Genomic DNA, 47275 nt, shown 5'->3' with positions numbered 1-47275 from the left:
TGACAATACAAAAGACTGTCACAATAACCAGGGAAACTATTCCAGCAATAAAGTTTTCAGAGTTGTTGGTATCAAAAATAAATGCTACAAATACGCCAATGAAGATTGAGAAAACCCCTGATAGTGCTGACATTAGCAACACGCCTATGAGCAAACCAATTACCCAACGTCGTTGTAGTCCAGCCTTAGCACCACTAAAATCAGCACCTTTAAGAATGGCGTTGGTAAAATTTGCCCCTCTAATATCAGCTTTGCTAAAGTTAGCTCCTGTCAGGTCTTTACCTTTAAAAGAGTGTCCTCGGAGATTTTTACCGGAGTAGTCTGGCGGCATAATCGCGTCAGTAAGAGTTTATCCTATTAGATTTTATACTAATTAGGCATTATTCCTGGTTTTAGCAGAATTTTGTTAAGTTTGGCTTTTTGTAATAGAGGCAAATATTTTTAAACTAAATTAAAATAAGTAGTGAGACAGAATTAATTACACAATGTCATTGCGTATCTCTGACGGGAGGCGTTAGCTATATGCAACGAAGTAGAATGAAGCAATGCCAACCCTTGCGATTGCTTCGCTTCGCTCGCAATGACTGTAAATATTTTTGTCCAATTACTTAAGAACTTTTTCAGGAAGATTATGAACAATCAACTCTATGAACAAGATTTTAATGTTTGGCGAGAAACTATCATTAAAAAAATCAAACAACAAGATTTTAATGATATTGATTGGGAACATTTGCTTTTAGAATTAGAAGATATGGGGAAATCAGAAAAACGGTTATTTTTGAGTAATTTAACTATCTTAATTGCTCACTTACTCAAATTGACGGTTCAAGCTGATGCTCCCGAAATGATGAAAGGAAGTTGGTACAGTTCTGTTACTGAACATCGGTTTCGAGTTAAAAAAGATTTAGAAGAAAATCCTTCTTTTAAAAATTATCTCCATGAAGTTATTTCTATTGCTTATGCTGATGCTCGGAAATTGGCAATTAAAGAAAGCAAAAATGCTAAATTGGGAGTCAGAAAACCAGATGAAACAGAATATGCTCTTGATTTTCCTTTTACTCTAGAACAGTTATTAGATGAAGATTTTTATGGGGATTTAGGAGAGTGAGGTTATATAGGATTACTATTTGAATTTTGAACAGGATTAGGTATTGTAGGGTGCGTTAGGATGAAATCCGTAACGCACCAAACCCTTGAAAATGGTGCGTTACGCTGTCGCTAACACACCCTACGTATATTTTCAATAATCAAACCGGATTACTATATATGGGTAGTTACTTAATACAGTTTTACATAAACGCTCCATGTAATATTTATGCAAGGATTTGGGAAAAGGCTGATGATTTGATATCTTAAATAAAATAGCAGATAGTAAAAATATGCAAAGTATCAAAATTCGTTCCTACGTAGGTAAAGATGGGATGCTTCATTTAGATATCCCTCTGGAGATGTCAGAAACAGAATTAGAAGAAACAGTAACATTTAAAGCTGTTAATCAAACAATCAAAATTGACAAAAATCAAGAACTCAAAGATTTAGAAGGGCATGATTTTATTAAAAGGACTTATGGCTGTTTAGCCGATGACCCAATTAGTAAATATCCTCAAGGTGAATATGAAGAAAGAGACGCAATAGAATGATTTAATGATAGGATTATTGCAGGAGGTTAGAAATCATTATGACAACACATCAACCAACAGTCATTACCAATAATAATCTTTACGAGCAAGATTTTTATCTGTGGATAGAAACCATATCTAAACAATTAAAAGCAGGAAAAATTGCAGAAATTGATTTAGCAAATCTGATAGAAGAAATTGAAAGCATGGGAAAAAGTGAAAAACGGGAGTTAAAGAGCCGTTTAATTGTGCTATTAATGCACTTACTAAAATGGCAATATCAACCTGAAAAACGTAGTGAAAGCTGGCGCAGTACGATTACAGAGCAACGTATTTGTATTGAATTATTATTAGAAGATAGTCCTAGTTTGCAACCTCTACTTATAGAAATATTTGCAGATTGTTATGAAAAAGCTCGTTTAAAAGCATCTGAAGAAACAGGAATTAAATTAAATTTCTTTCCTAAAGAATCTCCTTTTAGTTTAGAAGAAACCCTAAAAAGTTACTTTTTGAATAATTAAAATATATCAAGTTTCATGTTTATTTGCTCACATTTCAGGTGCTGTTTTAGGGAAAATTAAGGCTTTTATTCGAGTAATTCTCAGCCTGTGACTCCTAAATTAACTTATTTTCCGTAGTGTAGAGGATGTCATGTGAAGTTATATATAAAATTATGTGTGAACTAGATAGGAAATTGAAATTATGAAAGTTAATTTACAAGTAGCCTTAAATGATGCAGGTGTGGATGTAAATCAAGCCAGCACTCAACGTCAATTAGCAATTTCGGTTTCTGCTAGTGGTGAAACTATAGATCGGACTGTGCCATTGAACTTATGCTTAATTCTTGATCATAGCGGTTCAATGACGGGGAAATCCCTGGAAACTGTGAAAAATGCGGCTTGTTTGTTGGTAGATCGTCTCAGTTCTGAAGATCGTCTCAGTGTTGTCGTTTTTGATCACCGGGCTAAGGTTTTAGTTCCAAATCAGTTAATTACAGATCGAGAAAATATTAAAAAGCAAATTAAGCGGCTAGAAGCTGATGGGGGAACGGCTATTGATGAGGGTTTACGCTTGGGAATTGAGGAATTAGCTAAAGGTAAACATGATACCGTTTCTCAAGCATTTTTACTCACTGATGGGGAAAATGAACATGGTGATAACGATCGCTGTTTGAAATTCGCCCAATTAGCCGCCAGCTATAATTTAACTCTGAATACATTGGGATTTGGTGACAATTGGAATGATAAAGTTTTAGAAAAAATCGCTGATGCTGGGATGGGAACGTTGTCTTATATTCAACACCCAGATCAGGCTGTAGCTGAGTTTGGACGGTTGTTTAGTCGGATGCAAACAGTGGGATTGACTAACGCTTATCTGTTAATATCACTGTTGCCAAATGTGCGTTTGGCTGAACTCAAACCGATCGCTCAAGTCTCACCAGATACGATTGAGTTACCAGTACAAACGGAAAGTGATGGCCGATTTGGGGTCAGATTGGGCGATTTAATGAAAGACGGAGAACGGGTAGTTTTAGTTAATATTTATTTGGGACAGTTGCCAGAAGGTAAACAGGCGATCGCTAATCTGCAAGTTCGCTACGATGATCCTGCCCATAACCAAATCGGGCTATACTCTCCCAATCTACCAATTTACGCCCAAGCCACCAGGGACTACCAACCATCGCCAAATCCCCAGGTACAACAATGGGTTTTAGCTTTAGCCAAGTATCGTCAAACTCAATTAGCAGAAACGAAATTACAGCAAGGTGATCGGGCTGGTGCAGCGACGATGTTACAAACGGCGGCTAAAACTGCTTTGCAAATGGGAGATGCGAATGCGGCGACGGTGTTACAAGTATCTGCTACTCGCTTACAGGCTGGGGAAGAGTTATCGGAAAGCGATCGCAAAAAGACCAGAATTGTCTCGAAAACTGTGTTGCAAGATGCTGCTCCTCAATGAAAGTTCAACTAACATCGGCTCTAAATGATACTAACGTTGATGCTACCCAACAGAGTAATCAACGTCAACTCTCAATTTCTATTTCCGCTCTGGCTGCTGAATTTGAACAAACTTTGCCCTTGAATCTCTGCTTGATTCTTGATCAAAGTGGTTCTATGTCGGGAGAACCGATGAATATTGTGGTTCAAGCAGTCGAGCAATTATTAGATCAGTTAAAGGTAGGCGATCGCGTCTCTGTGGTCGCCTTTGCGGGGACTTCTGGGGTCATCATCCCCAATCAAATCGTCCAAGATATCGAAACCATCAAAACCCAGCTAAAAGCCAAGCTCAAGGCTGCTGGCGGGACTGTGATTGCTGAAGGTTTATCTTTGGGAATTACAGAACTACTCAAAGGCACAAAAGGGGCTGTTTCCCAAGCTTTCCTCCTCACAGATGGACATGGGGATAATGGTTTAAAGATTTGGAAATGGCAAATTGGACCCAATGACAATAAACGTTGTTTGCAACTTGCCAAAAAAGCCGCCAAACTGAACCTCACCATTAACACTCTTGGTTTTGGTAATGATTGGAATCAGGATTTATTGGAAAAAATTGCTGATGTCGGTGGTGGGACTCTAGCTTATATTGAGAATCCCCAACAAGCCGTCACTCAATTTGCGAGGCTGTTTCGACGGGTGCAGTCGGTGGGATTAACAAATGCCCACTTACTCCTCTCCTTAGTTCCTGGTGTGCGTCTAGCAGAACTCAAACCCGTTGCCCAAGTTGCCCCCGATACCATTGAATTACCAGTAGAAACAGATGCAAATGGGACTTTGGTAGTGCGGTTAGGGGACTTAATGAAAAATTCAGAACGGGTAGTTTTAGCGAATATTTATTTGGGACAATTACCAGAAGGGAAACAAGTCATTGGCCATATCCAAATTCGCTATGATGATCCATCTCTGAATAAACAGGGGTTATTTTCTCCATTAGTGCCAATATATGCTAATTTCACGAAGACTTATGAACCTGCTCTTAATTCCCAGGTGCTACAGTCTATTTTGCTATTAGCTAAATATCGTCAAACTCAATTAGCCGAGGCAAAATTAGAATTAGGCGATCGCACTGGTGCAGTCACAATGTTACAAACAGCTGCTAACACCGCTTTACAAATCGGTGACACCAATGCAGCCACAGTGTTACAAGTTTCTGCTACTCGCTTGCAAGCTGGTGAAGAACTAACAGAGAGCGATCGTAAAAAAACTAGAATGGCATCAAAGACAGTTTTGAAAGAATAGTATGCGGCGATTAGAAATCGCTACTACACAAATCAAGTCCGCGTAGGCGGACTAACAGAAAATTAATGTGTTATAACCCACGCAGGCGGTCACGGAGCTTGCCGAAGTGTGGGTTTTGTCTGTGTAGCCGCGATTTCTAATCGCTGAGGATAGTTTTTATGAAAATTTCCGGTGTTCATCATGTTGCGATTATTTGTTCTAATTACCAAAAATCCAAACATTTCTATGTTGAAGTTTTAGGATTTGAGATTATTCATGAGACATTTCGGACTGAGAGAAATTCTTATAAATTAGATTTAAAAGTAGGAAATACCCAAATTGAACTTTTTTCTTTTCCTAACCCTCCCGCAAGAGTTGGTTATCCTGAAGCCTGTGGTTTAAGACATTTGGCTTTTGTAGTTGAGGAAATTGAAGACAGTGTAAATTACTTAAACTCTCATCATATCGAAGTTGAAAATATCAGAGTTGATGAAATTACAGGTAAAAAATTTACTTTCTTTAAAGATCCTGATAATTTGCCTTTAGAAATTTATGAATTTAGGACAATTTAATCTGAATATCAGAGAATATTTTTAGTTTTTCACCCCATTTCATTAATCCAGCTTTGAATTGCACTGAGTAAGTTTGGTTGATTTTGTGGAAAACCTTTCAATGGTGCGTCTAATGGTTGTTCTGTGATAAAGGCAATGTGTAAGACATCTGTTAGTTTATTGCAGAATGTGATCATTGTCTGATTTGGTTCGCAGTTGTTGATAATTAAAGCGATATTTTCGGTTTGCAGATGTTTTTTAATTTGGGGAATTTTACTTTTTAGTTGAGGTGCGTTGTTAACTGCGGGAATGTCTGTATTTTCGGAACAAGCTGTAAAGTAAATTTGGTTGCAAATTTCTTGAGATATTTCTATGATATCTGTTTCATTTTGGAGGATTTTTAGGTTGAGGGTAAGGGGATATGTTTTTTCTGTGGGTTGGAGTTTGGAAAGGTGAGAATGAGTATCTGTAAATTGGTTTTCTAGGGTTTGAATTGGGGATGATTCACCATGCCAAGCGTGGTAAAATTCAGGATATGTCATATTTTGGGCGTAGCAATCAAGGAATTGTCTACAAATTTCATAAGCAATTGAACTGGATGGACGATTATCTATGATAAATTTTTGGTACTCATATGTTCGAGTAAAAGAACTAGAGTCTAAAACTTCCTCTCCTTGTAATTTTTTATTTTTATTCCATTCCTTACCTGCGTTATCACTCCATTGCGATAGAGTTTCTTGCCATTGTTCATGTTCTTGAAACCATCTAGGAAACTGTTGACAACAAATATTAAAATTACCTTCAAATATTTCCTTAATCAAGGGTATATAAAGATTGGCATCTTTATGCAATATGTGGTTATATATACGTTTAGAGTAAAAGATATATCTGACAATTATTTCTTGATCATTGTCTGGTAACGAACGTGTATATAAAAACCAAAAATGTTGTCTAGATTCGTCAACTTTTATGAGGATATTATTACTAGATAATTGGAGTAATTTATCTATATTATATTCTAAAGCCTCCAAAAGACACTCTAAGGGATAGAAACTATTTGCGAAAATATTTGCGGAAACACAAATCAAGTCTATTAAAACTTTTAGAGCAGTGCTATTATTAAAATCTAGTTCTAACAACTCTTTAGCTATCTCTGCTTCTAAGCTGTTATGTTGCCCAATAGATATTCCATTGAGCATCTCACTAAGCAATTTTTCCAATGTATTAATTACTATTTCATTACCAGGCTCAATCTTACCAAAGATATAAGCTGATTTTGCACGTATTAAGGTATTATCATCAGATTTTATTAAGTGATTGAGTAACTGTCTAAACTCAGAACTATCAACACCTATTTCCTGTAACATTTTCAGTAACTCAATACGAATATACCAATTTGGATTAGTCTTTATATTTGTGATAGCCTTGCTAACTAATAGAGAATAATCATAATTTTGTATATTTCTCAGTTTCTCAACAGCCCAGACAATTTTGGGAAAAATATTCTCATTGTCATAGTAGTAGTCAGGATCATCCTCATATTCATGTTCGCTACATATACTTTCCATTACATCAATTATCGTTTCAATGGAATTTTTATCTCTAGGTTTAAACTCACCCAATTTGATGGCTGCACACAAACATATATCTATATCCTGACTATGTAGCAGTCGTGAAAATATCTCACTATATCCAACATCAAATAAGGTACTAATGATTTCATATTTTCTGTGATAATTTCCACTTTCGATCCCCTTCAATAATACCTGAATAATATCTTCAATATGAGATATGGATTCATGAGGTTGTTTAGTGTTGTTATTGATGTGAATAAAATCTTTAGCGATCTTTTCTGCTGCCATTCTCTGTTTGTTTACATCTGTGTCATTTAGCAATTCGATTAAGTGATCTAGTTCTTTACCAGAAAAAATATCAGATTTTGGTAATATAGTTGTTTGCTCAATATCAAAATTCTGCTCTGATATCTGTTCTAAATTTAAGCTATCAGTCGAAGCATTAGCTCCTTTATCTCGTGAACTAGCTAAGTATTCACGCATGAATTGTTTAATATCTATTTCTGTACTATTCTTTGTTAACGAGTCTATGATATTATCAATTATCTTACGTGCTTTCTGTTCATAAAAACCCCCACAATTATCTTGAAAATTGTCTACATAATTTACAAAATCCAGGTTTTTATTAAATTTCAAAGCATCTGTTTTCATGCGTTCCATCCACAAAATAATTACCTCCTTCCATTTATCTTCAAAAAATCGGTATGTTCCTGTATTTGGATTATCAGAAACATGATTTAAAAAATCACGCCAATCATCAATTACCAAAGCTGCAAAATATTCCTGAAAATTAGCATGAAAAAAAGCATAAACAGCTTCATTACTATTTGCATCTCTATCTACCTGATTTAACCAACCTACATTACAAGCTAGGTCAAATAAATCTTGACCCATTTCTTGAACTGCTAAACTTTCATTTAGTCGAAATCTAGCATCACTGTTAATTCCTGCTAAAGCTAATCTACCTAACCCTCGATGTAATTCTTGTTTTAAAGTATAGTTTAAATTTTGAGGTACTAACTCACGTTTCCAAGCATAAAAATTCTGCGTGTATAAACTATAAAGTTCTGCTTTAGTTTCTGGTAAATTACCATGCTTATTGTTATAAAAAATCTGACACAATAAACATAACCTCAAAGGATTGGTAACTAATTCACAAATACGCTCTTTTCCTGGTTCTCGTAATTTGGTCTTTAGTTCCTCTCCTTCCTGAATTTTATTATCACATTTAAACCATTCTTCAATAAAATTATCAACTTGTTCAGGTTTAAATTCCTGGGTTTTATAGGTATCAAAACCAGGTAAGTCATTATTAGTAATACTTGCATCCCAAACATTTAACCTACAAGTTAAAACTACTCGCGCTTTTCCTAACCAGTCTGTCAATGCTTGAGAAATTTTACTTAATGTTTCTCCTGGTGAAGATTCTCCTATTTCATCAACACCATCCAACAGCAACCAAACACCACCTTTATAAAAGCGTGTATTTAGTTGTTTCTCTATTTCTGAAGTAGTATTTAAATCAGGATTAAACAATTTTATTGCATCAGGTAGCCATTTTTTTAGTAGATATTCCTCTAATGTCATCTCTTCCAAACTACCAAGAGATATAAAAATGGGTAAATTTGAAGTTTTATTTTTTATATATGAACCAACAGCACTTAATAAAGTGGTTTTACCTGCTCCCGGTTCTCCAACTATAGCAATATGCTTGTTTTTTCCAGTAGAATTTTGATTTATTACCTGTTCCAGAAAATCATTATGTTCGTAAATTTTAGCAATGACTTCCTTTTCTAACCGATAAACCTCTCTTCTATCAACATTCTTATCTCGTCTTTGCTGGTGTTTGCGTTCTACTAAACCCAGTGGGACAGGTGGAAAATCTAACTCAAATCCCATTTCAGAAGCATTTTTTCTGATCTGTTTTTGCTGGTCTTCTAGTTTTGTGTGGCAAATTTTTAGCCAGTCAATTTCGTTTTGTTCTTGTACGGTAGTTTCTAGTGATGGATACAACTCATTTAAATCAATGATGTCTGCTGATTGTAAATCCAAAACTTGAACAATCGCAATAGCAGTATTTTCATCAACTGGCTTCCCATAAAAAAAGCGTTTGATAGTTTTTTCATCTAGTCCTGTTGCGTCAGCAATATTCGGAAAAGTCCAAGGTTTGCCTTTTTGATTTCGTTTATTAGCCTTACTCTCTTGAAGTTTCTGTCTTCCTTCTAAAGTGGCTTGAACACTACGAGGCTTACGGTTTTGATTCATTGGTAAACAAGTGATTTACTGAACTTCATTCTTACCGTAATCAATTTGAGCTTAATGAGCAAGGGTAAATTCGGTGAACTTAACTAGAATTTATCTTCCCCGAACTTCTATTGAAACTTTTTTCCAAACTTCATAAGCTCGAATCATCACCCTAAAAACAACGTATTATGAATACTTTAAAAATTACCAATACTGGAAAATATTCATAATATCCGATTAATTGAAGCAAATCTTTTTCACTACTATCTTGGTTATGCAGGGAGAGTTGATTGTGTGGCGAATTATTGCAATATTCCCTGTGTGATTGAATTTAAAACCGCAGACCGCATCAAACCTCTTTATAATGCAGCGAGGTGAAGGCAAAAAAGCCGATGATTTTTTTAATGAATTGTTTAATAAATTAGACAATTCCCAATGAATGATAAATATCAAATTGTCATCCAACCAGAAGCACAAAAAGCTATAGAAGAAGCTTATTTCTGGTTTAGTAATATTTCTCCCTATAAGGATAGAACATGGATAGAGGGATTATATAAATCTATATTATCCCTAGAAAAAATGCCTTATCGCTGTTCTCTAGCATTTGAAAATGAGTTTTTTGAACAAGAACTGCGACAACTTATATATGGTCAAGAAAGAACCGCCTATCGGATTATTTTTACAATTGTTGATGATAATGTTCAGATTCTTTTTGTGAGACACACTGCTCAAAAACCGATAGTAGATGAATCCGAATAATTTACGAATTCAGGATTACCAATTACCAATTACCAATTACCAATTACCAATTACCCATTACCCATCACCCATTACCCCAATTACCTACTTTCGAGAAAAATGCTTTTGCATTATTTCTAAAATCATGGGTGCAGCAACACTACCACCACCACCACCGGAATGTTCAGCAAAAGCCACCACTAAAATTTCTGGTTTATCAGCCGGTGCATAAGCCCCAAACCAAGCATGATTTTCTTTAACTCTTCCCCTCCAAGCTTCAGCAGTACCACTTTTACCAGCTATAGGAGGAAGAGAGGGGACATTTAATACCTTACCTGTACCTTCAGTAATTACCTTCCGCAAACCATCACGCAAAATTTTAATGGTTATGGGTTTGAGATTTAATGATTCTCTCCAGCTTTTTGCTTCTTCATTATCTTTAAGTAAATGTGGTTGTACCAGATAACCACTATTGGCAGGCACAGCGAACATGACAGCGACTTGTAAAGGAGTTGTTTGTAAAGCCCCCTGCCCAATAGACATATTCACTGTGTCACCTACACTCCAAGGTATCTTCCATGCTTTCCGCTTCCAATTATCATCGGGAACTAAACCTTTAGCTTCTTCTGTAGTAAAGTCAAAACCAGTTTTTCGACCAAATCCATATTTACGAGTCCATTCAATCAATGTTGGTCCACCAACTCTTTTAGCAATTTGATAAAAGAAAGTATCGCTACTCCACTGCATAGCGCCTACAAAACCCAAAGGTCCAAAACCCATATGATTCCACTCACCAAACCTAGTTCCACCAATTGTTAAAGAACCATAGGTTTGCAATACTGTGTCAGGAGAAAATTTACCTGATTCTAGTGCAGCCGTTGTCGTCACAATTTTAAAGGTACTTGCTGGAGGAAAGGCACTGATAGCACGATTTACTAAAGGATGTCGAGAACCTTGGACGGTTTCCCAATCTTTTTGGGAAAGTTTTTGTTTAGAAAAGATATTGGGATCAAAGGTAGGATGAGAAACCATGGCTAAAACAGCGCCATTTTTGGGGTCAATTGCGACTATTGCCCCATTCCGATTACCTAAAGCTTTTTCTGCTGCTATTTGTATATTTAAATCTATGGTCAAGCGCAGATCATTACCAGATTTTGCTTGCTTAGTTCCTAATACTCGTAAAGGTCTACCGCTGCCATCTACTTCTATTTGCTGACCTCCCCATTCGCCTCTTAATACTTTCTCATAAGCTTTCTCTACTCCCATTTGACCAGTGACATCTCCCAATCGGTAGCCTTCAGTTTTCTTTTCTTCTAACTGTTCAGCCGTAAGTTCACGAGTATATCCTAGTATATGAGCCAATTCTCTGCCGTGAGTATAATAACGGACAGCTTCAGTGTTGATTTCTACTCCTGGCAGTTCACTTTCGTACTCTCTTAATGCTGTGACCTGTGCTTCATTTAAGTTACGAGCAATGCGAATCAGCGAAGAAGGATTGACAGTAGATTGTTTAAGTATTTTTTCGATTTCTTCTTGAGGGATGTCCAAAATTTTTGATAACCGTGGACCAACAATTGACCATGAGGGATTTTCATGTGCCATTGGCCACAAATACACAGATCGAGGATAACGAGTGCTGGCTAACAGTTTGCCATTCCTGTCAAAAATATTACCCCTTTCTGGTTGTTTGGGAATAATCCGAACTCGGTTGGATTCTGCGCGTATGCGGTGGTTTTTGCCTTCTAATATTTGCAAATAGACTAACCGAGCGCTGATTCCAGATAACATTAATAATGTGAATAAAATTACAAATGTAGATTGGACACCACGTCCAACTGTGCGTGTATTTTTTTGACTACTAAGTAATGGTGGTAAGATAGCCATAAGACCAAAAGAAATTTTGGGATGAACAGGGAACAGTTAATAAGTAACTAGTGACAACTGACAACTGACAATTAATATCAGGGCATTCTACTAAAGATTATGGCTCAAACTGTGGTACAGAATCAAAAAGGTTTAAAAACATTACAGCCACTTGATGTTGAATTGCGTAATGTGTTCAAGTTTTTCAACCAAGAACCCGCAGTACATGGAGTGGATTTGGATGTTAGACAGGGAGAGTTCTTTAGCATTTTAGGTCCTTCTGGTTGTGGAAAGACAACGACACTCCGCTTAATTGCTGGGTTTGAGAGGGTTGACGCTGGTAAGTTGCTAATTCAAGGTCAGTTAATGACCGATATTCCTCCTCATCAGCGACCTGTGAATACTGTATTTCAAAGTTATGCTTTGTTTAATCACTTGAATGTGTGGGAAAACATTGCTTTTGGACTGCGATTAAAAAAAATATCTAAATCAGAAATTTCTAGTCGTGTCACAGAAGCTTTAAAGCTCGTAAAAATGGAAAGTTTGCGATCGCGCGTTCCCAGTCAATTATCAGGTGGACAACAACAACGGGTAGCTTTAGCGAGGGCTTTGGTTAATCGTCCCGCAGTCATCCTCTTAGATGAACCCCTGGGGGCATTAGATTTGAAACTTCGTAAAGAGATGCAAGTTGAATTATCCAATCTTCACAAGGATTTAGGGTTAACTTTTGTTATGGTGACACACGATCAGGAAGAAGCACTATCTTTATCTGATCGGATTGCGGTAATGAATCAAGGCAAAATAGAACAAATCGGTACTCCTAGCGAAATTTACGAACGCCCCCAGACGGCTTTTGTGGCTGATTTTATTGGTGATACCAATCTATTTAGTGGTGAAATTGCGGAAATAGATGCAGAATGTATCAAGATTTCCACTAAAACTGGATTAACCATAATTGTTAATCGTAGTCAACAAACACCCATGGAAATGTCCCAAAGTGTTATCGTCAGTGTCCGTCCTGAAAAAATTCAACTTTCTCTTTATCCACCTAATATACCTACAAACTGTTTTGAAGGACGGCTAATTAATGTCATGTATTTAGGTACTCATGTTAATTATGTGGTGGAATTAATCAACGGTATTAATATCAATGTTTTACAACCTAATAGTTATGGTAGCTTACCAGATCGGCATACGCCCATTTATGCTTGGTGGGAAAAAGCTGACTGTTTAGCTATTAGCCAAGTTGATAATTGACCATTATCAATTATCAGTTATCAATTATCAATTTCTTTAGATGACTAACAGACGTAAATTTCTCCAAAAAATGGCAGTATTTTCTACCTTATCTTTAGGTAGTTGTGGCTGGCGACTAGCTAATGTAAGTTCAAACTATATTAGCTCAAATCAACGCGATCAACTCTATGTTTATACTTGGACACAATATACAGATAAAGAATTACTAACTACTTTTACTACCCAAACGGGGATGAAAGTCATAGCTGATGTATACGAATCCAATGATGTTATGTTGGCTAAGTTACAAGCTGGAGGTGGTGGTACTTACAGCATTATTTACCCTTCTGACTATATGGTACAGAAAATGGTAGAAAAGGGTTTATTGATAGAAATAGATCATAACAAACTAATTGGCTTAGATAATTTATTTCCACAATTTAAGAATCCTATTTATGATCCTAATAACCGTTATAGCATTCCCTTTAATTGGGGAACAACGGGTTTATTATACAACTCAGAACAACTGCCAAATGCACCGGAAGATTGGGAATATCTTTGGCAAAATCAAGCGAAACTAAGTAAACGGATCACATTACTTAATGATGTGCGGGAGGTAATGGGGGCAGCTTTACGGATGTTGGGCTATTCCTATAATTCAAAAAACGAAAATGAAGTTAAACAAGCTTATGAAAAATTAAAATCACTCAAACCTGCGATCGCTGCTTTTGATACTGATGCTTGGCAAAATAAGATCCTGGCTGGGGATCTAGCGATCGCTATGTGTTATTCTGCTGATGCCGTCAAAATTACCAAAGAGAACCCCAAACTCAAATTTGTTATTCCTCGCAGTGGTTCTTCATTATGGACTGATACTATTGTCATTCCTAAATCTAATCCTAATATTGATGGTGCTTATGCCTGGATTAATTTGATTTTACAACCAGATATAGCTGCCCAAATTTGTGAAAGATTATTTATTTCTACTCCTAATCGCGCTGGATTTGAACTGTTACCAAAGGCAATTCAAGAAAATACTAATTTATTTCCTCCGGAATCACTTTTAAATAAGTGTGAACGTCTGATTCCTGTAGGAGAATTTGAAGAAGTTTATGACCGCTATTGGACTCAATTATTAACTTAAAAAAATGGCATCTTCCAGCGATATTCAGAAAACAGAAAAATTACCACCTACTTGGGTAAATTGGCTATCTCCCTTAGGATTACTAGCACCATCTGGCATTTGGTTATTGATTTTGTTAGTTTTGCCAACATTAATAATATTGTTATTAAGTTTAGTTCCGAATATTCGACCAGGTGATCTAGTAAATCCTAGTGGTTTTGATAACTATATTCGCATTTTTGAACCGCTTTATTTAAAAGTCATATTCAACTCACTTTTTTTAGCATTTGGTACTACCGTTATTACTTTAATTTTAGGCTTTCCAGTAGCCTATTGGATTGCTCAAATGGTGTCACCTCGTTGGCAAAATTTGTTACTATTAGGGTTTGTTTTACCGTTATGGACTTCTTCTTTATTGCGTTCTTACGCATGGGTGACAATTTTACGTCCGACTGGATTATTAAATAGTTTATTAACCAGCATCGGTTTACCTGCTTTGGATATTTTGAATAGTTATCCAGCGGTATTAATTGGGATGAGTTATAGTTTGTTACCCTATATGGTGTTAATTTTATATGCTTCTTTAGAAAAGTTAGATCAACAGTTATTAGAAGCTGCTGCTGATTTGGGTGCAAATCCAATGCAAACTTTTTGGAAAGTGACTGTACCTCAAGTTCTACCAGGAATTGGGGCTGGTTCACTGCTAGTTTTTATTACTGGATTGGGGGATTTTATTGATCCAGAATTACTTGGTGGTGCTTCTAGTATGACAGCAGCAAGGTTAGTTTATAATCAGTTTCTTGGTGCTACTCAAAATTGGGGTTTTGGTTCAGCTTTGAGTATGACGTTGATTTTGATGGTGAGTGTAGCGATCGCTTTTGTGATTAAATTCGGTGAAGCAACACCCAGAAAATAGTAATCCCTAGATAAGTTTGATCAGGTGAATGTGGCTTTCTCATCTCTTTTATTAAGTATACCTTTAATATGGGTTAAAAATGCTAGAGAATTGAAATTTCCTCTATTTTGATTATGGGGAAATAATGCAAGTTGACTAACGGATTCATCTCCAATTAAATTTTGATAAGGATCTAATTTTAATTGAATATCTCTAGATTTTTCATAGCGAGAAAAATGAAATAAGGTTAAACATTGGAGAATTTCATTCTTTAGTTGACTATCATTATAAATTAACCCTTTTCTGATATCTTCATCATCTAAAATCCCCTCATAAATGTTCAATAATGTCGCATAAGACATGACTCCATTATAATTTACATCCTTTGCAACTTGCATTCCATTGAATAAGTTAAAAAAGATCACAGATTGTTTGTTATTATCTTCTGCTAAATTCGTAAGTTCTAGGGTATCTTGAATATATAATGATGTTGATGTAGTCTTCCCTGGTATTTTAACTGCGTAGTATTTTTCAAAGAACATGGGATAAATTTTGATATCATGTCTTTCTTTTTTTAATGCGGTAATGACATTTTGTGACATAAAAAATAGTTCTTCATTTTTTGTCACTTGGGTAATATGTAATGTGCTGCTATAGGGAACTTTCGCTATGTAAATAAAATGTCTGTATCCTTGTTTATATAGTTTGTCTACATTTTCCACTACTACGGTAGGATATTCAAACATTTCCTCATGATCTTCAAAGTTCTCTGAGAAGGTTTTAAAAAGTTGAAATCTTGCACTTTTCGGTTTCATCTGTAGGGTAATAATTTCTCCCATCAGATTGGACTTTTTCGCTTTTGTTGTCCATTTACTATCACATTCTCGACTAGAAACTACGATAATTGCAAGTTTGTCAAGTTCCTGAAATGCAAATTTATCAGTTGCGGATAAGTTGAATTTTTTGGGAATAACGGAATACAAAGAACTGAGAACATTAGGAACTTTATGTGTTACCTTGTTAGTAATAACTATTCCCTGTTCATTACTGCGATATCCATCATTAAGTAGATGGGATAATACTTTAGTTAAGGAAACTATAAATTTTTCTATTTGTGAGTCATCAGTTTTTTCTTTGAGATGTATTCTTAAAAGAGGAATAAATGGTTTTATTTGTTTTTCTAAAATAGCGTGAAGACAAATATACGCTAGTAAGCTATATGCTATCTTATAAATAATTTCTTGCTGGGGTTCTAGTTTGTCATTTTCGGAACGATGGGGAAAAATTAGCAAATTACGATGTTGTAAGTTTTTATTATAAAATTCACTACATCTTTTATCTTCCATTGCTAAAAATATGACTGGTAAAACTCCAATACCTTGGGGAATATCATATTCCATATCAAATGTTTCTTTATCTTCTGTTTCTAAAAAATGAATTTCACTAATACTTATGTTTGCGGGAAGAGTGATAAGTAAGTTTTTCTGTGTGGTTGCGTTTCCTAAGTTGATATATTTCAAACAGTCTTTAAAGTTTCTTCGCAACGCATCTTGAAATATTGTTTCTCTTTCGTTAATAGTATCAATGTCATTTTCTAAAATACTGTTTTTGACGGAAATATGTACAGGATAGTGTCTACTAGGAAATGGAGTTTCACGTTTAATCAAATTTATTAAAACTGTTTTGAGGGTTTTGATTTTTTCTCTTACGTTTAATTTACTAAAACCCCCTATCCAACTTCTAAATAGTTTCCTTTTCGCTTCATCATCACTACCTCTTAATATTGGTAGTACATCTTTTTCAAATTTTTCAATAGGATTATATTCTAACTCACTTGGGGGATGATAATTTTCTGCTTGAGGATTTTGACGAGATGCAAATATGAAATAATATAAAAATGCAATTTTCAAGATTTTATTCACAAAGGTGAAGTTTTTGGAATCATTTGCAATTTGGGCTTGATGTTCTTTACTATCAGGATCTAAAAGATTGAGATGATAATCAAAAACTGTTTTACCTCCATAAGCTTGTACTTTTCCATCAAATTTCAATTTTAACCCAAAGGTAAATTCTATTTTTTCTCGATTTGGATCTTCGGTTTCTCCTAAATAACCTTCGATGTTGGGAATAATTGGTAACATATCATAAGCATCACTGCGGGAAAATATAGTTTGATAATTAATTGATATTCCCCCATAGTTAACTTGATAATCTCCATCTGCTTTATTACTATCGTTAATATAATTTTCTAATAATTTCAATCTTCTGATTAAGTCTTCTAAATATATTCTACCTTGAACATTTTCGTCAATGTTATCTAGGAGAAATTCCAAATATTTAATCTTGGCTAATTTTTTGATTTTCCCTAATGTTTCTTGGTTAACTAGATTTTGTAAGATGTAAATATCAGAGTTAGTATTTTTGGCTAAATTATCAATAATATCCTCTAAATCCTCTCTATCTTGAGAAGTCACATCAGCAAATTTTATATTAAAACAGTTATGAATTCCGGTTAATAAGGTTGTTTGGAAATCACGGGGTTTATCTACAGAAATTTTGACTTTATGTGCTTTTAGTAGTTGTTTCTGTTGACTATTTTCGATTTTATTAACTGTTAATCTTTGCTTTTGTAGGTTTTTCGCATTTTGAAAGGGATAGGTAAAATCTAAAATAGGTGTTTTAGTTTTTTCATCTTTTAGAATTTCTCCTTTAAATGTCTGCAAATCTGGCATGAATTTTTTAATAAATGCAACTTTATCTATTGATTGATTTTCTGGATTTTTCTGAATAGCTGTTGCTAAATCTTGCTGAAGACAAGTAGTAATTTCTTTGATTTGTTGAATAAATGAATCTTGAGAACCAGAACTAAAATTCAGGGTAGCAGCACGCACCGATCTTTCGTTTCCTAAAGGATTATATGGATTTAATTTAATAACTTCATTGACTATTTCATTAATATTAATTAGTATCCTTTGATTGTCTTTAGAAATGTTAAATATTTGCTTTTGTTTGAGAATTAATAAGATTTTGGTTAATAAATCAGTATAATCCACATTGGCTAAGTCTGGATTTATTGTTATTTTATTCATTTGCACCCTTAATAATGGGTTTAAAATTTACAAGTAATTAATTATAAAGCTTTGCGTCTTGACAAGTCAAGATAAAATCAGAATAAAAATACCCGACTCCGCTCAGAAGCCGGGAATGTATTAACATAAGTTGCGAGTTAGAGAAATTGTCAGAATCAGGTGGTTATCGAGCGAAGTCGAGATAATGTCCAGGATTTAAGGATGTACAGGATGAGAACAGAAATTGTCAGAATCAGGATGTCCAGGATTTAAGGATGTACAGGATGAAAACAGAAATTGTCAGAATCAGGATGTCCAGGATTTAAGGATGTACAGGATGAGAACTGGATTTTTATTACCAATTACCAATTACCAATTACCTATATCTCGCAACTTGGGTTACTATACCAAAGCCGCTACCTTTCCCAACAAACCCTGAAACAAGCGCAAACCATCGCTATTACCTAACGCTTTATCTGCTGCTCTTTCTGGATGTGGCATCATGCCCAAAACATTGCCTTGACGATTACAAATCCCCGCAATGTTGTTGAGTGAACCGTTGGGATTTTCTTGATAACGAAATAGAACTTGTCCGTTAGCTTCGATTTCTGCTAAAGTGGATTCGTCACTGTAGAATCGCCCCTCTCCGTGAGCAATTGGTAAAGTGATAACTTCCCCTTCAGCATAACCTTGAGTCCAAGGTAAATTATTGCGCTCAACTTTCAAGGGAGAGCGATCGCATATAAAGTGCAAATCTTGATTTCTAGCCAATGCCCCAGGTAATAAACCAGCCTCAGTTAATACCTGAAACCCATTACAAATACCGAGGACAAATTTACCATTTTGTGCATGGTCAATCACTTGCTGCATCACAGGAGAGAAGCGAGCGATCGCCCCACAACGCAAATAATCCCCGTAACTAAAGCCACCAGGGACAATTACCACATCAATATCACTAATATCAGTATCTTGATGCCAAATCATCCGTGTTGGTTGTCCTAGCAAGTCTCTAGTTACATAAGCAACATCGCGATCGCAATTAGACCCTGGAAAAACTAAAATACCGAATTTCATTGTTTGTCAATTGTCCGTTGTCAGTCGTCCGTTGTCAGTTGTCAGTTGTCAGTCGTCCGTTGTCAGTTGTTGGGGAACAGGAGAGGTAAAAGGCAATTGGCAATTGGCAATTACCAATCACCAATCACCAATCACCCATCACCAATCACCTATTACCTAATGTTAAAATGATCCAGTTTGTGATTCTACCTCAATCAAATCAAAGCGATAATTTTCGATTACCGGATTGGCTAACATTTGGTCACATATTTGATTCAAGTCTCTGAGTGCTTTGGGTTCATCAGGTGCGACAATGATTAACTCAATGTACTTACCAATTCTCACCTGTTCCACATTCTCGTATCCCATTTGTTGGAGGCCAGATTTTACAGCCACACCAGCAGGGTCCAAGACTGAAGGACGAAGCGTCACGAAAATTTTAGCTAAATATTTCCTTTGCATTAGGCTGTTGCTGAAAGCTGCGATCGCTATCCTATAACTTTTATGCTCCAACTGAGTGAAAATATAATTAGGATTTACGCAATCTGGGGGTAATTCATGAATTATCCTGACAACATTAGTACCACATATACAAACTTTACCAATATTTATGAAATCCATACGTACCCGCAGTCAAGAGCGGATTTTAGAACTCTTAAACCATATTAAACAAGGCATTTCCGCCCAGGATATGTATATAGAACTACGTAACGGCAATCAAAGTATGGGTTTAGCAACAGTTTACCGTTCTTTAGAAGCCCTCAAACTAGAAGGTTTAGTGCAGGTGCGAACTTTGGCAAATGGTGAAGCCTTATATACCCTAGTCAAGCAAGATAAACATCACCTAACGTGCTTACAATGCGGTATTTCTATACCTATTCATCAATGTCCTGTTCATGATCTAGAAATCCAATTACAAACCACTCATCAATTTAAAGTTTTTTATCACACCCTAGAGTTTTTCGGCTTATGTAACCAATGTCAATCTAAGTAGGGGCGAAGCATTCGGGCGATAAATTATCGTTTTTTCCCAAGTTCATTTTCCGAATGCTTCGCCCTTAGGGACTTCCAAATAAAAAACACTCAAACACCTAACGTAAAAACCACTCAAACCCTTATTTCTCTGTGTCCTCTGCGCCTCTGCGGTATGCGTTTCACGCACGCTACGCTAACGTTAATCTGGATAGGAGGAAGAAAGAAAATAGAAATTATCTAACTTTTGGGAAATAGAGGTTGGGAATCGCCATCACCATCTGAGACAATAGAACGAATACCTTCTAAAGTGGCAGGAATAGTACGAGGGTCCATAAACATGACCTTACTACTATCACTTTTACCAATAGTTGCTCCCATATCCAGATAACTCAAAGCTAACAACACATCCACTGCTTTTTGAGCATCAGGATTAGTTTTCATTTTTTGAGCAAGAATTTCTGCTGATTCCGCGATCGCTTGCGCCTTTAAAACCTGTTGTTGCCGTTCTGCTTGCGCCTTTAAGACAATCGCTTTTTGTTCAGCTTCTGCCTGCATAATTACCGTTTTTTGTCGGGCTTCAGAGTCCAAAATTTGAGCTTCAGCCTTACCTCTAGCACTATTAACGGCCGATTCGCGATCGCCTTCTGATGTTAAAATTAATGCCCGTTTCCGCCTCTCCGCAGTCATTTGCATCTCCATAGATTCTTGCACTGCCTTAGAAGGAACGATATCTCTCAATTCTACCCTTGTAACTTTCACACCCCAAGGATCAGTAGAAATATCTAATTCTCTCAACAATATTTCATTAATTTGAGTGCGGGCAGTAAAAGTTTGATCTAACTCCAATTGTCCCATTTCTGAGCGAATTTGTGTCAATACCAAATTCACCATTGCCGCATGGAGATTTTCTACTTTATAGTAAGCTTTCTCCAAATCAACAATGCGCCAATAGACTACCGCATCAACACTGATAGAAACATTATCACGAGTAATACATTGCTGTGGTGGAATATCTAAAACCTTTTCTCTGATAGTTTGTTTGTAAACAATGTTATCTAAAAAAGGATTAATAAATTTTAAGCCAGGACCTAATTTTCCTTTATAACGACCCAAGCTCTGTACTAAAGCTTCATCACCCTGATTAATCACTTTTACTGATTTGAATATAGCAGTACCACCACCAAACGCAAAACCTAGTAATAACAAAAATTGATACATTTTGATAACTCTCCTCAATAGTGAGTAAATTTACAACTACGAATGCAATACGTTTTCCGGCATGACAATCAACGTTGTTCCTTCTCTTCCAACCACATAAACTCTTTGATTCGGTGGTACACTGATGTTATCATCATCACATCTTGCCCGCCAAGAATTACCCTCGTATAGTACCCGTCCTGTTTGTCCTAATGGAATTTCTGTTAAAGTTTCTCCTATCACTGCATCAATAATTTTCGACTTGCGTCGTTGTGGTTGTAAAAGTCTGCGGGAAAAAACAACTAGCACAATCGCAAGCGACAGCCAAATTAGAACTTGCAACCATAAATTCCCTAAACCCAAGTAAGATAGTAGCGCCACAACAAAGGCACTAATTCCCAGCATGAATTCTACGAAAGCTGTTGGTAACAAAAGTTCCATTAAACACAGAACCGATCCCGCTAATAGCCAAATTAAAGTAGAACTTGGCATAATGCCATCCTAGACAATAGATTTACTTAGATACACTCAGATACCGGATATTTACAGAAAAAATAATCCCCATGACATACAATCTTGACAGCTTTATTCACGAACTTTGTAAAGAATGTTCTATGGAACGTCTCTACTCTACGATATTTAGTTGGGGTAATTTTACATTAAATTGGTACTAACCCTATTTACGTAAATATTGTCTGATAGTTTTCCCATCTTGAATGGTTAAATTTTATTATTCTTTCTTTATTTCTCCTGACTTCTATAAGGGCGGGGAAACCCCGCCCCTACTGCTGATTTCTATAAGGGCGGGGAAACTCCGCCCCTACCTTCTGATTTCTATAAGGGCGGGGAAACCCCGCCCCTACCCCGGATTTCTTACCCAAAACTTTTTTAACAAACCCTAATTATGCTTTCTACCCAACGGATCATTAATTGTCCAAATTTAGAATGTGATCAGCCAATTAATGCTGTGGGAGATACTATTTGTGATTATTGTCAAACTCCCCTAATTTACCGCTATCTGTGGGCAACTGGTACTCAAGCAGCAGAAATTCCTCCAGGGACAAAGGTAGCAGATAGATATGAGGTAATCAAGCCGCAAATTTGGCTAGATACCCAACCGGCACTATTACCAGATATACCCGCAGAATTACCAAGTCTAGTAATTCCCTATTTGCGTTTATATTCAGAACACTTGCATATTCCTCAAGCTTATGGATTTACTAATTCTTTAGCAGAAGCAGAAGCTGATATTTTATTGCTGGAAAATGCCCCTATAGATGAAACAGGCAGCATTTACCCAACTATTACCGACTCTTGGGAACAAGCATCTCCAGTCAGACAGGTTTACTGGTTATGGCAAATTCTCCAATTGTGGACACCTTTGTTAATATTGGGAGTTGCCGAAAGTTTACTTTTGCCAGATAATTTATGTGTGCAAGGTTGGTGTATTCGGTTATTAGAATTGCATCAAACTCCAGAACAACCGACTTTAAAAGATTTAGGTAATTCTTGGCAACCTTGGGTAAAAGTTGCAAAAACCACCATTGCCCCAAAATTACAAAGCATAGTTGAGTTAATGTGTCAACCAGAAGTTGATTTAGAAATCATTAATACTCAACTCAATGAATTATTACTGACAACAGCCGCAGATTTACCTTTATTTTTAACTATAGCCGGGGCGACCGATACAGGACCTATTACTAAACACAATGAGGATGCTTGTTATCCTAACGATGCGAGAGATATAGATGATAAAGTTCAACCGCGTTTATCAATTATTTGTGATGGTATTGGTGGACATGAAGGTGGTGAAGTTGCTAGTCAATTAGCTTTACAGTCTCTTAAGTTACAGATGCGGGCTTTACTTGCTCAGATTGCAGAACAAACAGAACTGTTAACGCCTGATTTATTATATCAACAACTAGAGTCTTGTTTGCGAGTAGTTAATAATGTAGTATGGTCGCGCAATGATGAGCAAAACCGTCAGGGTAAAGAACGCATGGCCACAACTTTGGTGATGTCATTGCAGATACCCCAAAGAGTGGTTAGATATTCTGGAGAACATTCAGAAAATTCTCATGAACTTTATTTAGCGCATATTGGTGATAGTCGTGCTTATTGGATAACTCGTAACTATTGTCAACTACTGACTGTAGATGATGATATGGTGAAAAGAGAAGTTTCTGCAACTAAGAGTTTATATCGCCCTGCACTACAAAAACTAGGGGCAAATGCTCTTACCCAAGCACTAGGCACAAAAGAAGCCGAATTTCTCAACTTTTCTATTCAAAGGTTTATTCTAGAAGAAGATGGAATTTTGTTGTTGTGTTCCGATGGTTTAAGCGATCGCAATTTAGTAGAACAATCTTGGCAAGATTACGCAATTCCGGTACTAACTGGTGATTTATCGGTGGAAGCTGCTACCCAGGAGTTGATTAAGCTGGCCAATGAGAAGAACGGCCAAGACAATACATCTGTAGTGCTGACTCTATGCCGTGTTAGCGAACCCTCTTCAATGGCAATTGTCCCTGCACCTCCAGCCGAAATTATACCTCCCCAACCTTTAGCTGTTCCCGATGCCGAAGCCTTAATTATCGCTACACCGTGGGAAGAAGATTTAGCGGAAAGTTCCCAAGCCCTCCTGGATTTAAGTCTCACGGAAGCACCCACTCCCGCACCTATAAAACCAACCAAAGGTAAGAGTTTAGGACTATTTGCAGGATTATTAGTTTTGTTGCTGGGAAGTACCACTCTCGGTTTATTGGCTTGGTGGCAATTATATCCCCAATCTTTCCAACAAGTCTGTCGGCAACTTCCCCAAAAGATGCGAGAATTCTGTCCAGGAAAGGAATAATCGCTCGATGTGTTGTAAAATTGGGTTTGGCATTAAATCATGCTGGATTTTGCACTAGCCATCTATAGTTTAAAAGCAAATTCAGTCACAAATAGCCAGATGGTTGTGGAAGAACAAAAGTTAGATACATAAGATATTATGAAAGTAGGCGATCGCGTGCGTGTTAAAGAATCAGTAGTAGTTTATCATCATCCTGAACATCGCGGTCAGGCTTTTGACATCAAAGGTACAGAAGGGGAAATAGCCGCTATTGTCACTCAGTGGCATGATAGACCTGTAAGTGCTAACTTTCCTTTTTTAGTCCAGTTTAGTAAAAAATTTAAAGCGCATTTACGCGATTTTGAACTAGAGATCATCTAAATCACCAATCAGCGGCGACAAAACCATGCCATAATATTAAGTTCGCCGCGCATTTTCGCTAAATCTCGACGGTTTTGGGCTGCGGTTGTATGATACCATTCACAATGCTGTTTAAATTCTGAACGGGTATTAACTTCTTGGTAAAATTCCTGGGCTGTTTGATGAACACCAAAAACTTCCTCCGCTTCAGATTGAGGTGATGGGACTATATATGGTAATTCTTTACTCATAAGGTAATTTGTAATTGTCAATTTTCAATTGTCCATTGTCAATTATTTATTAAATCCATCCCCGTAACCAATAAATAAAAGTACCAAGATATTCTTTTAAAGCACCTGTGAATTGATTTAAATTATCAGTATTAGGGAGTAAATTGAGAATAGCGGCTTTCGGACTGCTGACAAGTTCTTGAAGATCAGCTTGACTGACGATAAAATCAGTGGGTGTGGGAATGACATCAATACCTTGACGTTGGAAAATTTTAAGCGATCGCGGTGTGTGCATTGCAGAAGTAATTAATAATACTTTTTTAATCTGACGTTCTTCGAGAATTTTCCGGACATTAACAGCATTTTCATAAGTATTTAGAGAATCAGGTTCTTGGATAAGTGCCTCAGCAGGAACACCAATAGATGTGAGAATAGTTGCCATATCTGCTGACTCTGGAGAACCACTACCACGCCAATCAATCCGGCCACCACTAAGGATAATTATAGGGGCTTTTTTTTGAAAATACAGTTGAGCGGCATAAATTACGCGATCGCCTGGTTCACTTAAATCCACAGTTGGACGTGGCCAAATTGCTGATTTAGTTGCACCCCCTAAGACTACAATAGCCTCTGCATTAGGGATTTGGGCAGTTGGGATATTTTGCCATTCTAGGCTGCGTACCATGTATTTTGCCACCCAAGCATTACTAGAAAGCAGTAAAACAGCTAAAGATATAGAAATAGCTATAGTCGCAATCCGAGGACGTTTTCGCAAAGTCACCAAAGCCACTATTAAACTAACACTTGCCAATCCTAAAGGGTAAAAAAATAGAGGTAGGATTTTAGATAAATACAAAAACATAATTATTCTATTCAAACATAGGACTAATATTTGATTTCTGTTGGCATTGAGTAGGGGTAGCGCCCCTGTGCCTACCCCGGTATTTGGGGCAACCACAGGGGGTTTGCCCGGATTTCTGAAATAACAGCATTCGTTTTACGTCTGCGTGCTGCTACCCCGGTATTTGGGGCAACCACAGGGGGTTTGCCCCTACAAAATTGATTGGTTTAGGGATTTTTAAAATGTTCAATTTATTTTGCACTACTACTTATCAGTAGGGGTATCCTATCCTTTAGGGATTAATGTACAAACATCAGCTACGTTATTAAAAGACCCAGTAGTTCTATTAGGTTCTTTAGGTTATAACAAATCTTTTGAATTTGATCAGGAAAATTTTCTACATTATTACAACGTTTTTCTAATTGATTTTGATATTAATTCATCCATTGATAGCAATAAGTTATTGTAATGCCCAGCATATTTGTGTTGGTATAATGACACAAAGTTATGAATATGTAAATTTTCAGCATCCAGGGTAATGTGCTAAAATTCACCATCTTCCAAGATTGATACCTCAGCGAGAGTAAAAATAACCTACAATGTTCACTAGAAATATTACAGTTTATTTTAGAAGTATCAATATTTGCTGCGGGGGGTAAGATGGATTAATGTTAATGCTACTGTTCCAAATTAATAATGAACGCTATGCTATAGCTAGTCAGCAGGTTGTAGAAGTTATACCCCTTGTGAGTCTGACAACCCTTCCCCATACACCTGAGTATTTTGCTGGTGTTTTTAATTACCGAGGGCGGATTATTCCCGTAATTGATCTGAGTCAGTTAATGAGTGGTAAAAGGTGCTGTGAATACTTAAGTACGCGCATTATTTTAGTTAATCATTGGGGAAGAGATACCACACATGAAAATTTACCCCAAATTATGGGTTTGATGGCCGAAAGAGTCATAGAAACTTTACAAAAATCCGATGTGGATTTAGTGGATGTAGATATTCAGATAGATAAGCCTCCTTACTTGGGTAAAATGATTGTAGATGAGCATGGTATGATTCAGTGTCTGCACGTAGAATATTTGTTATCCGAAGTGCAACAAGCCTATCTTTTAGAAAGTGTCTGAAAAGAGGTTGTTAATGATAAGAAATGATATATCCTGATGGTGAAGCTTTACTAAGAAAAAAAATTGGGTTAGATCCAAATTCAATTGGTTCTGATGCTATATCTCGCGCATTTGAACAGCGGATGATCGAGTGTGGAATCAGAAATATCAATAGTTATTTAGAAAAAATCCAGGAATCTCCCCAAGAATGGGATGCACTAATTGATAGTTTAATTATTCCAGAAACGTGGTTTTTTCGGGAACGTGAATCTTTTAAATATTTACAGCAATATGTAATATCTGAATGGTTAACAAATCATAAAAATACTGTGTTGCGGGTTTTGAGTGTACCTTGCTCTACTGGTGAAGAACCTTATTCAATAGCGATCGCTCTTTTAGAAGCAGGCTTAAAGCCAACAGATTTTCACATAGATGCAATTGATATTAGCAAAAAATCTCTACTAACTGCCCAAACAGCTATTTATTATCCCTATTCATTTCGTGGGAATCCTCTTTCTTTTCAAGAACGCTATTTCCAACATCAAGAAATAGGATACCATCTGAGTGAAAAAGTTAAAAATCAAGTGCATTTTCTACATGGTAATCTAGCAAAAACAGATTTTTTAATGGGAACACCAGCGTATGATATTGTCTTTTGTCGTAATCTCTTAATATACTTTGATATTGCTACTAAAGAACAGACAGTTAAGCTTTTTGAAAGGTTGTTAAATCCCGAAGGTTTGTTATTTGTGGGACACGCAGAAGCTGGTTTATTAGTTAATTCGAGATTTGCATCTATCCGCCATGCTTTGGCATTTGCTTATCGTAAATCAACTGTTACTAAATCACCAATTAATTTTCATGATCGGCAAAATAATAAAAAAAATTCTTCACCCAATGGACAAAAAAGAATAATAAATAGAAATTACCAGCCAAAAACAAAACTGCAAACCCAACCTATTGCTATTCATAATAATCATCTATCTGAAAATACTAAAAATGATTTATTAACAACTTCTAGAAAGTTAGCAGATCAAGGTCATTTAACAGAAGCCATTGAACTATGTAACAACTATATTAAACAAAATAGGGTTAGTGTAGAAGGTTATGTGCTACTTGGACAACTACAGCAAGCAATGGGAAAAAACGAAGACTCCTTACAATCCTTCCAAAAAGCAATTTATCTCCAACCCACTCATAAAGAAGCCTTAACTCACTTAGCTTTACTCAAGGAAAATCAAGGAGATATTATTAATGCTAATCTGCTTTGGCAGCGAATTCAGAGACTTAATAATAATTTATAATTGGTGTTCTGTATTTTCAAATATGTATCAATTATTATTAAAGGAATCATCAATATTTTCATACTATGTTTAAAAATACAAGCCTAAAAATACGATTAATGTCCGCATTTTCATCAATAGCAATTCTAGTTTTATTTGTTGGTGCGGTGGGGTGGATTGGAATTTATAAATTATCGAACCACATCAACACCCTTACGAATGATAATATACCTAGTCTGGATGGTATAGGAAAAATACATGAAGCTCAGAGCCGAATTGATGGCTTAGAAAGAACACTATTGAACCCATATATAACTGGAGAAAAAAGACAAGCTACATTAGCAGAAATTAATAAAACTTGGAATCGAATTGATGAAGGATTGAAACAATATGAATCTACTCCCAAACATAATAATGAAGAAGAATTGTATAGAAAATTTCGTAACGAATGGGATAATTGGCAAAAGTCTCATCAGCTATTCATGCAGTGGGAAGCAGAATATAATCGTCTAGGTTTCAAGAATCCTTGGGAAACTGCACTGGAATTGATGAATCAGGGAAAAGCTAATTCTCCAGAAATGGCATCTGTAAGAAAAGCAATAGAAGCACATAAAAGGTTAAATCAATACAGCTTGAAAGAAGGAGATATCGCTTTTAGGAAAGGTGACGAAGAAATTTTTGCTCTTTTAAGCTTCAATCAAGAATATGCAACAGTTATTCATCAGAACTCGGAAAAAGATGTTATTGCAGCGACATTTTTTATGGTAACTGGTATTTTGTCTTGTTTAATTATAGCTATTCTTTTAGGAATGATAATTTCTCGTCAAATTGCCAATCAAGTTATTCGGCTTGTGACATTGGCAGAGGAGATTTCCGCAGGTAATTTAAGTACAAAAATTACAGTTGATCCTAGTAATAAAAATGAAATAATCAAGCTAATGTTCTCTTTTCAATACATGACAAATAACTTAAGTAACCTAATTAGACAAATTCAACAATCAGGCATCCAAGTTACCTCATCAGCCACCCAAATAGCAGCATCAGGAAAACAACTAGAAACAAGTATAACCGAACAATTAGCATCAACAAATCAAGTCACAGTAGCAGCAAAAGAAATATCAGCAACATCAAGAGAATTAGTGAAAACAGTAGAAGAAGTAGCGTTACTATCCCAAGGAACAACAGTGGCAGCAAGTGATAGTCAAAAAGACTTATTGCAGATGGAAACGACGATGAGACAATTAGTAGCAGCAACTAATTCGATTGCGGGAAGATTGGGAGTAATTAGTGAAAAAGCCAATAATATTAATAATATAGTAGTGACAATTACCAAAGTAGCAGATCAAACTAATCTACTATCATTAAATGCAGCCATAGAAGCGGAAAAAGCGGGAGAATATGGTTTAGGTTTTGCGGTAGTAGCCAGAGAAATTAGAAGATTAGCAGATCAAACAGCAGTAGCAACCATAGATATTGAACAAATGGTAAAACAAATGCAATCATCCGTTTCTACAGGAGTAATGGAAATGGATAAATTTGCAGCAGAAGTGGGAAGAAGTGTAGAAGATGTGGGGAATATCAGTACACAATTAGGAGCAATTATTGATCAAGTTCAAGAGTTAACACCAAGATATGAAGTAGTGAGTCAAGGAATGGAAGCACAGTCTCAGGGAGCATCACAAATTAGCGATGCTATGTCTCAATTAAGTAGTAATTCTGTGCAAACTGCGGCTTCTTTGCGAGAAATTAATCAGGCTATTTCTCAACTTAATCAAGTTGCTCAAGGGTTACGTCAAGAAATGAGTCGTTTTAAAGTTAGTGTATAAAGATTTCTAGTAAAATTGTCATTAAATCTAAATCACAGAAAAGAGAGGAAATATAAAATGTTTACTAATTGGAAAATTAAAGATCTAACTTTACTTGGTTTTTCTATTCCCACATCCTTACTAATAATCTTTAGCATCATGGTTTATTTAAATAGTCTCCAAACTGCTAAGACTTTACAGGAGGTTAAACGAGTATCAAAAATTGCTATTGATGGTCAAAATTTAATGAAATCAGGATTAGCAGGTATGGATAGAAGAATGCGAAGATATGTAATTGATCCCCTAGATTATCAAGATGCTTTAGAAGAGTATCAAAAAAGTCAAGAAAACTTTAAAACTGGATTTGAAGATGTTAAAAGTTTAATTAAAAATTCAGAACAACAGAATAAATTAACCAGAATGAAAGAATTATACAACCAATATGATCTTTTAAAAGAAAATACAGTTAAGTCGTCACTACAACTCAATAAAAAAGAGAATATTGTAGCTTTCTTTAATAATGCTAAAATAATTGCTGAAGAATTTGAAAAAGTTAGTGATGAATTTGTAAAATCTGAAGAAACTATTTTAGAAAATAATATAAATAGGACTGAATCGGCGATTAATTTATTAATCATATTAGCTGTATTTACCTGTATTTTATCTTTAGTCGTAGTTGGGATAACTTACCTATTAATTACTAAATTTTTAGGAAGTAGAGTTAATACGGCAATTCAATTAGCGGATAAAATTTCTATCGGGGATTTAAGAGAATCTGTTATTGAACATCAAATTAATAATCAAGATGAAATTGGACAACTGATAAAAGCTTTTCAAAAAACAGGCATAAATCTCAGTAAACTGATTAGACAAATTCAACAATCAGGCATCCAAGTTACTTCATCAGCCACCCAAATAGCAGCATCAGGAAAACAACTAGAAACCAGTATCACCGAACAATTAGCATCAACAAATCAAGTCACAGTAGCAGCAAAAGAAATATCAGCAACATCAAGAGAATTAGTAAAAACAGTAGAAGAAGTAGCGTCACTATCCCAAGGAACAACAGTAGCAGCAAGTGATAGTCAAAAAGACTTATTGCAGATGGAAACGACGATGAGACAATTAGTAGCAGCAACTAATTCGATTGCGGGAAGATTGGGAGTAATTAGTGAAAAAGCCAATAATATTAATAATATAGTAGTGACAATTACCAAAGTAGCAGATCAAACTAATCTACTATCATTAAATGCAGCCATAGAAGCGGAAAAAGCGGGAGAATATGGTTTAGGTTTTGCGGTAGTAGCAAGAGAAATTAGAAGATTAGCAGATCAAACAGCAGTAGCAACCATAGATATTGAACAAATGGTAAAACAAATGCAATCATCCGTTTCTACAGGAGTAATGGAAATGGATAAATTTGCAGCGGAAGTGGGAAGAAGTGTAGAAGATGTGGGAAATATCAGTACACAATTAGGAGCAATTATTGATCAAGTACAAGAGTTGACACCAAGATATGAAGTAGTGAGTCAAGGAATGGAAGCACAGTCTCAGGGAGCATCACAAATTAGCGATGCTATGTCCCAATTAAGTAGTAATTCTGTGCAAACTGCGGCTTCTTTGCGAGAAATTAATCAGGCTATTTCTCAACTTAATCAAGTTGCTCAAGGGTTACGTCAAGAAATGAGTCGTTTTCAAGTTAATGATGTAACAGAGCCATATATGGAGAAGAGTAATAGATTTTTGGGAGATAATTAATTATGAATTCCATAGCTGAACTATCAAAAATAGCAAGATGTTGGAATACAATTGGGATTGTAGGCGATCGCACTTGCTCGGAATTATCCCATTTTATTCACTGTCGCAATTGTCCCGTTTACTCTTCGGCTGGACGCAACTTATTAGAACGTTCTCTCCCAGAAAACTATCAATCTGAATGGACTCAGTTCTTTGCCGAGACAACAGTAAAAGCAGATAATGAGTTGTCACTTGTTCCCGTCAAGTCGGATATTTTAACTTCCACGAAAGCGTTAACAGTGGCTATTTTTCGATTGCAAAGAGAATGGTTAGCACTGCCGGCTCAAGTTTTAAAAGAAACTATATCACCTAGTTTAATTCACACCATACCTCATCGCAGTAATGAAATTTTAAAAGGGTTAGTAAATATCCGAGGAGAACTACAATTATGTATTTCTTTAAGTCATCTATTACATTTAGAAACTGCGGAAACCACACCTGAATCATTAAGTCCTTTAGTCTATTCCCGCATGATAGTAATTGAAAAAGCCGGGAATAGTTGGGTATTTGCAGTAGATGAATTTTACGGATTACATAAATTTGATGATAGTGAATTAAGAGATGCCCCAAATAGTGCTACATCAGCCGCTCACACCTATATAAAAGGCTTCTTTCACTGGCAATCACGCAGTCTGAGTTATGTAGATGATGAATTATTATTCATGTCTTTACGGAGGAAGGTGTTGTCATGACTCAAGAGCCAGATTTCCGTAACCTTTCCTTGCTGGACTTATTCAGTATGGAAGTAAAAGCCCAGGGAGAAGTGTTAAATAATTGCCTGTTAGCACTAGAAACTAAAGCCCATCCCTCAGAAGAACTAGAAGCTCTGATGCGGGCAGCCCACTCTATTAAGGGTGCAGCACGGATTGTGCAATTAGATCCAGTTGTTGCCCTTGCTCATCGCATGGAGGACTGTTTTGTTGCGGCTCAATCAGGCAAACTGATTTTAACGGCCTCTCATATTGATGTATTACTGCAAGCCGTAGATATGCTTTTGCATCTGGCGGAATTTTGTGGGGGGAATACAGCACCGGAAATTGATGATGGGAATATACAAGTTTTAGTGAGTGCCATCAGTAATATCTTGTTAGCGCCAATTGTGCAGGAAGCAGGGGAGCAGGGGAGCAGAGGAGCAGAGGAGCAGAGGAGCAGAGGGGCAAAGGAGCAGGGAGCAGGGAGTAAGGAGCAGGGGGTCAGGGAAGATGATTTTTCCCAATTACCAATCACCAATCACCAATTACCAATTACCAATCCCCAATCCCCAGACACCATCCAAAATCGAGTAGTGCGGGTGAGTGCAGATAACCTTAATCGCTTAATGGGATTGGCTGGAGAATCCTTAGTTGAAGCCAAGTGGTTAGAAACATTTGCTGACTCATTATTAAAACTTAAAGCTAATCAGGTGAAATTATCCAGCCTATTAGATGGACTACAGCAGTCGTTGGGGAATATAGATGGACAGGATGCAGTCGAGGCTAAACGTTATGGAGATAGACAAATAGAGGAGCAGATTAGTATATCGCGGCAAACCACCGGGGAATGTCATCAATTATTGAGCGATCGCCATAATGAATTAGAACTATTTTGCCAACGTTTCTCCAACCTTTCTGACCGTCTCTATCGTCAAGTTATTGCTACCCACATGAGTCCTTTTGTAGACAGAGGACAAAGTTTCCCGCGTCTAGTCAGAGATTTATCTAGGGACTTAGGTAAACAGGTCAAGTTGGAAATTATCGGCAAATCTACCTTAGTAGATAGAGATATTCTCGAACGGCTAGAAACGCCCTTAATCCATATCCTCCGCAACGCCATAGATCATGGCATTGAATCACCCCAAGAGCGGCTGGCCATGGGTAAACCAGAAGCAGGTACTATTCGCATTGAAGTCATCCATCGAGCCGGAATGCTATTAATTAGCGTCTCTGACGACGGTAGAGGCATCAATATGGAAGTTTTGCGTCAAGAGGTGATCAGAAAAAATCATACCAATCCTGAAATTGCTGCTCAACTCACCGAAACGGAGTTAATGGATTTCTTATTTTTGCCTGGTTTTTCCACAGCCAATACAATCACCGAGATTTCTGGTAGAGGTGTAGGATTGGATATAGTTCATAGCACAGTTAAAGAAGTTGGTGGGACGCTACGGGCTGTTTCCCAGCCAGGACAAGGAATGACTTTGTACCTCCAGTTGCCCCTCACTCTCTCGGTACTACGAACCCTATTAGTAGAAATATCTCATGAATCCTATGCCTTTGGTTTGGCACGGATTGATCGGGTGATCATGCTTCCTAGATCGGAAATTATTATCTGTGAAAATCAACCATTTTTCATGCTTAATGATCAACCTGTAGGCTTAATCTCCGCCCATCAAGTCCTAAATTTAGCAGCACCAAATATTAATCAAGAAAGTCTGCCAGTGGTGGTTATCAGTGATGGTGCAGAACGCAATTCTCGCAGCAATCACATCAACCATTATGGCTTAGTGGTAGATCGCTTTCTCGGTGAGTGCAGTTTAGTCGTCAGACCTCTAGATCCCCGACTCGGTAAAGTTCCTAATATTAGCGCCGCTGCTTTAATGGATGATGGTTCTCCGGTTTTAATTGTTGATGTGGAAGATTTAGTCCGTTCTATTACTAAAATTCTCTCTAGTGGGCAATTGAGCCAGGTAAATCAATCTACCCATCAAGCTGTCACCAAAACCTATAAACGGGTTTTAGTTGTTGATGATTCTATTACTGTGCGCGAAATGGAGCGCAAACTGTTGGAAAATAATGGTTATAAAGTAGATGTGGCAGTTAATGGCATGGATGGATGGAATGCAGTTCGCAGCGGTGATTATGATTTGGTGGTGACAGATATTGATATGCCGAGAATGAATGGTTTTGAACTGACTACTCAAATTAGAGCTAATACTAAATTGAAGCAGTTACCTGTGATTATTGTTTCCTACAAAGACCGGGAAGAAGACCGCATTCAAGGTTTAGAAGCAGGAGCAAACTATTATCTCACCAAGAGTAGTTTTCACGATCGCACTTTGTTAAAGGCTGTGATTGATGTCATTGGTGAGGGGTAATTAAGGAGTTTATCATGGAAAACGCATCTAAATTTTATTGACAAAATACCGTCTTAAGCTATCAGCCAATAAATCTCTATTTATCGGTTGATTGATTTTTCCAAAGTCATACTAATGGACTAAAATATTCTCGATAAGTGGCATTAGTGATACCAAACTTGAGGAGTTAATGACTATATTTTCAATCAACAAGGGATTTTACTTGTGTAAAAGGCAAGGATTGTAAAGTTTTGTTGCAGGATTCAATACTTCTGTGTTTTCATAGTATTTTTCTTTCTATCTATTGGTAATTATTCATACAATACAGTAAAATTTCAAATGAGACTTATAAACATTTGGGCAATTTTTAACTGGCAAACAATGTTTATAATTAAGTACCTGAGCAAAATTAATTTAACATTTTTGGAACAAACAAAAATCTCTGTAGTTCTTCCCTGTTCCCTGTTCCCTGTTCCCTGTTCCCTGTTCCCTGTTCCCTGTTCCCTGTTCCCTGTTCCCTGTTTCCTCTCCCAAATATAAAATTTATTTTGCACGACTACTTATTAAGCTATTTTATAACAAACAAGATCATGTACTATTCTCACATCAATACTCCTGCTGAAATTTTAGATGCTTTTAATTCTTGTAAATATCCTGGAGAGCAATTAGATTTATTTGAAGGTTTAGCTATGCGCTCCGACCCTCCTATTTCAGCTTTTTGGGAAATACTGAAAGGAATAAAACTTGAACCTATTTTAGCATTAACTATTCAAGCATTTGGTAAAATAAGCGATATTAAAGTCAAGACTCAATTACAAAATAGTCGAGATTTACTAGATATACTGGGTCAATTTTCTAAATTTGGTTCTAGCGATTTAATTCGTTGGTCAGCTACAAAAGCCATTTCTCAAATTGGCTTTAGTTTTTTAATAGTTTCACAAGTAATGCAAGAGAAGCCAGAAGTATTGTGTCAAGAACTAGAAAAAAGAATAGTTCAGCAATTAGAACAAAAATCCAGAGAACAAAATTTTAATTTAGGAACTACTTCATTTTATTATTGGATTGCGTATTTTGGAGAAGTTCAGAATATTAATTATAATATTTCTGTTTTCTTATTTGATTCCTCAAGTACACAAATGTGTAATTTTAATTATTTTTCTAAAAATTTTATTTTTAATAATATTTCTACAATAGCTTTTAGATTTCCTACAACATTTATAGCAGAAGTTGGTGCAAAAATATCATTTAAACTGTTGAATTTATATGGATCACTTCCTGTAGAAAAATATGCTAAAGATAATTATAGTAATTATTGTAGAATTCAAAATTATAAATGTTGGATTATAGACTGTTTAATTCAAATTAACGCCAAAGATATAATACAAAAATTACCAAAACAAGAAATATCTGTCTTTATACCTAAAATAATTAATTTTTATTCTGGCTTAGATAGAACTACATCTGCACAATATTATTGTGATTATTCAAGTGGCTATTACGATAACAAAGAAATTTTTAAGAAGATTATCAACTTTGCTTTTAATTTAGGATATCTAGAATTAGAAATAGAAATAGCTAAAAAATGTGTAGTTGCTACTGTTGTATATGAAGATTCAGAAATTAGGGAAAATGAAGAAGTTTTTAATAGCTGTATACAATCACTAAAAGTAGAGGTTTTACAAAATCTTTTTTATCCGATCTATTCTTTAGAAATTAATTATAAATATCCACAAAAATATGCAGAATTGTTAATTTATACAATGTCCGATTTTATTAACTCACCTGTCATGCTTAAAGAAGTTTTAAATTATAAATTTTTCTGCAATAGCTCTATTTTAAAAAATCTTATAACTCAAAACTTTTTCTATTTTATAGAATTAAAAATAAAAGAAATTTTATCAGTCGCTCAATGGTGTGAACGTTTAAAATTTTCATTAAAAAATATTTCAGAATCTAGCGAAATATTAGTTGATAATCAAAAATATACCTATATTGCTAATTTATTTATTAAGAATATAGTTGTCTTTGTCAAGAATCCTAAGAATAAAGGTTATGTTTTGTATGATTCATCTAATGATCAGAAAAAAATCAAAGAAATGGATGAAGTTTTGTCATTTTTTGCAGGTATATTTAGACGAAATTTACCAGTCATAACAGCAAATGTCTCAAACTGGTATGAAGATTATCCTGATGTGCTGGTTAAATATATTATTTGTAAATTATTAATTATGACTGACTTAGAGACAGGTAGAGAGTTGATAGAGTCTAAAATTTTTTCAGGCTTATTTAGAAATCCAGTAGAAAAAAATAAGGAAATTGGTAAATCTCTATGTAGGTTAATAATAAAATTTTCCGAACGTAAATCAGATATAAAAAAATATGATAAATATATGGGATGGTACACTAGTAAATAAAGTTGATACAATTTATGGTTAATTGTAGCTAATTTACGATAAACGGTTGTTGTGGATTATTCATGATTGGTTAATGGTTGGTTTCATGTATGCTGTATATAAAATAGCATATTATTGTCAGAATCAGGATGTCCAGGATTTAAGGATGTACAGGATGTGATTGTTTAATTATTGGTTGGTTGTTGATGATTAGTATGAAGAAAGGTTAATTTTGAGGAAATGACCGTAATAATCAATACATCATTCACATTTAGCAATCATCAAATAATCATCCTGTAAATCCCATAATCCTGGGTATCCTGATTTAGACAATATGTTACAATCGCAATAAAGGTAAAATCAAAAATTCTGTAATTGAATTTGGAAGAAAAGACAATGCAACAAATTAATTTTGATGCTCGTGTAGATGAAAATGGTTGTTTATATCTGAAACTTCCCCCAAATTTTGCTGGGATGGAAATAACAGGAAAACTTTTATATCAAGCTCATCCTATTTCCTTACCAAATCGCAAAGAAAACAAAATTGATATTAATCTTGTTCATAGTATTTGTCATCAGATTAGAAATTTACCAGTTCTTGATAGCAGAACTCCTGATGAAATTATTGGTTATAACGAGTTGGGAATCCCAGAATAATGGTTATTGATACTTCTGCTAAGTAGGTATGCACAAATAAATCTAACTATGTAACAAAATGTAAAATTCTCAAAACCCTTGCGATTGCTTCACTCCGCTACGCTCCGTTCGCAATGACATACCTTGAAATTTTCTCGCCTACCTACTTATTATGGCAATTATTTATGGTGAACCTGAAGAATTGATATTTATTGAACTTATTAACGAAAGTGCAGAATGTTTACTTTCTTCTCCAGGTTATGTAGAAGCATCCATTGTTTTAGGTACTAAACATGGTCAGCAAGGTGTAGAAAATATGAATTTATTAATTGCAGCATTGTCTATAACTATTGTACCTTTTACTGTAGAACAGGCACAATTAGCAAGTGCAGCATTTTTGAAATTTGGTAAAGGCCGTCATCCTGCAAAACTGAATATGGGAGATTGCTTTTCTTATGCTTTAGCAAAATCTACAAATCAACCTTTATTATTCAAAGGTAATGATTTTATTCACACCGATATTGATCAAGTGAATTATTAATTGATGCTATATTTGATGTAGAGAATAAAATCTTGTAAATCCTCTAATCCTGGTTATCCTGATTCAGACAGTTTAGGGTTTATAATTGAAATACAGTAAAATATTGCTTATAACCTAGTAAATGACATAGATAATTATGAATGTACAACTTGTTGACTCCCTTGTAGAAATTGTTTCCAAATTAACTCCCGAAGATCAGAAACTTTTTTTATCTAAACTTTCTCATAGAAATATAATTCCGTCAGCAGAACCGCAAAATTTAACATCAGCAGAAAAAGCCTCAAAATTTCAAGAATGGTTATCTCAATTTCCTCAAAGTAGTATTACCCTATCAGATGAAGCACTGCGTCGAGAAAATATTTATGATGATAGAGGGATATGAAAAGCTATTTACTTGATACCAATATTATTCTTAGATTTGCAAATTCTCAATCTCTGGAATATAACCTGATACGGAATACTATTTCTGAAATTTTATTACGAGGTGGTCAATGTTTTATTACCTCTCAAGTAATTATTGAATTTTGGGTTGTTGCTATGCCATTAATCAAAATACCAAGACATTATCTTGTATCTCAAGATGAAGATTCAATTACGGTAGATGTACCAGAATCAATGCTATTAAATTGGAAAAAGGACTATGAAAAAATTATTAAAGCTAAAGGAATTTTAAAGCATAAAAAAGCAGCAATGTTAGCTCATTTAGATACTCTGCGTCAGGAATGGGAAGAATGAGATATCTTTATGATACCAATATTTTTATTTACTATCTTGTACTCCTTTTTTCCTGCTTTTTTGTTTAACTTTCACTATTTTCTTATAAACTTGGATCTTAAAACTTCAAAGAGGGAAGGGAGAAATGGGAGAAAATGTTTTCCTATCACCCACTACTAATTATGAGAATTGCCATTGTTAATGATTTACTTATTGCTGTGGAAGCACTGCGTCGGCTGCTGGACAAAATTCCCGAATATGATTTAGCATGGGTCGCTTATGATGGAATAGAAGCTGTGGCTAAGTGTGCAGAGGATACCCCAGACTTGATTTTGATGGATGTATTGATGCCAAAAATGGATGGGGTAGAAGCGACAAGGCAGATTATGAGCCAATCTCCCTGCGCTATTCTCATGGTAACGGCCAGCGTTAATCGCTATGCAGCTAAGGTATTTGAAGCAATGGGTTATGGAGCTTTAGATGCAGTCAATACTCCTGCTATTAGTTTTGATCAACAGACAGAGAGTAGCACAAGATTACTCAATAAAATCGCTACTATTGCCAGATTAATTGGTAAATCTTCTCGTGGGCGATCGCTCTTGAATACCGCCCCATTACCTAAAAGTCCATCACAACTACATCCACCCCTCATAGTTATCGGCTCTTCTACTGGTGGTCCCCAGGCATTAGTTTCTATTCTTTCTCAGTTTCCTCAGAATTTAAATGCCTCTATAGTCATTGTGCAACATCTTGATGTGCAGTTTTCTCAAGGCTTTGCAACTTGGTTAAATGGACAAATTTCTCTACCAGTAAAGTTAGCAATTCCCGGTGATCTCCCACAGCCAGGAAAGGTTTTAATAGCCGGGACAAATCATCATTTGGTGATGCGTTGTGATCAAACTCTCGATTATCAAGAAGAACCTCTTCAGAGTTTTTACCATCCCTCAGTTGATGTCTTTTTTGAAAGTGTGGCTAAATATTGGCATCAACCAGGTGTGGGAGTTTTGCTGACGGGTATGGGACGAGATGGCGCTCAGGGTTTAAAACTCCTGCGGGACAATGCTTGGCACACTATCGCCCAAGATCAAAAGACTTGCGTCGTCTATGGTATGCCAAAAGTAGCCGTGGAATTAGGGGCAGCGGTTCAAGTTCTAGCTATAGATGCGATCGCCTTTGCTTGTAAACAGCACATAGGACAAAAAGTTTGAAATCACTTTTCCGTACTGAAGTATAATATCCACATTAGTCTTCCTCCGGCTAAATACTATAGACTGCATAACTTGTGGATTACTCAGGGAATTTTATGTCTTTTAAATACAAAGTTTTATCAATTGATGGTGGTGGTATTCGCGGAATGATCCCAGCGAAAATTCTCGCTGAAATTGAAAAGCGCACCGGAAAACCAATATGTCAATTATTTGATTTAATAGCTGGTACTTCCACTGGAGGTATTCTTGGTTTAGCTTTAAGTAAACCACATCCCAAAAACAAAACTCAACCTCATTATACAGCCAATGATATCGTAGATTTATATGTAAATAATGGCTCTGAAATCTTTTATGAGTCAATTATCAACAGATACGTAAAATCCGATGATTTTTTATATCCTAAGTTCCCATCGAAAGGTAGAGACAGGGTTTTAGAAGAATATTTACAAGACACTCTGCTTAAAAATGCACTCACCAATATCTTTGTTACTAGCTACGATATTGAATTACGAAGACCAGTTTTTTTCATCAATAATCCGCACCGTCAAAAGTTAGGTGAAAACTTTCGACAACTATGTGATGGTTATACAATGAAACAAGCAGGAATGGCCACTTCTGCTGCACCGACTTATTTTGAACCTTACAAAATTGACACCATAGATAAAACTGATAACGGCTACTATGCACTAATTGATGGTGGAGTTTTCGCCAATAATCCCACTAATTTAGCAATAATGGAAGCTCTAATTGCTTCTAAACAATCAGGAGAAGTACCACTTCAACTTAACGAAATTCTTGTAGTTTCTTTGGGGACAGGTTCACTGATTCGTAAGTATTTATATGAAGACGCAAAAAATTGGGGATTAATTAAATGGGTTGCACCACTAATTAATGTTGTCTTAGATAGTGGTAGTGAATCAGTAGCTTGTCAGCTTGAGCAGTTACTACCAGTAGTTGATGGTTATCCTCAACAGTATTATCGGTTTCAAGCACCATTGAGTGAAGCTAATGATGATATGGATGATGCTACTCCTAGAAACATTCAAGAGCTAAAAAATCTAGGAGATTTAATTATTAGACACGAAGATACAGCATTAGATAAACTCTGCCATTTGCTCACAAATTAAACTCCGATCCAAAAATTACAAAAAAGGGAACAGGCGATTACAAATCGCGTCTACACAGACAAAACCTGCCTACGCAGGTTATAAATCCTTGTTTTTTATTAGTCCACGCAGGTGGACTTTCCTTGTGTAGCAGTGATTTCTAATCGCCCAATACTTTCTGATTTTCAATGTCTGCAAAATTCTGGGTATTGCAACGATTCATGGCCTTTTCTACTCCTTGTTTAAAACTGAATTCCACACAATCAACTACAAAGTCTAAAACTTGAGACATGACTTTATTTTCAGTAGTGGAAAATCGTCCTAAAACATGAGAGACAGTATGAGAATTATCTCCATCTATTGCACCTTTTGGTTTCCCTATCCCAATTCTTAACCGAGGAAAATTTTGGCTATTCAAATGGGAAATAATACTTTTCATCCCGTTATGTCCACCCGCAGAACCAGACAAACGTAAACGAGTTTTTCCCAAGGGTAAATCCAAATCATCGTAAATTACTAATACTGATTCTGGCTGTATTTTATACCAACTGGTGACAGCTTGTATCGCTTGTCCTGAGCGATTCATATAAGTTAAGGGTTTAATTAAGCGGATTTTACCGTTACCTGGTGCAATACCCTCCCCAAACTCTCCTTGAAATTTGCGATTTTCAGCTAGAGAAATTTGCCAAACACGGGCAAGGGTATCTATCGCTGCAAAGCCAATATTGTGGCGAGTTTGGTCATATTTAGGCTCTGGGTTTCCCAATCCGACGATTAGCTGGGGAATTACCAAAGCCTTCTGTTTTACTTCTTCATCCTTCATCCTGCTCTATGTTCCTGCTGAGGATTTCCAGCTTCAATATGTTTAGGTTCTAGTTCAGCGGTTGTTTGTACAGTTTCTTTCAATTGTTCAGTTTCTCGTTTGAACTCATTTTGAAATTCATTAGAAGCTTCTTGAAAACTGCGAATGGTTTTCCCTAGACTGCGCCCAATTTCTGGTAACTTCTTTGGTCCAAATATCAACAATGCTACTACCATAATTACACCCATTTCTGGTAAGCCGATACCAAATATATTCATGCTTTTTCTCCTGTAGATTTATAAACCACCACAATAACTCGATGTTTAACAATTATTTTTGATTGGGATTGTGAACCCTATTACTTTCTCAATACCTTATCCAAATCAAAAAAAGTCTTGATTTGTAAGTTGGGTTGTTCGCGTTAGCGTTGCGGAGCAATCGGTACAAAACCCAACAAATGCGTCGGGTTTCACTTCGTTCTACCCAACCTACAAAAAATGGACAAGGTATTGTTTCTCTAGGCTAATTTTATCGCTCTTTTCAGATTTCTACAAAAAAACCCGGTCAAGCCGGGTATATGTAATTTTAATGCCAACTTGATGGCTGGATAGCTATTAGCCTCCTAAACTGCGCCAATCAACAAGCACATCTTGAATTAACAGAGACTTGTTGTAAACTTGGAGGATAATTAACAGAAATACGAAAAATAAACCCATAAACACACCCATTAAAGGTGTTGTTCCCCAACCTGGAGATACTTTACCATACTCAGCATTTAAGGGTCTGAGAATATCTCCTAACTTAGTCCGTTGTGCCATAGTTCACCTAAGATCAGTTGCCAAAGCTTTTTTAAATTTTTTTAGACATTCCTAAGCCTGTGGAGACTGAGGATTATTGGATTGAACCTACCTGTTTTAGATTACTCTAATTACAGGTTTAATAGTTCGTACTTAATCGTGTTATTTTCACGAATAATTAACCCAGCTTGTACCCTACCTGGTGGCGGATAATTTCGGAGTTTGTCTCACAGTACGCGGATTACTCCAAAAGCTTTTCTTAAATTATCGCAGTTTGTGATATTTATTTAGCTATGTTGATATAGGTTTTTGCTACATTTACAAAACTACATCATTTTTGGTGATATTGTCCGACAATATTACCCTATGGTTGAGAGCCGGATCTTCACCATAATACCACTAGTACCGCAGAGCAGAATTAAAAATTAAAAATTAAAAAGGCAGATGACACAAGCTTTTTGGGAATTCTTAATGGTTGGTTGATTTACGCCATGTTGTACTACGCGGGTATTCTATCTGAGTTTTGTAGATGTTCGGATGTTAATTAAGTTAAATTTTGTAATATTCTATAACTATGGCTCTCATAATATGTGTCTAAATTTATGGACTTAGAACCCGCTACGGTGCTTGGAATTTCCTTTTGTGCGGCGCTAGTTGCTATTACTGGTATGGCAATTTACACATCATTTGGACCTCCAAGTCAGGAATTAGATGATCCGTTTGATGATCACGACGATTAATCAGGTTATTAATTTAACATAATGGTGGGCAATGCCCACCAGGTATTCTCAGGTTACGTCTTTTAACAAAGGTTCAGTTAAATCAATAATCTGCTCAAATTCAAATTGACGAGCAAGTTTAGATAAAGCTTGTAATAGACGAGTTTCTGTTTCGGGAAGTTCTTTCACCAGTTGTAAAACTAAATTAGTATTAGCCTCAAGAGCAGCTTCGTATAATTGAGTAATCCATTGTTGAGACATACAGGTTAAATTTACTGATGTCAATGGGCTTTCTAGGTGGTTATCTAAATCCAGTACCGGGATTTCTGCAAATATATATTTTACACCCAGATGTTTAGCTAGTGCATCAAAAATCGTATGTTCTGCAAAGGGTTTACGGATAAAATCATCACAACCAGCAGAGAGAACGATCGCTTTTTCTTCTTCTAAAACACTTGCAGTTAGAGCAATCACAGCCGTAGCATTACCTTTGGTAGTAGATTTAATATACTTAGTGGCCTCGTAACCATCCATCACAGGCATTCGCATATCCATCCAAATTAAATGGGGTTCCCATTCATCCCAAATAGCGATCGCTTCTTGACCATTACCAGCTTCTTTGATCTCAAATCCTAAAGGACTCAGCAGCTTAAACAACAGTTGTCTATTAATAGGTTTATCATCTACAGTCAAAATTTTGTAAGTAGGCTGTCCAGGTGCAAGTCCTAATACTCGCTGTCTATCTTCGACACTATTGCTGATAGTTTCTTGTCCTAATTTTGCTTGAATAGAGAATTGGAAAGTTGTTCCTTTTCCTAATTCACTTTCAACGGTAATATCCCCATCCATTAATTGGACAAATTTACGACAAATTGCTAAACCTAAACCTGTTCCTTCTTGCATTTCTCTCCCTGCTTTTGCTTGGATAAAGGCATCAAAAAGTTTTGGTAATTCAGCTTCTGCAATTCCCACACCTGTATCACGAAGTATGAAATGGAGGTTCAAAACATCTTCTGTTGTTTCATTTTCTTGATCCACACTCAAAACAATTGAGCCATGAGGAGTGAATTTGATGGCATTACTGAGTAAATTAATTAAAACCTGACGGAGTTTTACTTCATCAGTGCAGATATAATTAGAGACATTTTGACTTCTCTCAAATATTAGTTCTAAGCCGGCATCACTTGCCCGCAGATGTAACATATCTTCTAAATCATCCAGTAACCGATAGAAATTAAAGTTATTGATATTCAGAGTTGCTTTACCGGCTTCGATTTTCGATAAATCAAGAATATGATTAATGAGAGTTAGTAAATAGTCACCGCTACGATAAATAATCCCAGCATTTTCATATTGTTCAGGGGGAAGGTTGTTAGCGCGTAACATCAACTGCGAAAACCCAATCACTGCATTGAGAGGCGATCGCAATTCATGACTCATATTCGCAATAAATGCGCTTTTGGCTTGGTTAGCAGCTTCGGCTTTAGTCGCTAGTTTCTGCGCTTTAGATTCACTATCTTGTAAATCCCTAGTCCGTTCATCAACCCGTTGCTCTAATTCAGTATTAGCTTTTTGTAAATTCAGATTTACTTGCCGATTTTCTGCAACAATAGCTAACATCACTATGACAGTTACAGCAATCACACCAATAAACAATTGTAATAATAAAAGAGAATTAGTCTTCAAAGTAACTTCATGGAAAACTCCTATTTTATAACTAGTCGCAATAGCCGATACCATCGCCACAATTGCCACTAATAAAGTAGTTATTTTTCCCCCAAAGCGAAAAGCAGACCAAAGCAAAGGCAGTAAAAGTAAATATTCTACAGGTTGGGATTTGATAAAAGTAAAATAGCCAACAATCATTAAACTAACAACTGTAAACAATAGTTCCCAATTTAGCTGATACCTAACTTGAAAATCTCTGTTTTTCCTAGACCAAATTAATATCAAAGGAGCAAACACCAAAATTCCGATAGCATCACCAATCCACCAACCCCAAAAAACTTCTAAATACTTACTCCATGGTTCATAACCACCCAAACAAACTGTCATTACACCTATTAAAGATTGGAAAACAGTTCCCGTAAACAAACTACAAAATGCGAAAATAACAACATGATTAACTTGGGTAAGAAAATAATTTGTCCTAGTTAATCGGAGAATCAGCGTTACTGATAAAAGTGAGCCAAAAGTAGTCCCAATTCCTCCAATAATAGCCAAAATCAAAGGTTTGATCCCGATATAATTGGTCAATGTTGCTCCTAAAAATACACCGAACCAGCGCGATCGCCCCCACAATAGCAACAACCCAATCACAAACCCCGTACCCGGCCAAACAGGTGTACCATAGGGAGAAACAGGCATTCTTTTTAACACCAGCCAAGAAACAATATAGTAACTTAACGCAATAATTAATACATCAAACCACCAGCGGGGATTTTGGTAGTCAACACCGAGACGATCTGTAATTTTCATAGATAGGGAATAGGTGATAGGGAATTAGAAAATAATTTTATAAGCAATCAAGCCCCAATTTCTTGACAAAATATCAAAAATCGGTTAACAATTATAGTTTGTGGAAACTCTACCCTTTAATATAATCTCTTGGCTAACGTCATTGTCATAGGCGCTCAATGGGGCGATGAAGGAAAAGGTAAAATAACTGACTTACTCAGCCGCTCCGCAGATGTGGTTGTACGTTACCAAGGGGGAGTAAACGCTGGACATACAATAGTAGTCCAAGGTCAGACGTTTAAGCTGCACTTAATCCCCTCTGGTATTTTGTATCCAAATACTGAGTGTATTATCGGCTGTGGAACAGTAATAGATCCACAGGTTTTGATAAAAGAACTCGAACAACTCGAACAATTAAATATCTCCACCGCGAACCTGCTGATATCGGAGACAGCCCATGTGACTATGCCATATCATCGCTTGATTGATAAGGCATCAGAAGAGCGGCGGGGAAGTCATAAAATCGGTACGACTGGGAGAGGAATTGGACCCACCTATGCCGATAAATCAGAACGTACAGGCATCAGAATTTTGGATCTGATGGATTCTGATGGTTTACGTGAGCAATTAAAGTGGGCAATTACTCATAAAAACACTATTTTAGAAAAACTGTATAATTTACCACCCCTTGATCCAGAAGCTGTGATTGAGGAGTATATAGGATATGCAGAACGCTTGCGCCCCTTTGTGGTTGATACTTCGTTGAAGATATATGATGCGATTCTTCGACGACGGAATATTTTATTTGAGGGCGCACAAGGCACACTTCTCGATTTAGATCATGGGACTTATCCCTATGTTACCTCATCTAACCCCGTAGCAGGTGGGGCTTGCGTTGGTACAGGTTTGGGTCCAACAATGATAGACCGAGTAATTGGGGTATCTAAAGCTTATACAACGCGAGTAGGAGAAGGACCATTTCCTACAGAATTGGCAGGAGAAGTAGGGGAATTACTGTGCGATCGCGGCGCAGAATTTGGGACAACAACCGGACGGAAACGCCGCTGCGGTTGGTTTGATGCTGTCATTGGTCGCTATGCAGTCCGCATTAATGGCATGGATTGTATGGCAATTACCAAACTCGATGTCCTCGATGAATTAGCGGAAATCAGCGTTTGTGTTGCTTATGATATAGATGGTGAAAGGTGTGAACACTTTCCCACTAGCGCCCGTCAATT

General features: G+C 36.2%; 43 protein-coding genes. 29 read left to right on the top strand and 14 right to left on the bottom strand.

Going from position 1 to position 47275, the window contains the following annotated elements; translation table 11 throughout:
• Positions 1-331: pentapeptide repeat-containing protein (locus tag FJR38_RS28000; RefSeq protein ID WP_254449312.1), on the bottom strand; the 331-nt coding region annotated here is incomplete at its 3' end.
• 300 nt (positions 332-631) lie between these two features.
• Between FJR38_RS28000 and FJR38_RS01790 the strand changes: the two genes are divergently transcribed.
• The 6 genes from FJR38_RS01790 (at position 632) to FJR38_RS01765 (ending at position 5406) form a co-directional block, all read left to right on the top strand.
• Complete coding sequence (locus tag FJR38_RS01790; protein ID WP_168494917.1) at positions 632-1108, top strand: DUF29 domain-containing protein; 477 nt, start codon at positions 632-634, stop codon at positions 1106-1108.
• Positions 1109-1379: 271 nt separating this feature from the next.
• Positions 1380-1640: a hypothetical protein gene (locus FJR38_RS01785; protein ID WP_168535060.1), complete on the top strand. Its 261-nt coding sequence runs from the start codon at positions 1380-1382 to the stop codon at positions 1638-1640.
• A 38-nt stretch (positions 1641-1678) separates the two neighbouring features.
• Complete coding sequence (locus FJR38_RS01780) at positions 1679-2140, top strand: DUF29 domain-containing protein (RefSeq protein ID WP_168535058.1); 462 nt, start codon at positions 1679-1681, stop codon at positions 2138-2140.
• A gap of 181 nt (positions 2141-2321) precedes the next feature.
• Positions 2322-3578 carry a VWA domain-containing protein gene (locus FJR38_RS01775; protein ID WP_168535056.1) on the top strand — a complete coding sequence of 419 codons (1257 nt, stop codon included), beginning with the start codon at positions 2322-2324 and terminating at the stop codon, positions 3576-3578.
• A complete protein-coding gene (locus FJR38_RS01770) occupies positions 3575-4855 on the top strand; it encodes a VWA domain-containing protein (RefSeq protein WP_168535054.1) in 1281 nt (426 codons plus the stop codon). The genes FJR38_RS01775 and FJR38_RS01770 overlap by 4 nt, the downstream gene beginning before the upstream one ends.
• A 158-nt stretch (positions 4856-5013) precedes the next feature.
• Positions 5014-5406, top strand: a complete 393-nt coding sequence (locus tag FJR38_RS01765) for a VOC family protein (protein ID WP_168535052.1) — start codon at positions 5014-5016, stop codon at positions 5404-5406.
• Positions 5407-5435: 29 nt separating this feature from the next.
• On the opposite strand, the gene FJR38_RS01760 is transcribed toward FJR38_RS01765, so the two are convergent.
• A complete protein-coding gene (locus FJR38_RS01760) occupies positions 5436-9224 on the bottom strand; it encodes an NACHT domain-containing NTPase (RefSeq protein WP_168535583.1) in 3789 nt (1262 codons plus the stop codon).
• 414 nt (positions 9225-9638) lie between these two features.
• Here FJR38_RS01760 and FJR38_RS01755 point away from each other — a divergent pair, with 414 nt between their 5' ends.
• Positions 9639-9962 carry a type II toxin-antitoxin system RelE/ParE family toxin gene (locus tag FJR38_RS01755; RefSeq protein WP_168535050.1) on the top strand — a complete coding sequence of 108 codons (324 nt, stop codon included), beginning with the start codon at positions 9639-9641 and terminating at the stop codon, positions 9960-9962.
• Between the two features lie 84 nt (positions 9963-10046).
• On the opposite strand, the gene mrdA is transcribed toward FJR38_RS01755, so the two are convergent.
• Positions 10047-11825 carry a penicillin-binding protein 2 gene (mrdA, locus tag FJR38_RS01750; RefSeq protein ID WP_168535048.1) on the bottom strand — a complete coding sequence of 593 codons (1779 nt, stop codon included), beginning with the start codon at positions 11823-11825 and terminating at the stop codon, positions 10047-10049.
• A gap of 99 nt (positions 11826-11924) precedes the next feature.
• Here mrdA and FJR38_RS01745 point away from each other — a divergent pair, with 99 nt between their 5' ends.
• The 3 genes from FJR38_RS01745 to FJR38_RS01735 are packed head-to-tail and all read left to right on the top strand — an operon-like array spanning position 11925 to position 15079.
• Complete coding sequence (locus FJR38_RS01745; protein ID WP_168535046.1) at positions 11925-13061, top strand: ABC transporter ATP-binding protein; 1137 nt, start codon at positions 11925-11927, stop codon at positions 13059-13061.
• Positions 13062-13101: 40 nt separating this feature from the next.
• On the top strand, positions 13102-14184 hold the full coding sequence (locus FJR38_RS01740; RefSeq protein WP_168535044.1) for a spermidine/putrescine ABC transporter substrate-binding protein: 1083 nt from the start codon (positions 13102-13104) through the stop codon (positions 14182-14184).
• A 4-nt stretch (positions 14185-14188) separates the two neighbouring features.
• On the top strand, positions 14189-15079 hold the full coding sequence (locus tag FJR38_RS01735; protein ID WP_168535043.1) for an ABC transporter permease: 891 nt from the start codon (positions 14189-14191) through the stop codon (positions 15077-15079).
• A gap of 20 nt (positions 15080-15099) precedes the next feature.
• On the opposite strand, the gene FJR38_RS01730 is transcribed toward FJR38_RS01735, so the two are convergent.
• Complete coding sequence (locus FJR38_RS01730; RefSeq protein WP_168535042.1) at positions 15100-18147, bottom strand: hypothetical protein; 3048 nt, start codon at positions 18145-18147, stop codon at positions 15100-15102.
• A 381-nt stretch (positions 18148-18528) separates the two neighbouring features.
• A complete protein-coding gene (gene purQ / locus FJR38_RS01725; RefSeq protein WP_168499135.1) occupies positions 18529-19200 on the bottom strand; it encodes a phosphoribosylformylglycinamidine synthase subunit PurQ in 672 nt (223 codons plus the stop codon).
• Positions 19201-19210: 10 nt separating this feature from the next.
• On the opposite strand from purQ, the gene FJR38_RS01720 reads away from it, so the two are divergent.
• Positions 19211-19360: a hypothetical protein gene (locus tag FJR38_RS01720; RefSeq protein ID WP_168535041.1), complete on the top strand. Its 150-nt coding sequence runs from the start codon at positions 19211-19213 to the stop codon at positions 19358-19360.
• Between the two features lie 2 nt (positions 19361-19362).
• Here FJR38_RS01720 and purS read toward each other — a convergent pair whose 3' ends face one another.
• Positions 19363-19641, bottom strand: a complete 279-nt coding sequence (gene purS / locus FJR38_RS01715; RefSeq protein WP_168499165.1) for a phosphoribosylformylglycinamidine synthase subunit PurS — start codon at positions 19639-19641, stop codon at positions 19363-19365.
• A gap of 148 nt (positions 19642-19789) precedes the next feature.
• Between purS and FJR38_RS01710 the strand changes: the two genes are divergently transcribed.
• On the top strand, positions 19790-20173 hold the full coding sequence (locus tag FJR38_RS01710; protein ID WP_168535039.1) for a Fur family transcriptional regulator: 384 nt from the start codon (positions 19790-19792) through the stop codon (positions 20171-20173).
• Positions 20174-20391: 218 nt separating this feature from the next.
• Here the strand turns inward: FJR38_RS01710 and FJR38_RS01705 are convergent, their stop codons facing one another.
• Together FJR38_RS01705 and FJR38_RS01700 are read right to left on the bottom strand one after the other, a co-directional pair.
• Positions 20392-21372 carry an SPFH domain-containing protein gene (locus tag FJR38_RS01705; RefSeq protein WP_168535037.1) on the bottom strand — a complete coding sequence of 327 codons (981 nt, stop codon included), beginning with the start codon at positions 21370-21372 and terminating at the stop codon, positions 20392-20394.
• Positions 21373-21408: 36 nt separating this feature from the next.
• On the bottom strand, positions 21409-21843 hold the full coding sequence (locus FJR38_RS01700) for an NfeD family protein (protein ID WP_168499141.1): 435 nt from the start codon (positions 21841-21843) through the stop codon (positions 21409-21411).
• 412 nt (positions 21844-22255) lie between these two features.
• On the opposite strand from FJR38_RS01700, the gene FJR38_RS01695 reads away from it, so the two are divergent.
• Positions 22256-24205, top strand: a complete 1950-nt coding sequence (locus FJR38_RS01695; RefSeq protein WP_168535036.1) for a protein phosphatase 2C domain-containing protein — start codon at positions 22256-22258, stop codon at positions 24203-24205.
• 138 nt (positions 24206-24343) lie between these two features.
• Entirely contained in the window at positions 24344-24565 is a 222-nt protein-coding gene (locus FJR38_RS01690; protein ID WP_168535035.1) for a ferredoxin-thioredoxin reductase variable chain, read from the top strand.
• An 8-nt stretch (positions 24566-24573) separates the two neighbouring features.
• Here the strand turns inward: FJR38_RS01690 and FJR38_RS01685 are convergent, their stop codons facing one another.
• Both FJR38_RS01685 and FJR38_RS01680 read right to left on the bottom strand, forming a co-directional pair.
• On the bottom strand, positions 24574-24795 hold the full coding sequence (locus FJR38_RS01685; RefSeq protein ID WP_168535034.1) for a hypothetical protein: 222 nt from the start codon (positions 24793-24795) through the stop codon (positions 24574-24576).
• Positions 24796-24844: 49 nt separating this feature from the next.
• Positions 24845-25636, bottom strand: coding sequence for a YdcF family protein (locus FJR38_RS01680; RefSeq protein ID WP_168535032.1), 792 nt, complete (start codon positions 25634-25636; stop codon positions 24845-24847).
• Positions 25637-26289: 653 nt separating this feature from the next.
• Between FJR38_RS01680 and FJR38_RS01675 the strand changes: the two genes are divergently transcribed.
• The 13 genes from FJR38_RS01675 (at position 26290) to FJR38_RS01610 (ending at position 41283) form a co-directional block, all read left to right on the top strand.
• Positions 26290-26748, top strand: coding sequence for a chemotaxis protein CheW (locus FJR38_RS01675; protein WP_254449311.1), 459 nt, complete (start codon positions 26290-26292; stop codon positions 26746-26748).
• A 23-nt stretch (positions 26749-26771) separates the two neighbouring features.
• Positions 26772-28031, top strand: a complete 1260-nt coding sequence (locus tag FJR38_RS01670) for a protein-glutamate O-methyltransferase CheR (RefSeq protein ID WP_168535028.1) — start codon at positions 26772-26774, stop codon at positions 28029-28031.
• Between the two features lie 65 nt (positions 28032-28096).
• Positions 28097-29836 (top strand): methyl-accepting chemotaxis protein, encoded by a 1740-nt coding sequence (locus tag FJR38_RS01665; RefSeq protein WP_168535026.1) that lies wholly within the window; start codon positions 28097-28099, stop codon positions 29834-29836.
• Between the two features lie 57 nt (positions 29837-29893).
• On the top strand, positions 29894-31573 hold the full coding sequence (locus FJR38_RS01660) for a methyl-accepting chemotaxis protein (RefSeq protein WP_168535024.1): 1680 nt from the start codon (positions 29894-29896) through the stop codon (positions 31571-31573).
• Positions 31574-31575: 2 nt separating this feature from the next.
• Positions 31576-32304, top strand: a complete 729-nt coding sequence (locus tag FJR38_RS01655) for a chemotaxis protein CheW (RefSeq protein ID WP_168535022.1) — start codon at positions 31576-31578, stop codon at positions 32302-32304.
• Positions 32301-34685 carry a hybrid sensor histidine kinase/response regulator gene (locus tag FJR38_RS01650; RefSeq protein WP_168535020.1) on the top strand — a complete coding sequence of 795 codons (2385 nt, stop codon included), beginning with the start codon at positions 32301-32303 and terminating at the stop codon, positions 34683-34685. Before FJR38_RS01655 ends, FJR38_RS01650 begins: the two co-directional genes overlap by 4 nt.
• A gap of 569 nt (positions 34686-35254) precedes the next feature.
• The gene (locus FJR38_RS01645; RefSeq protein WP_168535018.1) at positions 35255-37078 is read left to right on the top strand and encodes a hypothetical protein; all 1824 of its coding nucleotides are present in this window, start codon (positions 35255-35257) and stop codon (positions 37076-37078) included.
• A 375-nt stretch (positions 37079-37453) separates the two neighbouring features.
• Complete coding sequence (locus FJR38_RS01640; protein WP_168535016.1) at positions 37454-37714, top strand: type II toxin-antitoxin system VapB family antitoxin; 261 nt, start codon at positions 37454-37456, stop codon at positions 37712-37714.
• Between the two features lie 151 nt (positions 37715-37865).
• Entirely contained in the window at positions 37866-38234 is a 369-nt protein-coding gene (locus FJR38_RS01635; protein WP_168535014.1) for a type II toxin-antitoxin system VapC family toxin, read from the top strand.
• A 136-nt stretch (positions 38235-38370) separates the two neighbouring features.
• A complete protein-coding gene (locus tag FJR38_RS01630) occupies positions 38371-38616 on the top strand; it encodes a hypothetical protein (RefSeq protein ID WP_168493240.1) in 246 nt (81 codons plus the stop codon).
• Positions 38613-38969: a hypothetical protein gene (locus FJR38_RS27995; RefSeq protein WP_254449310.1), complete on the top strand. Its 357-nt coding sequence runs from the start codon at positions 38613-38615 to the stop codon at positions 38967-38969. The genes FJR38_RS01630 and FJR38_RS27995 overlap by 4 nt, the downstream gene beginning before the upstream one ends.
• 161 nt (positions 38970-39130) lie before the next feature.
• Complete coding sequence (locus FJR38_RS01615) at positions 39131-40156, top strand: chemotaxis response regulator protein-glutamate methylesterase (protein ID WP_168535012.1); 1026 nt, start codon at positions 39131-39133, stop codon at positions 40154-40156.
• A gap of 95 nt (positions 40157-40251) precedes the next feature.
• Positions 40252-41283, top strand: a complete 1032-nt coding sequence (locus FJR38_RS01610; protein WP_168493248.1) for a patatin-like phospholipase family protein — start codon at positions 40252-40254, stop codon at positions 41281-41283.
• Positions 41284-41422: 139 nt separating this feature from the next.
• On the opposite strand, the gene pth is transcribed toward FJR38_RS01610, so the two are convergent.
• The 3 genes from pth to psbH form a co-directional block, all read right to left on the bottom strand.
• On the bottom strand, positions 41423-42085 hold the full coding sequence (gene pth / locus FJR38_RS01605) for an aminoacyl-tRNA hydrolase (RefSeq protein ID WP_168493250.1): 663 nt from the start codon (positions 42083-42085) through the stop codon (positions 41423-41425).
• Entirely contained in the window at positions 42082-42342 is a 261-nt protein-coding gene (locus tag FJR38_RS01600; RefSeq protein WP_168493252.1) for a TatA/E family twin arginine-targeting protein translocase, read from the bottom strand. Before FJR38_RS01600 ends, pth begins: the two co-directional genes overlap by 4 nt.
• Before the next feature lie 336 nt (positions 42343-42678).
• Complete coding sequence (gene psbH / locus FJR38_RS01595) at positions 42679-42882, bottom strand: photosystem II reaction center phosphoprotein PsbH (RefSeq protein ID WP_096566033.1); 204 nt, start codon at positions 42880-42882, stop codon at positions 42679-42681.
• 581 nt (positions 42883-43463) lie between these two features.
• Here psbH and psbN point away from each other — a divergent pair.
• Entirely contained in the window at positions 43464-43601 is a 138-nt protein-coding gene (gene psbN, locus FJR38_RS01590; RefSeq protein WP_168493254.1) for a photosystem II reaction center protein PsbN, read from the top strand.
• Positions 43602-43649: 48 nt separating this feature from the next.
• Here psbN and FJR38_RS01585 read toward each other — a convergent pair whose 3' ends face one another.
• The gene (locus FJR38_RS01585) at positions 43650-46058 is read right to left on the bottom strand and encodes an MASE1 domain-containing protein (RefSeq protein ID WP_168535010.1); all 2409 of its coding nucleotides are present in this window, start codon (positions 46056-46058) and stop codon (positions 43650-43652) included.
• Positions 46059-46187: 129 nt separating this feature from the next.
• On the opposite strand from FJR38_RS01585, the gene FJR38_RS01580 reads away from it, so the two are divergent.
• On the top strand, positions 46188-47275 hold a 1088-nt coding region (locus FJR38_RS01580; RefSeq protein WP_168535008.1), incomplete at its 3' end, for an adenylosuccinate synthase.

Origin of the sequence: Anabaena sp. UHCC 0253 (assembly GCF_009712085.1) — a bacterium.
GTDB lineage: Bacteria > Cyanobacteriota > Cyanobacteriia > Cyanobacteriales > Nostocaceae > Dolichospermum.
Note: the sequence above shows the minus strand (reverse complement) of the source record. Positions and strands in the feature narration are given on the sequence as shown.

Excerpts from the sequence above, each read along its gene's own strand:
- FJR38_RS01585 (WP_168535010.1), bottom strand. The coding sequence starts at position 46,058 with ATGAAAATTACAGATCGTCTCGGTGTTGACTACCAAAATCCCCGCTGG.
- FJR38_RS01780 (WP_168535058.1), top strand. The coding sequence starts at position 1,679 with ATGACAACACATCAACCAACAGTCATTACCAATAATAATCTTTACGAG.
- FJR38_RS01735 (WP_168535043.1), top strand. The coding sequence starts at position 14,189 with ATGGCATCTTCCAGCGATATTCAGAAAACAGAAAAATTACCACCTACT.
- FJR38_RS01740 (WP_168535044.1), top strand. The coding sequence starts at position 13,102 with ATGACTAACAGACGTAAATTTCTCCAAAAAATGGCAGTATTTTCTACC.
- FJR38_RS01655 (WP_168535022.1), top strand. The coding sequence starts at position 31,576 with ATGAATTCCATAGCTGAACTATCAAAAATAGCAAGATGTTGGAATACA.
- FJR38_RS01610 (WP_168493248.1), top strand. The coding sequence starts at position 40,252 with ATGTCTTTTAAATACAAAGTTTTATCAATTGATGGTGGTGGTATTCGC.
- FJR38_RS01600 (WP_168493252.1), bottom strand. The coding sequence starts at position 42,342 with ATGAATATATTTGGTATCGGCTTACCAGAAATGGGTGTAATTATGGTA.
- FJR38_RS01660 (WP_168535024.1), top strand. The coding sequence starts at position 29,894 with ATGTTTACTAATTGGAAAATTAAAGATCTAACTTTACTTGGTTTTTCT.
- pth (WP_168493250.1), bottom strand. The coding sequence starts at position 42,085 with ATGAAGGATGAAGAAGTAAAACAGAAGGCTTTGGTAATTCCCCAGCTA.
- FJR38_RS01690 (WP_168535035.1), top strand. The coding sequence starts at position 24,344 with ATGAAAGTAGGCGATCGCGTGCGTGTTAAAGAATCAGTAGTAGTTTAT.
- mrdA (WP_168535048.1), bottom strand. The coding sequence starts at position 11,825 with ATGGCTATCTTACCACCATTACTTAGTAGTCAAAAAAATACACGCACA.
- FJR38_RS01755 (WP_168535050.1), top strand. The coding sequence starts at position 9,639 with ATGAATGATAAATATCAAATTGTCATCCAACCAGAAGCACAAAAAGCT.
- FJR38_RS01695 (WP_168535036.1), top strand. The coding sequence starts at position 22,256 with ATGCTTTCTACCCAACGGATCATTAATTGTCCAAATTTAGAATGTGAT.
- FJR38_RS01790 (WP_168494917.1), top strand. The coding sequence starts at position 632 with ATGAACAATCAACTCTATGAACAAGATTTTAATGTTTGGCGAGAAACT.
- FJR38_RS01670 (WP_168535028.1), top strand. The coding sequence starts at position 26,772 with ATGATATATCCTGATGGTGAAGCTTTACTAAGAAAAAAAATTGGGTTA.
- purS (WP_168499165.1), bottom strand. The coding sequence starts at position 19,641 with ATGCAAAGGAAATATTTAGCTAAAATTTTCGTGACGCTTCGTCCTTCA.
- FJR38_RS01645 (WP_168535018.1), top strand. The coding sequence starts at position 35,255 with ATGTACTATTCTCACATCAATACTCCTGCTGAAATTTTAGATGCTTTT.
- FJR38_RS27995 (WP_254449310.1), top strand. The coding sequence starts at position 38,613 with ATGAAAAGCTATTTACTTGATACCAATATTATTCTTAGATTTGCAAAT.
- FJR38_RS01615 (WP_168535012.1), top strand. The coding sequence starts at position 39,131 with ATGAGAATTGCCATTGTTAATGATTTACTTATTGCTGTGGAAGCACTG.
- psbN (WP_168493254.1), top strand. The coding sequence starts at position 43,464 with ATGGACTTAGAACCCGCTACGGTGCTTGGAATTTCCTTTTGTGCGGCG.
- FJR38_RS01770 (WP_168535054.1), top strand. The coding sequence starts at position 3,575 with ATGAAAGTTCAACTAACATCGGCTCTAAATGATACTAACGTTGATGCT.
- FJR38_RS01640 (WP_168535016.1), top strand. The coding sequence starts at position 37,454 with ATGCAACAAATTAATTTTGATGCTCGTGTAGATGAAAATGGTTGTTTA.
- purQ (WP_168499135.1), bottom strand. The coding sequence starts at position 19,200 with ATGAAATTCGGTATTTTAGTTTTTCCAGGGTCTAATTGCGATCGCGAT.
- FJR38_RS01700 (WP_168499141.1), bottom strand. The coding sequence starts at position 21,843 with ATGCCAAGTTCTACTTTAATTTGGCTATTAGCGGGATCGGTTCTGTGT.
- FJR38_RS01705 (WP_168535037.1), bottom strand. The coding sequence starts at position 21,372 with ATGTATCAATTTTTGTTATTACTAGGTTTTGCGTTTGGTGGTGGTACT.
- FJR38_RS01765 (WP_168535052.1), top strand. The coding sequence starts at position 5,014 with ATGAAAATTTCCGGTGTTCATCATGTTGCGATTATTTGTTCTAATTAC.
- FJR38_RS01650 (WP_168535020.1), top strand. The coding sequence starts at position 32,301 with ATGACTCAAGAGCCAGATTTCCGTAACCTTTCCTTGCTGGACTTATTC.
- FJR38_RS01710 (WP_168535039.1), top strand. The coding sequence starts at position 19,790 with ATGAAATCCATACGTACCCGCAGTCAAGAGCGGATTTTAGAACTCTTA.
- FJR38_RS01745 (WP_168535046.1), top strand. The coding sequence starts at position 11,925 with ATGGCTCAAACTGTGGTACAGAATCAAAAAGGTTTAAAAACATTACAG.
- FJR38_RS01665 (WP_168535026.1), top strand. The coding sequence starts at position 28,097 with ATGTTTAAAAATACAAGCCTAAAAATACGATTAATGTCCGCATTTTCA.
- FJR38_RS01760 (WP_168535583.1), bottom strand. The coding sequence starts at position 9,224 with ATGAATCAAAACCGTAAGCCTCGTAGTGTTCAAGCCACTTTAGAAGGA.
- FJR38_RS01635 (WP_168535014.1), top strand. The coding sequence starts at position 37,866 with ATGGCAATTATTTATGGTGAACCTGAAGAATTGATATTTATTGAACTT.
- psbH (WP_096566033.1), bottom strand. The coding sequence starts at position 42,882 with ATGGCACAACGGACTAAGTTAGGAGATATTCTCAGACCCTTAAATGCT.
- FJR38_RS01775 (WP_168535056.1), top strand. The coding sequence starts at position 2,322 with ATGAAAGTTAATTTACAAGTAGCCTTAAATGATGCAGGTGTGGATGTA.
- FJR38_RS01630 (WP_168493240.1), top strand. The coding sequence starts at position 38,371 with ATGAATGTACAACTTGTTGACTCCCTTGTAGAAATTGTTTCCAAATTA.
- FJR38_RS01680 (WP_168535032.1), bottom strand. The coding sequence starts at position 25,636 with ATGTTTTTGTATTTATCTAAAATCCTACCTCTATTTTTTTACCCTTTA.
- FJR38_RS01785 (WP_168535060.1), top strand. The coding sequence starts at position 1,380 with ATGCAAAGTATCAAAATTCGTTCCTACGTAGGTAAAGATGGGATGCTT.
- FJR38_RS01675 (WP_254449311.1), top strand. The coding sequence starts at position 26,290 with ATGCTACTGTTCCAAATTAATAATGAACGCTATGCTATAGCTAGTCAG.
- FJR38_RS01685 (WP_168535034.1), bottom strand. The coding sequence starts at position 24,795 with ATGAGTAAAGAATTACCATATATAGTCCCATCACCTCAATCTGAAGCG.
- FJR38_RS01730 (WP_168535042.1), bottom strand. The coding sequence starts at position 18,147 with ATGAATAAAATAACAATAAATCCAGACTTAGCCAATGTGGATTATACT.